This is a genomic window from Bradyrhizobium iriomotense (assembly GCF_018130765.1).
GTDB classification, from domain to species: Bacteria; Pseudomonadota; Alphaproteobacteria; order Rhizobiales; family Xanthobacteraceae; genus Bradyrhizobium; species Bradyrhizobium iriomotense_A.
In genome coordinates, this window is sequence record NZ_JAFCJZ010000026.1 from 54,367 (window position 1) to 108,315 (window position 53,949).

Sequence of the window (53,949 nt, forward strand, 5' to 3'; positions counted from 1 at the left end):
GCATCATTCCGCTGGCGGTGACCTATCTAGCGTTTGCCGATTACGAGCGTCCGGCCATGCGGATGGCGGCGCTCATGGGCCTGCCCGTCAAGTTCATCTTCAGCCATGACTCGATCGGAATCGGCAAGAACGGTCCGACCCATCAGCCGGTCGAGATTCTCGCCTCGCTTCGGGCCATGCCCAACATGCTGGTGCTGCGACCAGCCGATGCCACAGAGATGGCCGAATGCTGGGAAATCATGCTCGAGCACGGCACCGGGCCGGTCTCGCTGGTGTGCGCCCGGCAGATGCTGCGCCAGTTGAGGTCCGATGCAGGTCCTGAAAATCCCACGCGACGCGGTGCCTACGTCCTTGCCGAGGCCACGGGAGAGCGCCGCGTCACACTGCTCGCGACCGGCTCCGAGGTCGCCCTGGCCATGGACGCGCGCGCGATCCTGCAAGCGAAGGGCGTTCCGACGGCGGTTGTGTCGATGCCATGCTGGGAACTGTTCGAGCTGCAGGATGAGGGCTACCGCGCCTCGGTCCTGGGGACCGGTACCGCTCGGGTCGGCGTCGAGGCCGCCATGAAATTCGGTTGGGAGCGCTGGCTCGGCCACGACGGCGCCTTCGTCGGCATGACAGGATTCGGCGCGTCGGGTCCCGCCGACGTGCTCTACCGGCACTTCAACATCACAGCCGATGCGGTCGTTGCGGCCGCACTGGCCCTCCTCTAGCTCCACCGCATCGTCGCGGAATCCCCGGAAGACAAAATCATGACGCTCGCCGAGCCCGCACGCATCGTATTTCTCGACCGCGACACGATGCCGGCCGATATCCGCCTTCGTCCCTTCGCCTTCCCGCATGAACTGCGCGAATTCGGCGCGACCGAGCCCGGTCAGGTTGCCGAGAGAATTTCGAACGCGGACATCGTCATCACCAACAAGGTGCCGATACGCTCTGCCGAATTGAGCGCGGCGCCGAAATTGCGATTGATTGCGATTGCGGCCACCGGCTCCGATGTCGTCGATGTCAAGGCTTGTGCGGGTCGCGGCATCGCCGTCTCCAACATTCGCGGCTATGCGGTCAACACCGTGCCCGAGCACACCTTCGCGCTCATTCTGGCGCTGCGTCGCAGCCTGACCGCCTATCGTGATTCGGTTCGCGCCGGCCGCTGGGCCGAATCCGGCCAGTTCTGCTATTTCGACCACCCGATCAACGATCTCTCCGGCGCCACGCTCGGAATCATCGGCGACGGCGCGCTCGGCCGCGCGGTTGCCGACATTGGCAGAGCCTTCGGCATGCGCACGCTCTTCGCGTCCTACAAGGGCGTCGCCGGAATGGGCCCGCTCTACACGCCGTTCGACGAGGTTCTGCGACAGAGCGATATCATCACGCTGCATGCGCCCCTGATGCCGCAGACACGCAACATGATCGCGGGACCCGAATTTGCGCTGATGCAGCGCAGGCCGATTCTCATCAACACGGCGCGGGGCGGCCTCGTCGACGAGGTAGCGCTCGGCCAGGCGCTTCGCTCCGGCCAGATCGCGGGCGCGGGCTTCGACGTGGCGACCGTCGAGCCGCCGCAGGCCGATCATCCGCTGATGCAATTGGCCGGCTTGCCGAATTTCATTCTGACGCCGCACGTTGCCTGGGCCAGTCGGGAAGCCGTTCAAACGCTCGCCGATCAGCTCGTCGACAATGTCGAAGCATTCTGGAACGGGGCGCCACAGAACCTGGTGGCCTAGGCGCGACGCCACGCGCCGGCTGTGCGTCGCGGCGCCGGCCTGGTCGCGTGGAAGTTTGGCTCTCCTGTCCCGGATGTCATTGCCGGTTCAGGCGCCATACTGCTCCTTCATGTATTTCAGGTAGTTGCCGAGGTGGTGCTGCCAGAAATAGTCCAGCTTCTGGCATCCCGGCGTCCCATCGGTCGGGTTGCCGCCCGGGATGGCGAAGAGCGGCAGCAGCGCGCCTGAATCAGCATAGTTCAGCGAGGCCTGAATCTGGTCGAGGATCTGTTGGATCAGGTCCGAGATCGTTGATCCCGTGATCGGTGCACCCGTTGCCGCGCCGAGATCGGCGGCGTTCAAATGGATCGCCTCCGATGTCAGTCTCAGAGAAAGACTCTCGACCCGCTGCTTGAGCCGCCTCACCGCATCGTCGCGAACACGATTGACTGCGCTCTCACCGTCGGCGGCCACACTGCCGAGGGCGTTCACGGCCTCAGGATTGAGACTGCCATTGAACCCGCGCAACGGATTTGGCGTGTTGAGGTCCGATATCCACTCCAGGGCAAACGGCGCCTGCGGCACCCAGTCCTGCGTCGACGTCACCGCCCAAGCGTATCCGTCGACCGCGGCAAGCCGCGCGTAATCGTAGGAATAATGGTCGTTGCCGGCCTTGGCCGGCGCGAAGGTATAGGTCTTGTAGGACGCCCCCTTGAAAACATCCGTCGAGTGCCGGACCAGCGAGGTCAGCAGCGTGGCGATCGAGGCACCCTGGCTGTGCCCGGTGATGTAGACGTCGTTGCCCTGCTCCGCGAGCAGCCCCAAGGTCACGAACAATGGGCTGTCGGTGGTGAACAGCATGAGCAGCAAACTCAGAGCGAAGCCCGAATGCACACCGGCCTTCACCGCACTGTCACCCTCATCGCGGGCGAGGTAGAACGGCAACGAGATCGGACCGAGCTTCACGTCAAAGCGCGCGTTGATAAGGGGGAACAGCAAGTCGGCCAACACGCTGGCTGCACTTGCGACCGTGCCGCGCACTGCGATCGCGTATTGGGTGGTGTCACTCTGATTCTGCCAGACCTGCCAGTAGTTATCCAATAGCGTGGCACTCGTCGGGGTGAGGTCCTTGCGGATCGCCCAATTTGAGCTCGGATTGGGCACGGGGGGCACGCCGCAGGTTGCCACCACTTCGGTCAGCGATGGCGTGCCGGCGTAAGCATGCTGCGCCATCTCGAGCAGAAGTTGCGCCTCCGCGAATTGGAATCCCGACTTGAGCGTCATGCTGCCCTCCTTGCAAAGGTGCTCGACTCCAGCCGCCCGTGTTCGGACCCGGAAGCCAGCGACCGATATTTCGCGTCTCTCGGAGTTTATCAATTATAAGGTGTTATTGTATCTGAACGCAATATAAAGGTGCTGATCGACGAGCACCCTGACAGGCTCATTCCAGGAACAATTGCGTGAGCAGGCGATATCTCACAGGCGCAGCAGCTGTTCCAGGCTTCGCCCAATTAGCTTGAAGTCCCAGCTCTGAAACCGTATGTTAGACAATATTCAATTATGTCCAACACGAGCGCCATGACGAAGATCAGGACATCGGCAGGCAAATCCCTACCCCACCGGAGCAAGCAGGCGGCGGAAACGACCAGAGATCGCTTGAAGCAAATCAATGTCGCTCGCGAGCCGGAGACCGACCAGCTCGTCGTGAGCAAGGCGCGATTCGCAGCGGTTATGCAGGCGGCGGAAAGGTCCGGTCTTCTGAACAAAAAAGGCGGCCGTATTGGCGGCAGGGTGAGCGCAGAATTGGTCAGGCAGGCCAAACGGCAGACGGGTATCGAATCAGACACCGACCTGATCGAGTTTGCCCTGGCCACGGTCGCGCTGGAGGATAACTTCGCAGGCGCGTTCAAGGAGTCTCGCGGCAAAGTCGACCCGAAGCTGAAGCTCGGTTTTTGAGGTGGCGGAGTTCGATTTCGACGCTGCGCGGCGGTGGGCGCGCTTTGATCCACAGAGAACGTTGGCACGCCGCGGCGACAATGAGCTACCCTTCGTCGATCCGAGCTCGATTGGTGGACAAGGACTCCTGCTCGACACCTCCGTGTACATCGATCAGATGCAAGGTCGTTCGCCAAAAATCCTGGACGATCTGGTCTCGCAGCGGCAAGTCAATCATTCCACCGTCGCGATCCAGGAACTGATGCACACAGTCGGCGTATTGGATCCATCCGACGCGCGAACTGGCACTGTCATTGATGTGATTGGCGAGCAGATCAGAGCGATGCCGCCACATCGCATCTTTGCGCCGGACACCGAGGTTCTCGGACGGGCCGCGCTGCTGTCGGGGATACTTTGCCGGATTCAAAGCTATGAAAAGGATGGTAAGCTACGCGCGCTCCAGGACTGCGTGCTGTTCCTTCAGGCACAAAAGCTTGGCCTTGTTGTCCTGACAGCGAATGTCGGCGACTATGATATTCTGCTCCAGCTCATTCCAACCGGACGAGCGCTGTTTTATCGTTCGTAATGACCACCCTTGTTGTTTGACCGGGCACTTCTCGCGTCCACCAATGACGGAACGAGTCCTGTCCTTTGCGATCACGTCTGGGCATCCGGCCGCGGGCCGGAACTGCGGCGCGTCCATCATTCGAAATTCGGCGATACGTCAATCGTCGCGATCGACTGTCTCAACCCCGATTGGTCGTCCGAAAACGAAAAGCTGCTCGCGGCATGGTCAAACTTGAACGCTGAAATCCTATGTTCCCACCGGTTCGCGAGTAGGACCATTTCGGCAAAAAAACCGAAGCAAATTCAATGCAATTTTTGAGAGGTGGTGCGCTCGGAGGGACTCGAACCCCCACGGTGTTACCCACTGCCACCTCAAGGCAGCGCGTCTACCAGTTCCGCCACGAGCGCTAGGAGATACCGGCCTGAGGTCGTTAGGCTGGCCGGATCAGCGGCCGCCGATCTAACAAATCCATCAGGGGGATACAAGCCTGCAAAGGCCCTGAATTCCACAAGCTTGGCAGGAAAATCTGCCCGTCCCGGATCGGCCCTATCTTGTGTCCGGACCGCCACCGCGTGCCCCGGCCGCTACCGCGTGCCCGGCGTCCGGGGCAGCATCTGCTTGACCTCGACCGCGATCCTGTTGCGGTCGACCAGCACGACGCCGGAGGCGACCGGCAGATTATTGGCCAGCACCTTGACCTCGTCGGCCTCGGTTGCGTCCAGCTCGATGATGGCGCCGCGGGAAAGACGTAATACTTGATGGATCGGCATCGTGGTGGTCCCGAGGACGACCATGAGATCCACGGTGACTTTATCGAGAGTGGGCACTGTCAGGACCGCCGCAACTTGGGACTTAGGCCAAAGGACTTGGCATTTGCTCCTGATCATCACCACGTTATGGTTAGCCAATGGTTAATTCGCCTCAAAACACCCGCCAACACCTCGATTTGACGTCGTTTTCCGCCTCCTGCGGCGAGCCCGTCGAATGGCGAATCTCGGACGCGCCGGTGCCCTATCCGGAGGCCGTGGCCGTCATGGAGGCGCGCGTTGCCGCGATTGCCGCGGGCGAGGCGCCGGAGCTGGTCTGGCTGCTCGAGCACCCCCCGCTCTACACCTCCGGCACCTCGGGCAAGGATTCGGACCTGCTCGATGCCCGATTCCCGACCTTCGCCACTGGGCGCGGCGGCCAGCTCACCTATCACGGGCCCGGCCAGCGGGTGGCCTACATCATGCTCGACCTCAAGCGGCGCCGTCCCGACGTCCGGGCCTATGTCGCGAGCCTGGAGGAGCTGATTCTGCGCACCCTCGCCGCCTTCAACGTCCGCGGCGAACGGCGCGAGGACCGGGTCGGCGTCTGGGTGAAGCGGCCCGACAAGGGGCCTGAGCATGAGGACAAGATCGCGGCGATCGGCGTCCGGCTGAAGCGCTGGGTCTCGTTCCACGGCATTGCCATCAATGTCGAGCCGGAACTGTCGCATTTTGCCGGCATCGTGCCCTGCGGCGTCGCCGACCCCCGCTACGGCGTCACCTCGCTGGTCGATCTCGGCCAGCTCGTGACCATGGCCGATGTCGATGTCGCGCTGCGCCAGGCATTCGAGCAGCTGTTCGGACCGACCCGTGCGCTGCTGCCGGAAGCGGCCGTCTAGGCGCTTTCCTGTTCGCCGTGCGCCGCTCTCGTTCTCTGCGGCGGCGGAATCAGCTACGGTTGTTTCGGTGCCGCCCACGCCTCCCCCCTCCGCCGGGAAAGCAGACCTCATGCCGGGCGATCAATCATCGGACCGACTGTTCGAGCGCCAGGCATAAGGAGGGATTGCGTTTCCTGCTCGCAATGGGAGGTTTTGACGATGAGACTCTCTGCGCCAATCTATCATCTCAAGCGCAAGGCGAAGCGCCTGTCCCGCGAAGCCAGTATCCCGCTCCACGACGCACTTGACCGCGTCGCTGCGACGGAAGGGTTTTCCGCCTGGAGCATGCTCGCCGCAAAAGCCGCCGCACTGACGCGGGCGAGCAAACTGTTCCCGCAATTCCGGCCGGGCGACCTCATGCTGGTCGGGGCGCGTCCCGGCCACGGCAAGACGTTGATGAGCCTCGAACTTGCCGTCGAAGCCATGAAGTCGGGCCATCGCGCCGCGTTCTTCTCGCTCGAATATACCGAGAAAGACGTCCTGGATCGCCTTCGCGCGATCGGCGTGGAGCCGGCGCAGTTCGACAAGCTGCTCGAGGTCGATTGCTCCGACGCGATCAGTGCCGATTATGTCGTCAAGCAGATGGCCGCTTCTCCGCGCGGCACGTTCGTCGTGATCGACTATTTGCAACTGCTCGACCAGAGGCGGGAAAACCCTGATCTCACCGTTCAGGTGCGCGCGCTGAAATCATTCGCGCGCGACAAGGGGCTGATCGTTGTCTTCATCTCGCAAATCGATCGATCCTACGATCCCGCGGTCAAGCCCTGCCCCGACCTCGGCGATATCAGGTTGCCGAACCCGCTGGACCTGAAGCTGTTCGACAAGACGTGCTTCATCAACAACGCCGAAGTTCAGTTCCGCGCGGCTAGCTGATGGCTTCAGGCCGCGGGTGGGATCGTTCACCCGCGGCCTGCAATGGTCACGCCGCCTTCAGCGCAACCTCGAGCTTGCCGGCGATGTAGCGCCGCTCCTGGGTGAGGCCGCCAAAACCGTAGGCGTCGCCCTTGACCTCGTCGACATGCAGGTAGGTCTCGGGATGCAGCTGGCCAAGAATCTCGGCCATGCGCTTGAACATGGCGGCGAGATAGGCCGCCTTCTCGTCCTTGGTGTTGGTACCCTCGGTGACGTGGATGTCGATCCAGTAGCTGGCAAGCTTCTGCTCGGCGAGCGACTTGCCGCCGGCGAACCAGTCGCCGGCCTCGACGGACTTCACGATGATCGCGGTGACCTCCGGATCCTTGTGCAGGATTTTTGCGGTGAGTTCGGACACCGCGTTCGCGATGTCGGCCTTCAGCGACGGCGACTGGCGGGAAGAGCTGTAGGACACGGTGATCAGGGGCATGGTTGTTCTCCTCAATCGCCGCGGGTTTCCTGCGGCGCTGGTGAGAAGCTAGACCTCCGGCCGTCATTTTGGTATCTTATCTCTGTTGATACCAGTGATAATGATCCTTAATGACAACCACGCTCGACATCGCCACCGTCCAGGCGTTCCTTCTGGTCGCCGAACTCCAGAGCTTTACGCGTGCTGCCGAGGCGCTTGGCACGACACAGGCCGCCGTCAGCCTGAAGCTGCAGCGGCTCGAGACATTGCTGGGCAAACGCCTCGTCGAGCGCTCGCCGCGTGCGGTCCGGCCCACCGCCGACGGCGCGGCGTTCCTCGATCGCGCCCGTGCGCTGATCGCGGCGCATGACCACGCGCTGACGGGCGAGGCACCGGCCGCAGAATCGCTCTCACTCGGCATCTCCGATCACGCTGCGGGGCCCGAACTGGTGCCGCTGCTCGAACGCCTGCACGCGATGTCCTCAAGCCTCACCCTCGCCGTCACCATCGGCTTCTCACGCGAGATGCAGGATGCCTATGACGGGGGCGAGCTGGATGCGGTGATCGTCCGCCAGGAAGGCAGCCGCCGCGGCGGCGAGAAGCTGGCCGAGGACGAGTTCGGCTGGTTCGCATCGCGACGCTTCACCCTGCCAAAGGGTGAACCGCTGCCGCTCGCGACACTCGCCCCGCCCTGCGGTGTCCGCGCCGTCGCCGTGCGCGCGCTCGACAAGGCCGGCCTCGCCTGGCGCGAGCGCTTCGTCGGAGGTGGCGTCACAGCGGTGGTCGCCGCCGCGCTGGCCGGACTTGCGATCGCACCGCTGGCGCGGCGGATCGCGCCTCCCGGGCTGGTCGACATCGGGCCCGCGCACAAGCTGCCGAAACTCGGCAGCTCGAAGGTGATGCTGCATTCGAAAGTCAGCGATCCCGCCAAGCTCGCTGCGCTGCGTGCGGTGGCGGCGACGTTTCGGAGTGTGGCGGCAAACTAGTGAGGAGACCGCAGGCGCCTCTCGCCCGCATATCGCCCCGCGATATGCCAATAGGCCAGTCCGGCAAAGCACCCGGCCACGACAAAGAGCCAGATCAATCCGTCGACCTTTCCGAAGAGCACGGTCTGGCTCACGACTCCGGCCAACCCACCAGCAATTACGAAGAAGGGCAATGACCGGATGCAGAACCTTTCGCTGAGCCATATTGCAACCGCTGACGGAATGCCGCTAAGCACGCAAACGAACACCAGCACGGCCGGCACACCAATCAGGATCGCCACGCCGAAATCGGCCACGGATGGCACGGTGAAACTGTCAGCGCGCGGCAGTGCCAAGATGAACAGGAGAAACAGCTCGATAACAGCCGTAGCCGTCAGACATCCGCCCAACCATCCTCGTGTCGTTCGGACGCAGGTCTCGTAGGACAACATGACATCACCTCACAAGATCGCCTCGAACGCGCTGCGCAGCGTCTCGTGCCGGAACACAAAGCCGCAGCTCAGCGCCTTGTTCGGCAGCACGCGCTGGCCACCCAGCAGAAGCTCGTCGGCGAAGCCGCCGCCGATCCGGCGCAACAGGCCGCCGGGAATGCGGAATACAGCGGGCCGGTGCAGGCGGCGGCCGAGCTCCTCGGTGAACTTCGCGTTGGTGACGGGGATCGGCGCGGTGGCGTTGACGGGCCCCGAAAGATCCGGCGTGGTGATCACATAGGCGATCAGCCGGATCAGATCGTCGCGCTCGATCCAGGACATCCACTGCCGCCCGGTGCCGAGCGGGCCGCCGAGGCCGAACTCGAACGGCGTCAGCATCCGCGTGATGAAGCCGCCTTCGGCGCCGAGCACGAGGCCGATGCGCAAATAGATGACGCGCACGCCGAGCTCCTCCGCCGGCCGCGCCGCGCTCTCCCAGGCCGCGCACAGCTCATGGCTGAAGCAGGCATGGGATTTGGCCGATTCCGTCAGCACCTGGTCGGCCCACAGTCCGTACCATCCGATCGCGGAGCCGCTGACCAGCACCTCGGGCTTGCGCTCGAGCCGCGCGATCAGCTTCACGACCTCGCCGGTCATGTCGATGCGCGAGCCGATGATCTTTGCGCGCTTCGCCTCGGTCCACAGGCCGTTGCCGATCGGCTCGCCGGCGAGATTGACGATGGCGTCGATTGGCGTGTCAGAGGGAAGCTGATCGAGGCTGGTGATCAGCGTGACCGGCGGCGGCAGCATCTCGGCCTTGGCGGGGTTGCGGATCAGCGCGATGACGTGATGCCCTGCCCCGCTGAGGCTTGCCGCAAGGCGGCAGCCGATGAAGCCGGTGGCGCCTGATATCAGCACGGTCTTGCGGCCGGGACGCTTGTCGACAAGTCCTTCCGCCGGCACGCTTCGCATGCGGCCGAGCCGGCGCATCGCCGCAAAATCCCTGACACCGCAGAGCGCAGCCCCAACCGCGCAAGCGGTCGCGGCGATGCTGAGCAGGCCCTGATTCACGACCGTCACGCCAACCGGCTGCATCGCCCAATCGATCAGCACCGGCAGCAGCAGCACCAGGATGGCACCGTAGTTGATCGCCAGCAGCGTATGATTGATCCGCTCGCTCGGCGGCAGTTTCCGGCTCAGATCCTCCTCGACGAAATCCATCAGCGTGATGACGATCTCGGCGACGAGCACGGCGACGATCAAGAGCGCCAGCACGCCATAAACCTCGAGCCAGCCAAGCAGCAGGAACAGCAGCGCATAGAGCATGTTGCGGATGCCGTGCAGCTTCAGCTCGAACCGCTGCGACGGACGCCAGGCGAGCCGCTCGGTGAATTCGTGGTGATAGAAGGTGTCGAACACGCCCATCACGATCTGGATGGCGATGAGGGTCCACAACAGCGGCGTCATGATACGTCCTCCCTGAACAATGCGGACTGGTGGATCAGCGCGCCGTAACGCGGATGGGTGACATCGAGGGTGAAGCGGAAGGCGCCCTCGCCGAGATCGCTGTGCGTCACCGTGAGGTCGCCCGGCGTGAGCCATTGCGGCAGCGGAATCCAGAGCCGTCCGAGCTGCAGGCCGTAACCGGCGCTACGGAAGGTCAGCGCCTGGCCTTCAACCGCAATGCGCAGCGCCATCGACACGCCGAAGCCGACATATTCCTCGAGCCCGGTCGGGCCGGCGAAGCGTTTTGCCGAATGGATCACCTGCGGAAAGCCGCGCTTGCGCGCGCAGATGCGCGTCCAGGTCTGGCCGCCGGTCGCACCGTCCTCGGTGACCGTCACGATCATGGGCACGCCGGTGTCGCGGCCGGTCGGCAGCGGCCCGCCGATCAGGCGCGCGGCCTGCGCGAACCACCAGCCGATGTCGCTGAAGGCGACCTCGTCGACCACTCCGACATAGACAACACTGTCGCCGTCGGCGACGCGTTTGGAAAAGCGCCGCCAGGTCGCGAGCGGCAGGCGGCCCCAATCCTCGTCCGGCAACAGCGCACGGAAGCGGCGATCGTCGAGCAGTCTGGTGTGAGCGGAGGGAGATGCGCCTAAGCCTGATAATCGAGCCGACGTCATCGCACCCTCCTTAAGAACTATTTGACCTTGCCCAGCGGCAGCAGGTTGGCGATCTTCTCGCCAAGCCGCATCAGGGCGACCAGCCGCGGCCGCGGCACTTTCAGCATCTGCATGAACCAGTGGTCGGCGAGCTCGGTGAAGGCGAGCATCTCCTTCAGCCGTTTGCTCGCGACCGGATTGATGGCGGGATCCTCGGCGGCATCGGACACGCAGGCCCTGAGCGCCGCGATGGCCGGATCGAGCTCCCGCTCCTTGCGCCGCGCCGCGATCCGGGCCGCGACCTCCCAGATGTCGGTCTCGGCCTCGAAATGATCGCGACGATCGCCGAGGATCGGCACCCGCCGGATCAGGTTCCAGGCGAGCAGCTCCTTGAGCGAATTGGAGACGTTGGAGCGCGCCATGCCGAGCGTGTCGGCGATGTCCTCGGCCGTCATCGGCGCCTCGGAGAGATAGAGCAGCCCGTGGATCTGGCTGACCGAGCGATTGACGCCCCACCCGTCTCCCATGTCGCCCCAATGCAGGATGAAGCGCTCGACGGCGGCGGGGAGTTTCTTCTTTCCGGTTATTTCTGTCATAACAGAAATATCTGACAGGCGCGACTGCGTGTCAACGGCGTTTGCCGGGCGCCCCTCCTGCATACCGTCTGCGGCATTTGCCTAAAAAGTTCCCAGAGAGCCGGAACCAACGCGCCGGCCTGAGCGTTTGCTCCCGTCGAGGTGGGGTCTAGGAATGGTAAAAAGGTTCAGTCAGCAGAGGGACTTGTTCGAAAGCGAGCGCAGTTTCCGGCTGCTGGTTGAAGGAGTTGCGGACTACGCCCTCTACATGCTCGATCCCAGCGGCACCATCACCAGCTGGAACATCGGCGGCGAGCGCATCAAGGGCTACGCGCCCGAGGAAATCCTCGGCCAGCATTTCTCCCGCTTCTACACCGAGGCCGACCGCGCCAACGGCAAACCCGCGCGAGCGCTCGGCATCGCGCGAGAAAAGGGCCGCTACGAAGAGGAAGGCTGGCGCGTTCGCAAGGACGGGACGTTCTTCTGGGCGAGCGTGGTGATCGATCCGATCTACGAGGACGGCACGCTGGTCGGCTTCGCCAAGATCACGCGCGACATCACCGAACGCCGCAATGCCCAGCTCAAGCTCGAGGCGATGCAGACGCAGCTCGCCGAATCCCAGAAGTTCGATGCGCTCGGCCAGCTCACCGGCGGCGTCGCCCACGACTTCAACAACCTCCTGATGATCATCAGCGGCAGCCTCCATATCTTGAAGAAGGGGACCATCGACGACGCCAGGCTTCAGCGCGCGATCTCCGCGATCGAGACTGCGACCAGGCGCGGCGCCGCGCTGACCAACCAGCTCCTCACCTTCGCGCGGCGACAGAGCGTCAACCCGCAGGCGATCGATCTCGCCGAACGCATCGCGGCGATCCGCGAGGTGCTCGACGCCGGCGTCGGCAGCTCCGTGCGCCTCACCTTCGACATCGACCCCGAGGTCTGGCCGGTCAGGACCGACGTCTCGGAGTTCGAGACCGCGCTGCTCAATCTCGTCATCAACGCCCGCGATGCGATGCCCGACGGCGGCACGGTGACGATCAGCGCCCACAACGTGGTGCTGGACGAGATCGCCCTCGCCGGCGAGTTCGTGGCGATCGATGTCGCCGACACCGGGCTCGGCATTCCCGCCGACGTCGTCGACAAGATCTTCGAGCCGTTCTTCACCACCAAGCCGATCGGCAAGGGCACCGGTCTCGGCCTCTCCCAGGTGCACGGCTTCGCCCATCAGGCCGGCGGCACGGTGAAGCTCGCAAGCGAGCTCGGCAAGGGCACGATCTTCACCATTCTGCTGCCGCGCGGCACGGATGCCCCGGCACGGGACACCGCGGAGGCGATACCGTTCCGCGGCAGCGGAACGGTGCTGCTGGTCGAGGACAATCCCGAAGTCGCGCTCGTCAGCATCGGCCTTCTGGAGCAGCTCGGCTACCACGTGCACCGGGTCGCCGACGCCGAAGCGGCCTTGCGCGAGATCGAGACCAACGGCGTCGACTTCGTATTCTCGGACATCGTGATGCCCGGCAAGATGGACGGCCTTACCCTCGCCCATCGTCTGCGCCAGCTCCGCCCCGGCCTGCCGGTCCTGCTCGCCACCGGCTACAGTGAGGTCGCCGCCGGCGTGCGCGGCGACTTCCCGATCCTGCGCAAGCCGTATGAGATCCACGAGCTGAGCGAAGCGATCGCCAAGCTGCCGAGGTGACTCTTAACCTCTCAGCGCGAGCGAAGCTCGTCGCGGCCCCGTAAGAACGGGGCGAGGGAGCGCACCGCCTGCATGGAAAGACCGATCTAAACCGTCGGCAACACCGAGAACGCTTCCCCTGCCCTGCGCAGATTCAGCTCATCCACGCTTGCGGTCTCGCTGGTGACGCTGTCGACGCGCGAGGACGGCGGGCCGTGGCGGCACAATGCGACCATGTCGGCGACGTGGTTCGGCGCGCCTGCGAACAGCGCTTCCACGCTGCCGTCGCGGCGGTTGCGGACCCAGCCTTCGAGACCACTCGTGGTGGCCTGGTATTCGACCCAGGCGCGATAGCCGACGCCCTGGACGCGGCCGCGGATCATGACCTGGAGGATCGCCCGGCTCATTTTTTCAATCCGAGAAATTCGGCGCTGCGCGCCTTCGTCTCGGCCTCACGCATGACCCGATTGGTCAGCTCGGCAGAGGCCAGGCCCTGGAGTGCCTTCGGCGACGTGCCTTCGCGCAGCGCCTTCAGTGTGTCGTGGACGGCCTGCGTCGCCGCGGCGATCGGCGCATGGCCCTGCAGCGCGATGCGCACGCGCTGGGAGGCAAGATAGTCGAGCGCGCTCAAATCTTCCGGCGCGCCGCCGAGCACGATCGGCAGGCGCGTGGCAACGGCAATCGCCTCGAGCTCGGCACGCGACTTGATGCCGGTGAAGAACAGCGCATCGACGCCGGTGGCCTCATAGGCCTTGGCACGGCGGACCGCGTCCTCGATCGAGGTAATCGAGGCAGCACCGGTTCGGCCCATGATGACCAGCGACGGATCGCTGCGACCGCTGAGCGCGGCTTTCATCTTGCCGACGCCCTCCTCCAGCGAGATCAGCTGCGTCTTTGCTTCACCGAAGGCGGCCGGCAGCAGCGTGTCCTCGATGGTGAGGCCGGCGGCACCGGCTGTCTCCAGCTCCTGCACCGTGCGGCGCACGTTGAGGGCATTGCCGTAGCCGTGATCGGCATCGACCAGCACGGGCAGAGTGGAAGCACGCGACATCCGCCGCATCTGCTCGCAAAGCTCGGTGAGCGTGATCAGGGTGATGTCGGGATCGCCGAGCACGGCGAGCGAAGCCACCGAGCCGCCGAACATGCCGAGGGGAAAGCCGAGATCCTCGGCGATCCGGATCGAGATCGCGTCATAGACCGAGCCGGGATGGACGCAAGTCCCGCCCGACAGGATGGAACGCAGGTTCTCGCGGCGGGAACGAAAGGCCATGGTGCTGTCTCGGTCGGTGCGAACTCTATCGTCGTCCTGGCGAAAGCCAGGACCCATTACCCCAACTGTACATTGTCGCAGAAGGTGATGGCTACGATCTCCATCAACAACTGCTCCCGGGGATAATGGGTCCTGGATCGGCGTTCGCTCCGCTCACTTGTCCAGGAGACATCGAGGCGATAGCCGAGACCGGTCTTACGCAAACTCCAAAATCAGCGCGTCCACCGCGAGCGTCGCGCCGGCGCTGGCGTGGATCTTCTTCACGGTGCCGTCCTGCTCGGCGCGCAGCACGTTCTGCATCTTCATGGCTTCGACGACGGCGAGCGTCTCGCCGGCCTTGACCTCCTGCCCCTCGCTCACCGCGATCGAGACCACGAGGCCCGGCATTGGACAGAGCAGCTTCTTGCCGGTGTCGGAGGCCGCCGTCACCGGCATCAGCCGGGCAGACGTCGCTTCCGTCTCGGTCCAGACATAGACCGGCACCTCGACGCCCTGATGCGCAAGGCGGATGCCGTTGGCAATCGGCCGCGCCTGCACCGCGACGAAGTGCCCGTCGATGGTGCCCTGCCAGACCGGATCGCCCGGCTTCCATGGCGACTGCAGCAGATGCGCATTGCCGACCTTGCCTTCGGCATCGACGAAGCGGATCGCGATGGCGTCACCCTCACGTCCGACCTCGAGCTGGATTTCCTGGCGGTCGAGCCAGACGGCGCGGCGGCGTTCCCGCTGCACGACACGCCCGCCCAACTGGCCCGAGATCTGGCGCTTGCGCTCACCGAGCACGTGATCGATGGCGGCACCGACGGCGGCGATCCGCCGGGCGACCTCGCCTTCGGGCACGCGCACCGCAAAACCCTTGGGGAATTCCTCGGCGATGAAGCCGGTCGAGAGCCTTCCCTCGCGCCAGCGCGGATGATGCATCAGCGCCGACAGGAACGGGATGTTGTGCCTGATACCATCGACATAGAACGAATCCAGCGCAGTAGACTGGGCCTCGATCGCGGCCGCGCGCGACGGCGCATGGGTGACGAGCTTGGCGATCATCGGATCGTAATGGATCGAGATCTCGCCGCCCTCCTGCACGCCGGTGTCGTTGCGCACGGTGATGCCGTCCTTGCTGGCTTCCGCCGGCGGGCGATACTTCACGAGCCGCCCGATCGAGGGCAGGAAGTTGCGGAACGGATCTTCCGCATAGAGACGCGATTCCACGGCCCAGCCGGTCAGCGTGACGTCCTTCTGCGCGATCGTGAGCTTCTCGCCGGCGGCAACGCGGATCATCTGCTCGACGAGGTCGATGCCGGTGACGAGCTCGGTGACGGGATGCTCGACCTGGAGACGCGTGTTCATCTCCAGGAAGTAGAAGCTCTTGTCCTGGCCTGCGACGAATTCGACGGTGCCTGCGGAATCATAGTTCACGGCCTTGGCGAGCGCGACCGCCTGCTCGCCCATCTTGCGGCGGGTGGCTTCATCGAGCAGCGGCGACGGCGCCTCCTCGATGACCTTCTGGTTGCGGCGCTGGATCGAGCATTCGCGCTCGCCGAGATAGATCACGTTGCCGTGCTTGTCGCCCAGCACCTGGATCTCGATGTGGCGGGGATCGACGATGAACTTCTCGACGAAGACGCGGTCGTCGCCGAACGAGGCCTTGGCCTCGGCCTTGGCGAGGTTGAAGCCTTCGGCGACCTCGGCCTTCGAATGCGCGATGCGCATGCCCTTGCCGCCGCCGCCGGCGGAGGCCTTGATCATGACGGGATAGCCGATCTCGTCGGCGATCCGCACCGCGTGCTTGTCGTCCTCGATGACGCCGAGATAGCCGGGCACGGTCGAGACTTTTGCTTTCGCGGCGGCCTTCTTGGACTCGATCTTGTCGCCCATCGCGGCGATCGCGCCCGGGTTCGGGCCGATGAAGACGAGGCCGGCCGCCTCCAGCGCGCGCGGAAACGCCTCGCGCTCGGACAGGAAGCCGTAGCCGGGATGCACGGCCTCGGCGCCGGTCTTGCGGCAGGCCTCGACGATCTTCTCGATCACCAGATAGCTCTCGGCCGCGGCCGGCGGGCCGATCAGCACCGCCTCATCGGCCATCTCGACATGGAGGGCATCGCGGTCGGCCTCGGAATAGACCGCAACCGTTTGAATTCCCATCTTGCGGGCAGTCTTGATGACCCGGCAGGCGATTTCGCCGCGATTGGCGATCAGAATGCGTTTGAACATGCTTTTCTTGAGTCTCGACCTTGGGCGGGACCCTTCCCCGGCCGTTGGGGCCTATGGGACGGGCCGTGTGGCTCCCGTGGTACAGCAAAATGGGCCGGAGGCAACGGTCTAAATCCGGGCTTTCTGGCGTACCAGCGCAAGACCGAAACAGGCGAGCGGAGCCCTTGGGACGGCCTACGCCTTCCCCGCCTTGGCCACGTCCCGGACCAGGCCGTGAATGAAGCCCAGTTTGCCGACCACCGCCGGCGACAGGATGAAGGGATAGAGGTCGCGCAGACCCATGGCCCGGTTGACGCTGTTCATGGCGAAGGTGAAGGGCAGCCATGCGTCGATAAGCGCCTGGACGTTCCTGGCCTCGTAGGGGTTGAAACGGATGCGCGCGGTCAACTCCCCGTCGCGATCCACCTTGGGGCGTACCTCCATGCCGAACTCGGAGGCCATCTCCAGGGTGTCGACGATGTGGAGATAGTGCGCCCAGGTCTCGGCGAAGTCCTCCCAGGGATGCGTCGTGGCGTAGGCCGAGACGTAATTCTGCTGCCAGTCAGCCGGGGCGCCTTCGGCGTAATGGCGCTGCAAGGCCTGGCCGTAATCGGCCGTATCGTCGCCGAAGACCGCGCGGCATTCGTCGAGCTTGCCGCCGCCGCGCACCAGCACGCCCCAGAAATAATGACCGACCTCGTGGCGGAAATGTCCGAGCAGCGTCCGGTAAGGCTCGCCCATCTCCAGCCGGCGCCGCTCGCGCTCGATGTCGTCGGCTTCGGTGAGCGCGATCGTGATCAGGCCGTTGTCATGGCCGGTCATGATCCTCGTGCCGCTGTTTAGATCGTCAGCCAGGAAGTTGAAGATCAGGCCGTGCTCGGGATTCTTCTGACGATTCTGGAGCGGCAGCTTCCAGCGGATCAGGGAGTAGAACAGCCGGTGTTTTGCCACCTCCAGCTCCCGCCAGCCGGCGAGCTGCGCGGGGTCCGACAGATCCGGCACCATGCCGTTGTGGCGGCAAGCGCGGCAATAGCCGTTGGTATCACCCGTGTCCGTCAGCCAGTTGCAGGCGTCGTAGTCGGCATTGCGGCACAGCATGCGTCCCCTGCCCTTGTCGGCCAGCGTCGTCCAGGCCCCGCTTTGAGCCTCGCCGTCGGGCTCGATCGCCGACATCGTCTCCTTCTCCGGGAGGAAGGCGACGCGGTGACCGCAACGCTCGCAGGCGCGGTTCTCGAAATAGAGGACGTTGCCACAGGACTGGCAGACAAAGAGCTTCAAGATTTAGCCTCTTCGAAAAGGGAGTTTTATGAATGAGAGTTGTGGCGCCTCGCGAAGACGCGTCCGCAGCCGCATCGTTCCAATATCAGGAACAAATTGCCAGAGCGGACGTTGGTTGACCGCATTTTCCTGCGTTCTGGCTGGCCGCGGGTCCTTCCAGACAGTGAATTTCCTCTAGGCAATGGCCTTCGTGCTCCGTCTGTGTGAATATCAGTCCGGCACGTGCGCACAAGCATCACAACGGCCGACGCCTTGAACGATCCTTTGCCCGAGACAATCGCCGCCGAAAGGTTGCGCCAGCACCTCGAAGATGTCGCGCGCGAGCGCGACAATGCCTATCGCGCGCTCCAGGAGCGCGAGGCCGAGCTCGCGCGCATCCAGCGCATCGGCAAGGTCGGCGGCCTCGAGGTCGACTTCCGCGAGGGCTTCAAGAACCGCCGCTCGCCGGAATATCTGATGATCCATGGCCTGCCGCCGGAGGCCATCGACGAGTCGCATGAGGACTGGGTCAACCGTATCCATCCTGATGACCGCGACGCGGCGGTGAAACATTTCTTCGAGGCGCTTTCCGGGACCAGCGAGGACTACACCGCCGAATACCGCATCATCCGTCCGAGCGACGGCGAGACCCGCTGGATCCGGGTCGTCGCCAAGTTCGAGCGCGACAAGGACGGCCGCGCCATCCGCCTCGTCGGCGCCCACATCGACATCACCGACCAGATGCTCGCACGCGAGACGCTGCGCGAGAGCGAGGAGCGCTTCCGGCTGATCGCCGACAGCGCGCCGGTGCCGATCTGGGTCACCAAGCTCGACCGCAAGCGCTCCTTCGCCAACCAGGCCTATGTCGACTTCGTCGGCCTGCCCTATGACCAGGCCATCGATTTCGACTGGCGCAAGGTGCTGCATCCGGACGACCTTCCGCATGTGCTGCAGCAATCGGTGCAAGGCGAAGCCTCGCTGAAACCCTTCGTGCTGGAAGCGCGCTACAGGAACGCCAGCGGCGAATGGCGCTGGCTGCGCTCGGAATCGCAGCCGCGCTGGGACCCGACCGGCAAGCATATCGGCTTCATCGGCGTCGCCCACGACATCACCGTCGCCAAGCAGGCCGAGATCGAGCTCCGGCGGCTCAACGAGACGCTGGAGGAACGCATCGCCGAGCGCACTGCCGAGCTCGAATCCAACGAGGCCCGGCTGCGCGCGATCCTGGAGACCAGCAACCAGTATCAGGGCCTGGTCAATCTCAAGGGCGAGCTGCTCTACGCCAACAAGAACGCACTCGACGGCATCCGCGCCGAGGCGCGGGATGTCATCGGCAAGCCGTTCTGGGATACGCCGTGGTTCACCGCAACCCCTGGCATGAGCGATGTCGCGCGCGAAGCCTTCCAGACCGTTCTGAAGGGCGAAGCGGTGCGGCTGGAGATGCGGCTGCGCCTGCCGATCGGCGAGCGCGATTTCGAATTCGGCATGCGCCCCGTGCTCGACCGCCATGGCAACATCACCGGCGCGGTGCCCGAGGCCGTCGACATCACCGAGCGGCGCCTCGGCGAGGAGGCGTTGCGGCAGTCGCAGAAGATGGAAGCGATCGGCCAGCTCACCGGCGGCGTCGCGCACGACTTCAACAACCTCCTCACCATCATCCGCTCGGCGACCGACTTCCTGCGCCGACGCGAGCTGCCGGAAGAGCGCCGCCGCCGCTATGTCGACGCCATCTCCGACACCGTCGAGCGCGCCTCGAAGCTGACCGCCCAGCTCCTGGCGTTCGCGCGCCGGCAGCCGCTGAAGCCGCAGATCTTCAACGTCGGCAGCCAGGTCGAAGGCGTGGCGCAGCTGGTGCGGCCGCTGGTCGGCGGCCGCATCGAGATCGTCGTCGAGATTCAGGACGCGGATTGCTTCACAATCGCCGACGTCGCACAGTTCGAGACCGCGTTGATCAACCTCGCCATCAACGCCCGCGACGCCATGGAGGACGAAGGCCGCCTCACCATCGCGGTCTGCAAGGTCCAGAAGATTCCGAGCCTGCGCGCGCAGTCGGCACGTCGCGGCGACTATGTCGCGATCTCGGTCAGGGATACCGGCAGCGGCATCGCGCCGGAACATCTCGAGTCCATTTTCGAACCTTTCTTCACCACCAAGGAGGTCGGCAAGGGCACCGGCCTCGGCCTCAGCCAGGCGTTCGGCTTCGCAAAGCAGTCCGAGGGCGACATCGCGGTGACGAGCACGCAGGGCGAAGGCGCGACCTTCACCATCTACCTGCCGCAGGCTCAAAGCCCCGCCACCGAGAAGGACGCGGCGGCACTGACCAGCGAGGCTGCGACCACCGGACGCGGCTACCGCGTGCTGGTGGTCGAGGACAATGATGATGTCGGCCAGTTCTCGACCGAGCTTCTGGAAGACCTCGGTTATGTCGTCCGCCGTGTCGCCAACGCCAACGCGGCGCTCGCGATCCTCGGCGAGAACGAATTCGCCGTCGACCTCGTCTTCTCCGACGTGATCATGCCCGGCATGAACGGCGTCGAGCTCGCCGGAATCATCCGCGAGCGCTATCCGGGCCTGCCCGTCGTGCTCACCTCCGGCTACAGCAACGTGCTCGCCGAAAACGCCCATCGCGGATTCGAGCTGATACAGAAGCCGTATTCGGTGGAATCGCTCTCGCGCATCCTGCGCAAGGCGATCACGGACAAGCTGTCGGTGGCAAGGTGAGTGCGAACCAAGCAAACCGCTGTCGTCCCGGACAAGCGCGCCTCAAGCGCGCGCCGATCCGGGACCCATAACCACAGGGAGAGGCTGTTGCGCGGGCTGGTAACTACCAGTCTTCGCCAAACAGCATCCTGTGGTTATGGGTCCCGGATCTGCGCTTGCGCTTGTCCGGGACGACAGCGCGTTGAGCTGCGAGCAAGGCTACGATCAGATGAAGGCTACACATCCATGAAACCCGCCCTCCTCTCCGCCTGGCAGACCTGGGCGCTGCTCTCCGCCTGCTTTGCGGCCCTGACTGCCATCTTCGCCAAGGTCGGCGTCGAGAACATCAATCCTGATCTCGCTACCTTCATCCGCACCATCGTGGTGCTGCTCGCGTTCTCGCTACTGCTGTTCTTCACCGGACAATTCGTCGTGCCATCGGCGGTCTCCTCAAAGACCTGGCTGTTCCTGGTGTTGTCGGGACTTGCGACCGGCGCCTCATGGCTCTGCTATTTCCGTGCACTGAAGCTCGGGCCTGCCACGCTCGTAGCGCCGATCGACAAGCTGAGCGTCGTGCTGGTCGCGCTCTTCGCCTTCGCCTTTCTCGGCGAGCGGCCGACAGCGCAGGGCTGGCTCGGCATCGCCATGATCGGCGGGGGTGCGGTGTTGCTGGCAATCAAGTTTTGAGGCTGGCGGATCGGCCTCGGGCGCGGTAGTCACGGACGGATTTTGGAGATCGACTTGCCGCCCCCGCCGTCTGACGCCATCTGGGCCTGGAGCATCATAATGCTTGCGACCGCAGGCGTCATCATCCGCCCGTTCCGCCTGCCCGAGGCGATCTGGGCGGTCATCGGCGCCGGCGCCCTCGTGCTGCTCGGCCTGCTGCCCTGGCAGGATGCGCTTGTCGGCATCGAGAAGGGCCTCGACGTCTATCTCTTCCTGATCGGCATGATGCTGATCGCCGAGCTCGCCCGGCTCGAGGGCCTGTTCGACTACCTCGCCGCGCTCGCGGTCGAATATGCCGGCGGCTCGCCGCAGCGACTGTTCCTGCTGATCTACCTCGTCGGTACCGTCGTCACCGTGCTGCTGTCCAACGATGCCACCGCGATCGTGCTGACGCCGGCCGTCTATGCCGCAACGCGCGCAGCCGGCGCAAAACCGCTGCCTTATCTCTTCGTCTGCGCCTTCATCGCCAACGCCGCAAGCTTCGTGCTGCCGATCTCCAATCCCGCCAATCTCGTCGTGTTCGGCGCGCGTATGCCGCACCTCACTGAATGGCTGCGCCTGTTCGCCCTGCCGTCGGCGGCCTCGATCCTGCTGACCTACGTCGTGCTGCGCCTGACCCAGCACCGCGCACTCAAGGAAGAGACCATCGCCCGCAGCGTGCCGCATCCAAAGCTCGGCCGCGGCGGCAAGCTGACGGCGGTCGGCATCATCGCGATTGGCGTCGTGCTGGTCACGGCCTCTGCGCTGGACAAGCAGCTGGGCCTGCCGACCTTTATCTGCGGCGTGGCGACGGCCGCGCTCGTGCTGCCGCTCAGCCGCCAATCACCGCTGCCGATGCTGCGGGGCGTATCGTGGAGCGTGCTGCCGCTGGTCGGCGGACTCTTCGTCATGGTGGAAGCGCTGATCAAGACCGGTGTGATCGGGCAGCTCAGCGCGCTGCTGCACCAGGCGGTCGCGCAATCGGTGTCGCAGGCCGCCTGGAGCGTCGGCATCGCCACCGCGATCGGCACCAATATCGCCAACAATCTTCCGGTCGGCCTTATCGCGGGCTCGGTCGCGGCCAGCGATCATCTGCCGGCGCCGGTCGTCAGCGCGATCCTGATCGGCGTCGACCTCGGACCTAACATGTCCGTGACGGGATCGCTCGCCACCATCCTCTGGCTGGTTGCGCTCCGGCGGGAGAAGATCGAGGTCAGCGCCTGGCCGTTCCTCAAGCTCGGCATGCTGGTGACGCCGCCCGCTCTGATCGCGGCTTTGGCTGCGGCAATCAGGTAGCGGCAGCGAATTCACTGCAGTTGTTTGCGGTGCATCAATGCCGGCGGCGCAACCGCGGCTAGAGTTCACTTGCCGCGTGGTTCAGATAGGCCGCGGCAAGGAAGGTCATCATGCAGATTCAATCAAAGGCGCTGCCGCAGAGCTTCTCCCTGCGCCGCGAAATCCTGAGCTTCATCTCGCCCGCCGAACGCGGCGCGGAGAGGTCCCATCCCCTGCTCGTCTTCTCCGTCGTGGTGCTGCTGGCCCTGTTCGCCATCGTACAGATCGACCTGCACAGCGCCCAGCTCCAGGCCATCGGCCTGCTCGGCCATGGTGGCACCGGGATCGATCCCGTCTTCCTGAGCCCGTAACGGCAGACGCCCGATCGCGGCCACAAGGCCGCGACCGGGCAACGCGTCAGTCGTTCTCGTAGCCGTAGACTTCCGGCAGGATGAAGATTGCGGCGAGCAATCCGATCAGCGGGAAGATCGCGACCATCAGCGTGGCATTTGCCTGCCCGATCGCGGCGAACACCGTCGGGAACAGGAAGATCGCCAGGAACGACGGCAGCTTCACGAACATGTAAGCGAAGCCGCTGGCAGTGCCGCGATATTTCGGCTTGGCGACCATGGTCGGGATCGTCATGCAGTTCGACGCGTCCCAATAATGGCCCCACAGCATCGCGGCGGCCGCGAAAGGCAGCAGCATCTTGTTGTCGGTGTAGAGCGCGAAGGCCGCGACGAGCAGCGACGCCATCACGATCGAGAAGCCGGCAATCGCGATGCCGCGGTGGCCGATCTTCGGCGTCAGCAGCGGCCCGACCCACCCGGACAGAGCAGCGAAGGAGAACAGCGCCATCGTCACCAGATTGATGCCGAGCACGCTCGACACGCCGACCATCACGAACAGCACCGGCAGGTAGAATGCGAAGGTCGAGAACTCGCTCGCCTGGGTGAAACAAGCGATCCAGCCGTACACCGTGGCGCGCCAGCGGATCGGATCCTTCTTGAGATCGGCGAGGAACGCGCGGGTCGAAACCTTCGGCACCTCCACGTCATGGTCCGGCAGCATGTCGAGATTGTCGTTGAACATCTCGCGCGCGACCTGCTTGGCCTCGCGATAGCGCCCCTTCTGCACCAGCCACACCGCCGTCTCCGGCACGTCGTGGCGCATGATCAGGATGATCAGCGCCGGCACCGCGCCGAGACCGAGCGTCACGCGCCACAGCATCTCGTGCTGCATGTCGATCAGCAGGAAGACCACGATGACGCCGATGGTCATCACCTCGCCGACGGCGAACATGAACTGCCAGCGGTTGCCCATGACCTCGCGCTCACCCTTGGCCATGGATTCCATGATGTAGGTGTAGCCGGTCGAGATATCCGAGCCGAGCGGGATACCGAGCAGGAAGCGGATCACGACGAGCCAGCCGACGCTGGGCACGAAGGCCTGCGCCAGCGCCAGCACGATGAAGAGCACCATCGTCACCAGGAACATGACGCGGCGGCCGATCTTGTCGGACAGCCAGCCGCCGAGCAGCGCGCCGATCAGCGCGCCGCCTTGCGTGCCGGCCGCGGCCAGGCCCAGCATCAGCGGATCGGGATTGTACTGCTCCTTGATGAAGATCAGCACGAAGGCGATCGAGTAGAGATCCCAGGCCTCCACCAGGATCGAGGCCATCATCAGCCAGCCGACCTTGTTACCCTTTGGACTGTAGTTCGTAATGAGGTAGCGGACCGCCGCCTCGCTCGCGGTCGGTTGTGGCATGGCCATTGTCTGCATGTCTGGTCCTCTCTTCAAAATTCTTCAAAGCGCGATGAGATCAGGATGAATCGTCATCGCGCTTTAGCTTATTGTTTTGAGCATGATCTCTTCGGAAAACCGCTGCACACTTTTCCGGATCATGCTCTAGGCGCCGAGCAGCGGCTCGATACTGCAATCGAGCAGGCGCGGATCGATCCCCGCCTCCATGCCCGTGAACATCTCGCCCATGTAGTCGATCAGCGCATCGCTGGCTTTCACGGCCTCCTCGACGCGGCGGCTGGCGACGGCACTGAGAATGGCGAGATGATGATCGATCGTGCCGGACAGATCGGCCTGCCCCGGCATGAAGCGGTGATGGATGTAGCCGATGCGGCGATACAGCGTGTGCAGCGGCCGCAGCGTGTGCACCAGGAACGGCTCGCCCGCGGCCTCCAGCACCAGCGCGTCGATGCGGCGATCGAGGCTGTTGAACTCGTCGAGTGTCAAAGTGGCGCGACGTTCGCGCAGCAGCCGCTCGATGTGCAGCGCCTGATTGCGGTGGGACAGGCTGGCGCGATCCGCCGCGAGGCGAATGACAAAGCGCTCCATGTCGCGGCGCAGGCCAAGCAGCATGCGCTCACGCGCGAGGTCGATCGGCGCGATGTGCAGGCCGTGACGCGGGCGGATGATGATGAGCGTATCGGCGGAGAGACGATTGACGGCGTGATGCACCGGTGTGCGCCCGAAGCCGGTGATCTGCTGCAATTCCAGCATCGTCATGAATTGTCCGGGCTTGAGCTCGCAATGGACGAGCAGCTCCTCGATCCTCTGATAGGCCAGCTCGAAGAAGTTGAGACGGTTGCGCCGGGACGGCCTGCCTTCGCCGTCGTCCTCGTGTCTCACCACCGCAAGTGTGCGCTTGCGCCGTGCCATGTCGTTCTCTCCCGTCAGCCCGCGCTCTCGTTGCTGGGTGGCGCCTTGTTTGTGGCACCCTTAAAACATGTTGTGATATATTACAAGCAGGCGTAAGACTCCGCCGCGACCTGCAACATGCTGCAGTGCAAAATGAGACGTCGGGCGCGAGGCGCCTGTGATGGGAGGATTAGCTGCCGTGAAGATCACGTCGATCGAGACACTGCGTACCGAGGAATTTTCCAACGTCATCTGGGTGCGCGTCCACACCGACACGGGGATGATCGGTCTCGGCGAGACCTTCTACGGCGCGGGCGCGGTCGAGGCGCAAATCCACGACACCTTTGCCGGCCGCCTGCTCGGCCGCAATCCGCTGCATATCGAGGCGATCCATCGCGACATGCTGAACCTCCCGATGGCGCAGTCCTCGACCGGCGTCGAATACCGCGCTGCGTCCGCAATCGACATCGCGCTGTGGGATTTGTTCGGCAAGGTCTGCAATCAGCCGGTGCACCAGATGCTCGGCGGCCTCTGCCGCGACAAGCAGCGCATCTACAACACCTGCGCCGGCACGCAATATGTCCGCTCGACCAATATCAGCCCGGTCGCGAACTGGAATCTCGGCGCTTCAAAAGGCCCCTATGAGGACCTCGACGGCTTCATGAACCACGCTGATGCGCTGGCCGAAAGCCTGCTCGAGAGCGGCATCTCGGCGATGAAGATCTGGCCGTTCGATCCGGCGGCGCAGGAGAACAAGGGCCTCTACATCACCGCCGCGCAGATGAAGCAGGCGATCGAACCGTTCGAGAAGATCCGCAAAGCCGTCGGCGACAAGATGGAGATCATGGTCGAGCTCCACTCGCTGTGGAACCTGCCGACCGCAAAGCAGATCGCGCGCGCACTCGAGCCGTACAAGCCGACCTGGTACGAAGACCCGATCCGGATGAACTCGCCGCAGGCGCTGGCCGAATATGCCCGCTCCACCGACGTCTGGGTCTGCGCCAGCGAGACGCTGGGCTCGCGCTTCCCCTACAAGGACATGCTCGACCGCGACGCCATGCACGTGGTGATGGCGGATCTGTGCTGGACCGGCGGTCTCACCGAAGGTCGCAAGATCGCGGCAATGGCCGAGACCTATCACCGGCCTTTTGCTCCTCATGACTGTATCGGCCCGATCGGCTTCATCGCGGCCATCCACATGTCGTTCAGCCAGCCCAACACATTGATCCAGGAATCGGTGCGCGCCTTCTACAAGGGCTGGTACAATGAGCTGGTCACCACGATGCCCGTGATCAAGGACGGCTATGTCTTCCCGATGGAAGGCCCCGGCCTTGGCGTCGACCTTCTGCCTGCTGTCTTCGAGCGCACCGATCTCACCGTGCGCCGCTCCAACGTCTGAGGATTTTTTGAGATGAGCACCGCCCTGTTCGACCTTTCCGGCCGCACCGCACTCGTGACCGGCTCCTCCCGTGGCCTCGGCCGCGCCATCGCCGAGGGCATGGCCAAGGCCGGAGCCAAGATCATCATCAACGGCGTCGATCCCAAGCGCGTCGAGCAGGCCGTCGCCGAGTTTCGCGCCGCCGGCCATCAGGCCGAGGGCGCAGCGTTCAACGTCACCGACGAGCCGGCGATCGTTGCCGCCTTCGAGCGTTTCGACCGCGAAGGCCTCGCGGTCGACATCCTCGTCAACAATGCCGGCATCCAGCACCGCAAGCCGCTGGCGGAGTTCACCACCGACGAATGGCGCAAGGTGATCGAGACCGATCTCACCAGCGCCTTCGTGATCGGGCGCGAGGCCGGCAAGCGCATGATCCCGCGCAAGCGTGGCAAGATCATCAATATCGGCTCGCTCGGCAGCGAACTCGCGCGCCCCACTATCGCGCCCTACACCGCCGCCAAGGGCGGCATCAAGAATCTGACCCGCTCGATGGCGGTGGAATGGGCCCAGCACGGCATCCAGGCCAATGCGATCGGCCCCGGCTACATGCTGACCGACATGAACGAGGCGCTGGTCAACAACGCCGATTTCAACAATTGGCTGATGGGCCGCATCCCCTCCAAGCGCTGGGGCAAGCCGGACGAGCTGGTGGGCGCGGCGATCTTCCTGGCGTCGGATGCGTCCACCTATGTCAACGGCCAGATCATCTATGTCGATGGCGGCATGATCGCCGCGATGTGACTGCCAAGACAACGAAGGAGCAAGCCATGCGCGCCGTCGTCATTCACGCCCCGAAAGACCTGCGGATCGACAGCTACCCCGACCCGGCACCCGGCCCCGGCGAGGTCCGCGTCAAGATCGCCAACGGCGGCATCTGCGGCTCCGATTTGCACTACTATCATCATGGCGGCTTCGGCGTCGTGCGCATCCAGCAGCCGATGGCGCTGGGGCACGAGATCGCCGGCGTCGTCGCCGCAGTCGGTGACGGCGTCACCAGCGTGAAATCAGGCACGCGCGTTGCCGTCAATCCGAGCAAGCCGTGCGGGCAGTGCCTGCATTGCCAGGAGGGCATGCGCAACCAGTGCCTCGACATGCGCTTCCTCGGCAGCGCGATGCGCTTTCCCCATGTGCAGGGCGGCTTTCGCGAATTCATCACGGTCGATGCGACGCAGGCCGTGCCGATCGCGGACAAGCTCTCGCTGGCGGAAGCTGCGGTCGCCGAACCGCTGGCGGTATGCCTGCATGCCGGCAAGCAGGCCGGTCCCCTGCTCGGCAAGCGCGTGCTGATCACCGGCTGCGGCCCGATCGGCGCGCTGATGATTCTTGTCTCACGCTTCGGCGGCGCAGCCGAGATCGTGGTGACCGATGTGGCCGACGCGCCGCTCGCGGTCGCGAAAAAGCTCGGCGCCACGCATGCCATCAATGTCGCAACCAATGCCACCGCGCTCGATCCCTGGCGCGCCGGCAAGGGCGTGTTCGACACGCTGTTCGAGGCCTCCGGCAATCAGGCAGCGCTCCGCACGGCGCTCGACGTGCTCAGGCCCGGCGCGACGCTGGTGCAACTCGGCCTCGGCGGCGAGATGACGCTGCCGATCAACTCCATCGTCGCCAAGGAATTGCAGCTCCGCGGCACCTTCCGCTTCGATCCCGAGTTCGAGCTGGCGGTGCGGCTGATGGGCGAAGGCCTGATCGACGTCAAGCCGCTGATCACGGCGACCATGCCGTTCGAGAACGCAGTCGCCGCCTTCGAGCTCGCCAGCGACCGTTCGCAGTCGATGAAGGTGCAGCTGACCTTCTAGGGTTTCGCCTGGCTCTCGATCAGCCGGTCGCTGACCAGCCGGACGGCGCCCCGTTTCCACGAATAGTCTGCGCCCATGCGCAGGCCGCTGTCGCCGCGCGCCAGCACCGCACCGGTCGTGGCATCGCGAAGCTGGAATCCAAGCGTGTATTCGGTGCGGCTGACCCGCCGCACCACGCCGATCAGCGACTGGTCCGCACCGAGCTTCTGCGCGATCGCGGCCTCGCAGCCGCCACAGTCGCGCAAGGCCTGCGCCTTCGCCGCCTCACCGCCGACATCGACGATGCGGTAACGGCCGGACTGGACCAGCGCCTCGCGCACGCTGCCGGTGACCTCAGCCAGATATGATGCATCCGACGTGGCCGAGGCGCCGGCTGACGCGGCGGTCGTGTCCTCGAGCTCGAACTCGAACACCGCCAGCGCGACCGGCGCAGGCGTAGCGAGCGCGGCCATGACCTCGCGGGAGACAAACATCTCGGCACGCTCCCATGATTCATCATTGTCGCCGCGGAAGGTGTAGAGCTTGTCCATCACGAGCTTTTTGGCGCCGACGTCGATCACCGCGACCTTGGCCCATTGCACCAGCGTGCTGGTCTTCTGGATGCCGCCGATGACCTTGAACGCCGCCCCGTCCTGGGCCGATGGCGCCAGCCGGTAACGGCCGTCCGCGCCGATGTCCCGCCTGAGCGCGGCCATGAACGCCGACAGCCGCCGCTCGTGGGCGGCGGTCTGGTTGGCCGGCTCGGCCGACGTGTCGGTATAGCTGAAATCGTCCATGGCAACGCCGATGGCCTCGGCAGCGGCCGGCGAATAGGCCGTCGGGAGGACGATGAAGAGAAAGGCGGAGAGGATCAGCCTGATACGGCGCATGCGGGCCTCGTGCAATGGAACGGCGCGGCAATCTGGATAGACACCTCAGGCCATGCAACAGCCTCCGTCCCGACGAGCGTCGGGAAAATTTCACGACGTTGCACTGCGGTAATGCCTGGCCTTTCCGCCGTGGCCGTTCTGCCGTTTAATGCGGAGGCGACAATTCCGTTCGCACCAGGTGCCCCGATGTGGAACCGCCCGAGGTTCGATCTCAAGGTCCGTCTGACGTTGCGCGTGGCCGCCATATCGGCCGCCTGCTTCGCCGCGATCTCCGCCTATTTCCTTGTCACGGCTGACCGCGCGGCGCATGCGCGCAGCGACAGCATTGCCGCCATCGTGGCGAAGTCGCTGGAGCTGCAACAGGGCAAGGTCCAGTGGGTGGCGAACCCGCGCTCGGACTTTCCAAATCTTGATCCCGTCGCGGCCTATGTGATGACGCCCGGCCTGTGCCTGGCATTCCGCGGCCCCGGCGGCGACATGCTCCAGCGCTTCTGCAGCGGCGCGCCTGCCCCGGCGAACCCGCCGCCGCAGGCCTTCGCCACCTTCTATCGCAGCCTGTTCGACCCCGGCCGCGAGGCGGCGCGGCCCGTGATCGTGCGCGGCACCAAGCTTGGCGAGACCGTGGTCTCGGTCGATCCGGCGGTGCAGACGGCGGAGGCCTGGCACGAGGCCGGTCGCCTGATGCTCGCGCTCGCGATCGCATTGCCGCTGCTCTGCGTGCTGGTGTACGCGGCCCTGGCGCGCGCGCTGCGCCCGACCCGCATGATCCGAACCGGTCTCGAACGCATCGCCGCCGGCGACCTCACGACGCGGCTGCCGCCTTTCGACCTCGCCGAGCTCTCCGCCATCCGCGACGTCTTCAACCATCTGGCCGAAAGCCTCGACACCGCGCTTGCCGAGCGCAGCGAGCTGACGCGAAAGCTGATCGCGCTCCAGGACGAGGAGCGCCGCCATCTCGCCCGCGAGCTGCACGACGAGTTCGGCCAATCGCTCGCCGCCATCCGCGCGCTGGCCTCGTCGGCCCGCCAGACCGCCGCGCAGGACTGCCCGTCCCTGCTGTCCGAATGCGACGGCATTTCGCGGACCGCAACGGGCATGATGGAGACGCTGCGCGGCACGCTGTTCCGGCTACGCCCGCCCGACGTCGAGGAGCTCGGGCTCGTCGCCAGCCTCGAAGGCCTGGTCGCCGGCTGGAACGGACGCAGCCGCGGCGAGACGCGGTTCTCGATCCGCTTCGACGGCGCCTTCGAGACCCTGCCGGCCGCGGTCAGCGCCAACCTCTACCGCATCGTGCAGGAAGCGCTCACCAACGCCGCCAAGCATGCCGGCGCCACCAAGGTGAGCCTGGAGTTGACGATGCGACCCGACGAGATCGCGCTTGCGATCGACGATGACGGACGCTCGAACGAGCCCGCCGCGAAATCCGGCATGGGCCTGCTCGGCATGCGCGAGCGCGTCGCGGCGCTGCGCGGCCGGCTGAGCTTCGAGGCCGGCGCCAATGGCGGCTCCGCTCTGCGTGTCGTCATTCCGCTCGAAGCCGTCGATCGGCAAATATTGGATCACGCTGCATGAGCGCGGGCGATGCCACCATCCTGCTGGTCGACGACCATTCCGTGGTCCGCGAGGGCTATCGCTCGGTGCTGCAGAAGCAGCCCGGCCTGCGCGTCGTCGCCGAGGCGTCCGACGGCGCGGAGGCCTACCGGCTGTACAAATCCGAGGCGCCCGATCTCGTCATCATGGATCTGAGCATGCCCGGCATCGGCGGCATCGAGGCCGTGAGGCGCATCCGGCAACGAGACAAGGGCGCAAAGATCCTCATCTTCACCATGCACCAGAATGCCGGCTTTGCGGTGCAGGCGATCCGCGCCGGCGCCAGGGGCTATGTCACCAAGACCAGCCCGCCCGAGACGCTGGTGCGCGCGGTCATGGATGTGCTCGCCGGCAGGATCGCCATCAGTCCCGACATCGACCACGAGCTGGCGCTGAGCCGGCTCGCCGGCGAGAGCTCGGCGGCCGACGTGCTCACGCCGCGCGAGTTCGAGGTGCTGCGGCTGCTGCTGGCCGAGAGGACGACGGACGAGATTGCCGAGACGCTGCACGTCAGCCCCAAGACGGTGGCGAACCTGCATTCCCTGATCAAGGACAAGCTCGGCGTCGGCTCCGACATCGAGTTGGTCCGCCTGGCGCTGCGCCAGGGACTGCTGACGCAGGTCGATCTGGGCGACGCTTGATTATTCAGGCCAGATAGCGCGTCAGATAGCCTTCCATCGCATAGAGCGCACACAGCGCAAGGCTCGACCACACCGCGGCGCTGAAATACAGGAACATCCAGGTCAGCTCGCCCTTCCAGTGCGCGATGTCGTGGGTCACCACCCAGCGCGTCGAGACGTCATGCAGGCCTTCGAGCAGGCCGAGGAATTTGTTGCCCTCTTCGTGCCCTGCCCGCCAGCGGCTGAGATACATCGGCACATCAACGGTGACGAGGAAGGCGAGGAAGCAGGCAATGCCGACGATGCCGGCCATCAGCGCCCAGCGCACAGGCCCCTGGAATTCCGGCATCAGGCGGCACAGCGCGATGCCGGCGAGGAAGAAGGTCACCGCCCACAGCGAGTTCTCGATCGCGTTGAAGAGGAAATTGGTCGTCACCACCGCGTACCAGGAGAAGCACTCCGCGATGATGATGATCGGCACGATCACGAGCGCGATGTTCACCGCGGTTTCTGCACCGGTCATCTGACCCAGCTGATGCAGGATGATGGCCCATTGCGCGACGAAGCAGAGCTCGGCCACGGTCGCAACGGTGCGGCCGACGACGACGCTCGACAGCCATGTGTCGAACAGGCAGATGCGCTGCACGTCGGCGCGCGGCAGCACCGAACGAAAAGCGCAGCCGAACACATAACCGGCGCAGAGCAGGAACATCAGCCCGATGTCCGAGCCGCCACCGACGCTGCCCGCAACCGTCGGATAGAACTCGCGGTACAGCATGAACCAGACGAGGATGTTGGCACTGCTCACAAGCGTCAGTGACCCCCACCACCACGCGAGGGGATTTGACCGCGCCTGCCACTGCAACATGATGAATCGCTCCGCTTTAATCGATGTGACATCTAGCGGTAGCAATTCTGTCATAATTCAGTAGCGCGATGCGACAGAAATCGATGTCATGATACTGTCATAATAGCGCTGCGGGCTGTCATAATAGCGCAAGCGGCTAAGCTTCCCCTCCGTTTCAAGTTCATTCCAGGGGCGCCTATGCAGAACCCCTGGAATCATGCGGGGCTTATCTCTTCATTCCACCCACATACGCCGCGAGCTTGTCCAGCGTCTGGTAGCCGTACTCGACGGCGCCGAAGCCAATCATGCCGTCGCGCTGCTCCGTGCTCGAGGCCAGCTGACGCATCATCAGCACCGTCTTGCCATTGCTCTGCTCGGCGAAGGTGACGGTGAAGCGGAACATGCCGGGATCCTCGTCCTTGTCGGTGCCGTGATCCATCTCCATCAGCGACGGCCGCTCGATGCGGCGAAAGCGCATCCGGTTCGGATAGACCGTGCCATCGGGTCCGATCATGTTGAAGCGCCAGACGCCGCCGACGCGAACGTCGATCTCGAAGGTCTCGATCTTGAAGCCTTTTGGTCCGAACCATTGCGGCAGATGCTTCGGGTCGGACCATGCCTCGAACACCAGATCGCGCGGCGCGTCGATCACGCGCGACATCACGATCTCGCGGTCGAGCGACCATTGCGACAAAGCGGGATTGGCAGAATTCGTCATGACTCGGCACCTTTCTTCTTCGTTGTACGCGACGGCCGCTTGGCGGCCGCCCTCTCCTTCTTGAGCTTCATCACATAGGCCTCGAACCGGTCGAGCCGCGCCTCCCAGATCGCGCGCTGCTGCTGGAACCAGTCTTCCGCGCCGACCAGCGCGTCCGGACTGAGCCGGCAGGTGCGCACCCGGCCGGATTTCTCCGACTGAACCAGTCCGCTCACCTCCAGCACATGGATGTGCTTCATGAAGCTCGGCAGCGCCATGTCGAAGGGGTCCGCGAGCTCGCCGACGGAGGCTTCACCGGCGCACAGTCGCATCACGATCGCCCGCCGCGTGGGGTCGGCGAGCGCTGCGAAGATCTGATCGAGTCGGGTCAATTGGTTAGCCATGAAGCTAACTATAAACGACGACCGACCGAAGTCAAGAATTGTTAGCCGATCGGCTAAGTTAAATTCCTGGATCTCGTAGCCGGGATGGAGCGCAGGGCAATCCGGGCTACGAAGCCAACTGGCCGACGGAACCCACAACGCGCAATCGTGAATTGGGACCTCGCGCCCTCCCCGCTAAAAAGAGAGTCGGGGGCGCACAAGCATCATTCATCAGAGCACGTGCCGCCTGTTGTCATCTCATCCCCGATCACCCGGCGAACGCTCGCGCGGGCTGCGCTCGTTCCCCTTGCGATCGCGCTTCGCCCGCGCCGTGCATCGGCAGATTCCGACATGATCGCGCAGATGCGCGACATCGTCGCCGCCGAACTTGCGCCGACCGCGACGCCGGAGCATCCGGGCGGCGTTGCCGCCGCGCTCTATGCCGGCCGCCATGTCGAGTTCTTCAACTATGGCTTTGCCGACGACGCCGCACGACGGCCGGTGACATCGGATACGCTGTTCAACCTCGCCTCACTGCGCAAGCCGTTCGAAGCGACACTGGTCGCGCTCGGGACGCTTCGCGGCGAGCTGCGGCTCGACGATCCCTTGCAAAAACATCTTCCGGAGTTCGACGGCGACTATATCCGCCGCGTCACCGTCGGCGAGCTCGTCACGCACACGTCGGGGCTGCTGCTGCCGACCGACCATCCGCCCTGGCCGAACGAGCAGTTTTCGCGCCCGCAGTTCATCGAGATGCTCAACGCGTGGAAACCGCAGGCTGGCGAGCAGCCCGGCAAGCAACGCATCTACAGCCATGCCGGCTACGTGCTGCTCCAGCTCGTGCTCGAAAATTGCTACCGCACGCCGATCGCAACGCTGTTCGAGCAGCGCATCCTCAAACCGCTCGGCATGTCGGCGACCTCTCTGCCCGAGCGTGGCGCGGACAATCGCGCCGTCATGGATGCGGCCTGGATGCAGCGCGTGGTCCAGGGCTATTCGGACCAGCGCATGGCGATCGGGCCGATCGGCAACCAGCAGAGCTATTTTGACTTTCCCGGCACCGGCCAGATGTTCTCGTCAGCGCGGGATCTTTCGACCTTCATTGCGGCCTGCCTCGACGGCCGCTCGGTCGATCCGCATTTGCACGAGGCGCTGCGTATGACGCAGCACGAGAGCTTCCGCGTCGACGAGAAATTTGGACAGGGCATGGCCTGGGAGACCGTGCGCCTGCCCGGCGTCACCGTCATCGACAAGCCGGGCGGGCTCAACAACGCCTCCGGCTATCTCGGCCTCGTGCCGGCGCGGCGGATCGGCATCGTGCTGCTCGCCAATCGCGGCGAATATCCGCACGAGATCGCGCGCTACAAGATCCTGCCCGCGCTGGCGCATCTGGTCGCCTCGCACGGCGGCTGAGCTCAAAAGCAGAAAGCCCCGGCTGAGCCGGGGCTTTCCACACCAGGTCCGGAACGGGATGAGCTCAGTACCTGGCGACGACAGGTCCGCCGAACTTGTAGTTCACGCCGACGCGCACGATGTTCGACTTGATATCAAATGAATGCGTGAACACGCTGGCCGGAGCCGGGCCGAAAAACGTGCCGAGATTCGTACTGGTCACCGTGGCGCGGCCGAGATCGACATAGAGATATTCGGCCTTGAGCGACCAGCCATTGCCGACCGCATACTCGCCGCCGACGCCTGCGGTCCAGCCGACACGGGTATCGCGGATCGAACCAGATTCGCTCGCAGGGAGGAAGAAGTTGTCGGTGAAGGTGAAATTGCCCTTCACCTCGGAAATCGCGGCGCCACCGGTGGCGTAAAGCAGCCAGTGCGGCGTGGCAAGGAAGCCGATACGGCCGCGGATGGTGGCGAGCCAATCGGCCGAAACCGAGGAGTTGACTGTGAAGGCGAAGGGAGCGCAGCAGGGATACACGGCCGAGCCGGTCGCACCGCCCTTAAAGCCGAAATGGTTGATGTCGCCTTCGAGGCCGAACACGGCGTTGTTGACCTGCCAGTTGTAGCCGGCGGTGAAGCCACCGGTCACGCTGGAGCTGTTGATGTGCTGGGCGCCGACCGCGTTGACGGCGGGGACGCTGGTGGGGTCGAAGTAGCCGAAGGGATCGAACACTGTCGAGGTGTTCGGATTCGAGCTGCCCCACTGCCCGCCGACATTGCCGCCGACGTAAAAGCCCGTCCAATTGTAGCCTGGGGCCACCGCCAGCGCCTTGGTGTAATGTGCCGCGAGGTCGGCCGCCTGCACGGATGCAGTGCCGAGCACAATCGAAGCGACCGCCAGCAAGAACTTGTTCATTCCAGTCTCCATTCCCCCACGCGATCGATCTCGCGCTTTCGATGCGCGCAGGCGGGAGCCATCCGGCGCAGATGGGGAATAGGCGGAGCACCGCGCGCGCGTCTCGGCCTGTCGCGCAGTTCGTAGGGACTGTGACGCAATCAGTGACTTATCACGCAAGACCCGTGACGAGTGTGACCCGGGCGCCACGCATCGTCCTGCCGCAGTGACGCGCACCGCAAACCGGCGGCGCGTCACGACAAGGTGCGGGCGAATCTGCGCGACCTCTCAGACCGAGCGCGTCAGTCCGCCGTCGACGCGGATGTTCTGGCCGGTGATGTAGGCCGCGCCGTCGGACGCCAGGAACGAGATCGTCGCAGCGATCTCCTCGACCTTGCCGTAGCGCTGCATCGGCACGCTGTCGCGGCGCGCGTCCTGCTGCGGCAGGCTGTCGATCCAGCCCGGCAGCACGTTGTTCATGCGGATGTTGTCGGCGGCATGGGTGTCGGTGAAGATCTTCGTGAAGGCGGCGAGCCCGGCGCGGAACACCGCGGAGGTCGGAAACATCGCGCTCGGCTCGAACGCCCAGGCGGTCGAGATGTTGATGATGGCCCCGCCCTTCTGCGCCTGCATCACCGGCGTCACTAGCCGGGTCGGACGGATCACGTTGAGCAGATAGGTGTCGAGGCCGGTGTGCCACTGCTCGTCGGTGATCTCCGTGATCGGCGCGCGCGGCCCGTGACCGGCACTGTTGACGAGCACGTCGATGCGTCCCCATTTGGCGAGCGCGCCGTCGACGAGGCGCTTCAGGTCGTCATTCGACTTGTTCGAGCCGGTGACGCCGAGGCCGCCGAGCTCGGCCGCCAGCGCCTCGCCCTTGCCGGAGGACGACAGGATCGCGACGCGAAAACCGTCCGCCGCCAACCGCCGCGCAGCGCCCGCCCCCATGCCGCTGCCGCCGGCGGTGACGAGTGCGACCTTCTCTGCTGCCATGACTGTTCATCCCTTGAGTTGAGGCGAGCCGCAGGCTCGGCCTATCATGAGGCCTTCTACCGCCGGACCTGCCGGCAGGTCCATCGCCCGAAGGCATCCGTCATGAGCGAATTGCAGATCCGAAGCCTGCGCCCGGAGGAGATCTCCCTCGCCATCGACTGGGCCGCGGCCGAAGGCTGGAATCCGGGCCTGTCGGATGCCGCCTGCTTCGCGGTTCCCGACGCGCAAGGCTTCCTCGTCGGCGAGATCGACGGCGAGCCGGTCGCCACCGTCTCCTGCGTCAATTACGATGACCGCTTCGCCTTCCTCGGCTTCTACATCGTGCGCGCCGACCTTCGCGGCGCAGGTCACGGCCTGCGCATCTGGAACGCCGCGATCGCGCATGCGCGCCCTCGCGTGATCGGCCTCGACGGCGTTGTCGCACAGCAGGACAACTACAAAAAATCCGGCTTCCAGCTGGCCTACGCCAATATCCGCTATGGCGGCATCGTCGCCGCGCCGAAGCAGCCTGCCGGTGTCATCGCGCTCGATGCGATCCCCTTCGCACTGGTCGAAGCCGACGATGCAACGGTCTTTCCCGCTGCGCGCAGCGCCTTCCTGCACGCCTGGATCAACGCGCCCGGTCACGTCGGCCGCGCACTGCTGCGCGACGGCAGGCTCGCTGCATGGGGCGTGATCCGCCCGTGCCGGACGGGCTGCAAGATCGGCCCGCTCGTCGCCGACGATCGCGCGGCGGCGGACACGATCATGCAGGCCTTACTGGCCAGCGGGGGCGGCGGCGAGATCTTCCTCGATGTCCCCGCCGTCAATCGCGAGGCCATCGCACTCGCGGAAGGACTCGGCCTCAAGCCGGTGTTTGAGACGGCGCGAATGTACACGGGCCCGATCCCGCCACTGCGGATCGACCGCGTCTTCGGCGTGACCAGCTTTGAGCTGGGCTAGAGCATGATCCGGAAAAGTGTGAAGCGGTTTTCCGAACAGATCATGCTCAAGATGCTCAGTAGCAGCGCATGATGTTGACGGTATGCTCACCGCCGCCGCGGCCGGGCACGGTCACCTGCTCGGTCGGGCAGCTCGGCACATAGGGACGGTCGGACGGCACCACGTTGGGCGGGAAGCGATGCGCCCAGTCCCAGGGAACGTCATAGGTGTAGGTGTAGCGCACGTCGTTCGAGAGCGGCTGTCCGGCATCGCCGAAGGGCTGGCTGTAGGTCGCACCGTCGTAGAAGAACCCGCCGCCGCCCGGCCAGTAGACCCAGGGATTGTTGCGACGGTGAAGGCGCGCCCCCGGCGCGATCGGCGGACGCGCAACAGCCGGCGGCACGGCTGCGCCGGCTAGGGCCGGCGCGGCACCGCCCGGTCTGGCAAAACTGTCGCTGGGGCTAAGAAGCAGCGCGGCTGCGCTGAGCGAGGCAAATAGCGCCGCAAGGGATCTGCCATGTGATCTGGACATCATGATACGCACCAACTCGTTTGGCTTCGCGATAGCTCCCCACTGCACGCTAGGCCGGGCCATCGGCCCACCGCAAACGTATTATTAATTATTGGTTAAGGCGCGGAATTAACGGGGAACAGGGTGCGGCAGAACGTCCGGGATTCCCGTCAGGTTTCAAGCACTTCGTTCCCCGGGGCAGCGCTGGTAGCTCACCTGCAACGAGGCCCGTCGTCCCTGCGAGGCGGCGGGCCTTTAGTGCGTCAATGCTCCTGAAACTGCTTGCGCAGCCACTCGAGCATGTCCTGCGTATTTCCGGTGCCCTGCGTCACGACGGCGGTGTTGCCGCCGCTGCGGCGATAGACCGTCGTGCGCCCGGGCTCCTTCTCGATCTTGACCTCGGCCTGCGCCGGATCACCGCTTTGCGTGATGACCGAGGTCCCGTTCTCGTCCTGCACCACTGTGGTGTGACCGTCGGCAGCGCCGGCCGGCGCCGCTGCGATCACGCTCATGAGTCCTATTCCGGATGCGAGTAGCAGCATTCTCATGTCACACCTCCATCATCGGCCGAACTGGAAGATCGCCAGCCAGTTGAAACGTCCGAACTGCCTCACCGCTCCCGTGTTCATGTCGCCGATCTGAAGCAGGAGCGCATTGGTGGAATTGCCGATCTGGGTGATGTCGGCGATGTTGCTGAGGCCGGACTGACCGACCGCCGCATTGGTGGTGCCGCCCACCTGGATCACATTGGCATAGTTGCGCGTGCCGTTCTGGATGATGGTCGCATCCACCGTTCCCGTTCCCCCGATCTGGATCACCCGGGCGATATTGATCCGGCTGTTCTCCTCGATCGTAACAGGTTGAACGTTGTTGCCGAATTGCACGATCGTCTCGATGCTGACGTTCCGGTTCGTCACGCTGCGCTGGACGGATCCGGCCGACGCCTGCGTCGCCGTGCCGATGGCGGCCAGCAACGCCGCCGCGGCCAGAACCCGCTTCAACATTTCTCTGCCACACCGCATCGCGCTTCCCCGCTGGTTCCCGACGCCGATGAATTCGCGCGCGCTCTACGGACCGGTCTGGACGATGGTCGAGTTGTTGACCGCGCTGAATTGCATCACCGTGCCCGTGTTCATGGACCCGAGCTGCGACACCAGGCTGGTCGCCGACTGGCCGGCCTGGCCGACAAAGGCGAGATTGTTCGTCCCGGCCTGCCCGACCGATGCCGAATTCGTTCCGCCGAATTGCAGCACGCCGGTGGCATTGTTGGTGCCGTTCTGGGTCACTGTCGCGCTGGTGCTGCCGCCGATCATGAACACGCCCGCCATGTTGAGCTGGCTGTTCTGGTTCAGCACGACCGGCGGTCCGCCGATCGACACGATGGTCTTGATGTCGGCGGTCTGGGCGCGGGCCGACCCGGCGCCGGCCAGGCACAGAGCGAGCATCACGGCGCCCGCGCTTCGCAAAGGATGTTTCATGACGTGCCTCACCACTTCACATTTGCTCACGGCGTCTGCTGAAGAATCGTCGAGCCGTTCAGGATTCCGAGCTGCCCGACGCCGGCGGTGTTGTTGGCGCCGATCTGGCCGATCAGGCTCGAATTGGAGCCGCCGACCTGGCCGGCCAGCGCGGTGTTGGACGCCGTCGGGGTGGTTCCGCCCTGCCCGATCACCGAGGTGTTGACGGTCAGGAGCGAGCCCGTCTGCAAGGTGGTCGCCGTATTGGTCGCGCCGAACTGCAACGTCGCGGCGCTGTTGCTGGTGGACCCGCTCTGCGAGATGAACGAGTTGTTGGTCGTGCCGAACTGCAGCACGCTCGCCGAGTTGCCGGCCTCTGCATCGACGGCAGTCAGCGCACCGAGCGCCGCGACCATCGCAACGAGATAGGTGATCCGCATGTCATTTCCTCCAGAATGGCCCGGACGCACCGCAACTGGGTGCGCCCGGCCGAACGGTACGTGGGTCAGTGCGCCGTCTGCGAGACGGTGCTGCCGTTGACGCCGAACACGCTGAGCTGGCCGACGGCGGCGGAGTTGTTCTGGAGCGCGGCGGGCCCGAACGAGTTCTGGGTGATCGCGCTGCCGTTGTTGCCGAACGCCACCTGGCCGGTGGCCGCGGTGTTCTGCACGCCGATCTGGTTGACCGTGCTGGCGTTGTTGAGCGAGGCCGCGCTGGTCCCCTGCATCGTCGTCGCATTGTTCACGATGCCGAGCTGGCTGGTCGTCGAAGTGTCATTGGTGAGGCCTTGCTGCGAGACGCTCGAACCGTTCACGAGGCCGACCTGCACCGTGGTCGCGGTGTTGGCGGCGTGAGCTGCGGATGACAGGGCGAGCACGGCAACGGATGCAAAAAACAATTTACGCATGGAGTATTCCTTTCTGGCCAAGTTGTCTGACTGGGGTGGGATGCCGGTCCTGAATGCGACTGACATCGTGGGAATACTCTGAACCGATCATGTGCCGCGCGACAGACTGCAGTTCATGCTAGTCGGTACGGACTAGACGTTGCGCAGCATGAGCGCCCGCAAGCCGCGCGATGCGCTTCTAACCCGCGCCGGCGCGCGGCGCAGCTTCGTGCCCCATGCTGTCGATCAGCCGCACCACCTCGATCGGCGAGCGCAGCTCCAGCTTTCGCATCATCCGGGCGCGATGGACCTTCGCGGTCACCTCGCTCACGCCAAGCCTTGCTGCGATCTGCTTGGCGACGAGCCCTTCCGCCATCAGCATCATGATCTCGCGCTCGCGGCTCGTCAGCATCTCGACGCGCTGCCGGGCGTCGCGGACGGCATCCTCGCGCTCCATCCGCCTGCGGTCGCGCTCGATGCCGTGCCTGATCGCGTCGAGGATCTCCTGCTCGCGAAACGGCTTCGGCAGAAACTCGACCGCGCCGCGCTTCATCGCCTCGACCGAAACCCGAACGTCGGAGTAGCCGCTGATGAAGACGATCGGAATGAACACGCCCTTGTCGAGGAGCCGGCGCTGCAGCTCGAGACCGGTCGGCGATGTCCCGGGAAAGCGAACGTCGAGCACGAGGCACGACGGCCCTTCGGAGAGACTCTCCGCGAGGAACTCGTCAGTCGACGCGAACAACTTCACCTGGTGACCGGTCTCTTCGCAGAGACTTCCAATCGCATTTCGAATCTGGACTTCGTCATCAACGACATAAACGGTGGCTTGACCTGAAATCATTGCAACAAACTCCCCGGCTTGGGGCTCGATGGGCGAGCAGCGAGCCGTCCATTCTTCCTGCAAGCGACAACAAGGTGCTTGGATGAATTCGCGGGAATCGAACAATCGGCGTCCGTCCGCCGGTTCGACGTCTTAGGGCCAATGCGCGCCGGAAGCGAGTGAAGGCGTTCACACATCGGGCTTCGTGATTGCAGGGAATTTCGTCGCGCCACAGGCGGCATCATTGCGAGCCGCGTTATCGCGAATGTGACGATCCGGACTCGTGGCCGCAGCCTCGCCAACTGCGTCATGGCATTGCTACCCATGTGCCGACTTGAACGCCGGCCACCGGCAACGTCAGCCGGATCATACGGGACGTTCAGTCAGCTTATCGAGTTCGATACCGCGCGCATCGTATCGATACGACGCGTATGCATTTTCGGCAAATCACGAAACGTCGCACCCGCGGACTTTACTTCTGGATGATGCCGCGCACCCGACCGTCGCCCCGGCGAGGACGACATACTGACATTCGATACTACCTTAGACGATTTACAACCATAGCGAGCTTGCCACTTTTTCCCGATTCCCCGAAGTCATTTCAATCAGGCGAGTTTTGATATGCGGTTTGTGCCAGTCATTGCCTTGCTCGGAACTGCGTGCAGCCTCGCTGCGATCTACATCACAGGGCCGGCCATCATCGCCGGCGCCGCCGGGAGCGCGGCAGACAAGGCGACTCACGCCTATGACCAGACCAGGCGGCTGCTCGCGCCCGCCGCCCGCGAGCCGTCGACCTTCGGGTCGGATGCGCCCGTTTTCCGCTATGCCGCGATCCAGCGCGGCAGCATCGAGCAGACCGTCACCGTCACCGGCGCCCTGCAGCCGGTCAAGACGATCGAGGTCGGTTCCCAGCTGTCCGGGCAGCTCGCCCGGGTCTATGTCGACTTCAACGACACCGTCGCCAAGGACCAGCCGCTTGCGCTGATCGATCCGCGCAGCTTCGCCGCCAAGGTCGACGAAGCCAGAGCTTCGCTCGCGGTCGCCAATTCGCTGGTCGACATCGCCCGCGCCAAGCTCGATCGCGCCAGGATCGATCTGCAGAACGCCAAAGGCAGCCGCGACGTGCTCGCCGCCAAGCTCGAGAGCGCCCAGGCGGTCAAGACCTCGGCGCAGAAAACCCTGCAGCGCAAGCTGGCGCTGCAGTCGCAGAACGTGGTGGCAACGACGACGGTCGACGACGCCCAGACCGAGTTCACCGCGCGTCTCGCCCAGGAGCGCGAGGCGGAGGTCCTGATGTCTCTCAACTCCTACTCGGTGGATGGTGCGCAGGCCGATGTCCGCCGCATCGAAGCCGAGCTGCAGCAGGCCCGCATGGCGGTACCGGAGAAGGCAGCCGTTCTCGCCGCGGCCCAGGCCGATCTCGACCGCACCGTGATCCGCTCGCCGATCGACGGCGTCGTCGTCGGCAGATTCGTCAACGAGGGCCAGACGCTCGCGGTGGGTCTGGAGTCTCGCACCACCTTCGTCGTCGCCCACCGTCTCGAAGACATGGAGATTCATGCGCAAGTCGATGAAGCCGATATCGGGCGCATCGCCCCCGGCCAGCGCGCCCATTTCACCGTCGATGCCTACCCCGACCGCCGCTTCGAGGCCGTGGTGCGGCAGGTGCGCAAGGCGCCGCAGACCCAGCAGCACGTCGTCACCTACACCGTCGTGCTGTCGACCTCCAATCTCGACGGCGCATTGCTGCCCGGCATGACCGCCCTGGTGAAGGTCGTGATCGAACGGCAGGACGACGTGCTGAAAGTGCCGCTCGCAGCGCTCCGCTTCCAGCCGTCCGGCGCGCGGCCGGACTCAGGCAGCGCGCACAGCGCCGTGTGGGTGCGGACCGCCAGCGGCTCGCTCCAGCGCATCGCGGTGACGGTCGGCGCGGCCGGCACCGAACAGGTCGCGCTCAAGAGCGGCGATCTCGTCGAGGGCAGTCAGGTCGCCGTCGGCCAAGCGATCCGGCCGGCGGGCATGGAGTTCCTCGGAATCAGGTTCGGATCATGAGCGCCCTGCCCCTCATCAGCCTCCGCTCCGTGTCCAGGACCTATCGCACCGACGGAGTAGCAGTGACCGCAGTCCGCAACGTCAGCTTCGACATCGCGCAGGGCGAGATCGTCGCCGTGATGGGCCCGTCGGGCTCGGGCAAGTCGACACTGATGAACATGATCGGGCTGCTCGACCTGCCGAGCGAGGGCGCGGTTCATCTCGAGGGAGCCAATGTCGCCGAGCTCTCGGAAGACCGCCGCTCGTCGCTGCGCGCCCGCAGCATCGGCTTCGTGTTCCAGTCGTACAACCTGCTCGCGCGCCATAATGCGATCGAGAACGTCGCGCTGCCGCTGGTCTATTGTGGCGTCAGTCGCAAGGAACGTGTGGTTCGCGCCGAGCAGAGCCTTCAGGCCGTCGGCATGCTGCACCGGGCCCATCACTTCCCGCGGCAGCTCTCCGGCGGCGAGCAGCAGCGCGTGGCGATCGCACGCGCGCTGATCGCCTCCCCGCTGATCGTGCTCGCGGACGAGCCGACCGGCGCGCTCGACAGCCGGACCGGCGCCGAGATCCTGGCGTTGTTCGCGGCCCTCAACCGGACCGGCCAGACCATCGTGATGATCACGCACGATCCCGGCATCGCGACGCAGTGCCGGCGCACGATCCGCCTGCATGACGGCGAGCTCGTCAGCGACGAGACGGTCGCGGAGCTGCTGCCGAGACGGAGCGTGGCGTCATGACGATGCTCCAGGGGTTCCAGATCGCCTTGCACGCCCTGCGCCTCAATCCGCTGCGCAGCTTCCTCACCATGCTCGGCATCGTGATCGGTGTCGCCTCCATCGTGACCGTGTTCGCGATCGGCTCCGGCGCACAGCTCCGCCTGCAGGAACAGATCCGCTCGATCGGCGCCAATGTGCTGATGATCACACCGGGCGCGGTCTACCAGGGCGGCGTGCGCCTCAAGGACGGCAGCAAGCTGACGATGACCGAAGGCGACGTGCAGGCCATCCTCGAGCAGATCCCTGAAATCCAGGCCGCCGCCGGCTCGCTGGCCGGAACGGCGCAGGTCATCCACGAGGGCAAGAACTGGAACACCACGATCAACGGCACCACCACCGGCCACTTCATGGTGCGCGACTGGCAGCTCGCCTCCGGGCGCTATTTTTCCGGCGGGGAAGAGTCGGGCGCCGGCAAGGTCGTGATCCTCGGCAGCACCGTCGCGCGCGAGCTGTTCGCAGCCGGCGACGACCCTATCGGCGCGCAGATCAGGATCATGAAGGTGCCGCTCGAAGTGGTCGGCGTGCTCGATCGCAAGGGCCCGGCGCAGGACGACGTCGCCTTCGTGCCGCTCAGCACCGCCAAGCTCCGCTTCCTCGGCAGCGCGAGCAACATCAACCGGGATTCGGTCGCCTACATCATCGCCAAGGTGGCCGCGGACGGTCAGATGGCGGGCGCGCGATCGGAGATCGAAAGTCTGCTGCGGCAGCGCCACCGCGTTCCTGCCGGTCAGGAGGACGACTTCAAGGTCCAGGATCCGGCCGCCGCCATGGAAGCGCAGCAGGGCGCGATCCGCACCGTGGCGCTCCTGCTCGTCGCCATCGCCTCGGTCTCGCTGCTCGTCGGCGGCATCAGCATCATGAACGTGATGATCGTATCAGTCACCGAGCGCACGCGGGAGATCGGAATCCGCCGCGCGCTCGGCGGACGGATGCGGGACATCCGTCTGCAGTTTCTCTGCGAGGCCCTCGTGCTCTGCCTGCTCGGCGGCGCCATCGGCGTTGCCGGCGGCATCACGCTCTCGATGACGGTCGCCCGCATGGCCGGATGGGTCACCTCGATCGACGGCGAGGCGATCGGCCTAGCCCTCGCCTTCTCGATCGCGACCGGTCTCATCTTCGGGTTCTATCCGGCCCACAAGGCATCGAGGCTCAGCCCGATCGAGGCGCTCAAGACGGAGTGAGACGATGCCGGGGGCGGCCACATCAACGCGACGACCAGGGAGGAACCAGTCATGAGCCCGGATCCGAAGGATTTGATTACACCGACACCGCGCGAGCGTGAGTTGATGATGTTGATTGCGCGGGGGCTGCAGAACAAGAACATCGCCTACGAGCTCAAGATCTCGGAGAACACGGTGCGGGCGCATATCGGCAACATCATGCGCAAATACCGCCTCCAGAACCGGACCCAGATCGCGATCATCTTTGCGCTCAAGACGGCCCCGTTGTCGCTGCGGCGCGATCTCACCAGGAACGGGGCAGGCCCGCCAACGGTCAAGCCGGCACAGGCGCTGGCGCAGCCCCCGCGGCTGCCGACCGCGCCGGAATGACCACAACCACTTGCGGAGCCCGTCGGGCAAAACACCCAAGCCCGGGGGCAAGAGAGCAGCATTGAAATAATTCTCTTTATTAGAATTCGGATTTTTGTTAGATATTTCTCACTCCGGCCCAGGAAGAGGGGCGTATCGCGATCGTCACGACACGCGGGCCGGGCGGCGGTGGACGCTCATCGCATCGGCGCGATCGGCTTTGCAGGGCGGGCAACCGTGAGCGAAGTTGTCGCGCCAACGACAGGTGTGATCAGCGTACGGCAAAATCGTGTGGTCCTGACGCCCGGGGTCTGTGCGTCAAGTCTTGCGGTGATGTTGCGGCCCGACCGGGCCCGCGCATCAGCTATCGGCAAGGCGACGGGGGCAATAGTGCATCGCTCCCCGGGGAGATCACGACATAAGCCGTAAGACCACTGCGCAGGGAAGGCCGGGATGCTCCGGTTGCCCTGTTACCCGCTGTGCATCGTAGCGCAATCTACTCGTGGCATAGCGGTCAATGGGAGCCAGCCGGCTCCCGGTCTTCCCTGCGCCCTCTTTCATGTGAGGGTGAGGCGACGAAGCAAAGCTCGGGCGAAAGATGCCGCGAGGACGCGAAGGTGTGCCTGCGAGTGAGATGCGAGTTGAAACAGCGATGCCATCACCCCGTCATTGCGAGCGCAGCGAAGCAATCCAGAGTCTTTCCGCAGTGGGATTCTGGATTGCTTCGCTGCGCTCGCAATGACGATGTGGAAGCAATTGCGCCCAAAAACGTCGGTCTCGTGCCCCGGACGCAGCGCAGCGTCTCCCCGGCGATGCGAAGCATCGTCCGGTGCGACGATGCGCTGCAGAGCCGGGGCCAATGTTGCAGCGAGTTGCGCCGCCTACTGGGTCCCGGCTCTGCGGAGCGTCACTGCGTGCCGCACCGCGTCCGGGACACGAGAGCGACGAAGCCCCCCTCCCCAACCCTCTTGCATCGACGACGGGGCTTGTAACAAAACTGTCATACAGCAAAACTAAACGATTGCCGGGGGCCGCGGTTGGCGGCCATGCCGCCTCACCGCCAGGAGACTTCGATGCGCCGCTCACTGCTGCTGCTGTCCGCCGGACTGACAGTGCTGTCCACCGGACTTGCTTCCGCCCAGAACAATACCCCCCGCAACCTGATCCTGTTCATTCCGGATGGTCTGCGCGCGCTCAAGGTCACACCCGAGACGGCGCCGGCGATGGCCGAGGTCCGCGACAAGGGCGTCAACTTCAAGAACCCGCACTCCCTCTTCCCGACCTTCACCATGGCCAACGGCTCGGCGATGTCGACCGGCCATTATCTCGGCGATACCGGCGTGTTCTCGAACACGATCTGGACCAACTACACCTCGGTGCCAGCCGGCGACACCGTCGTCCCCTTCATCGAGAACGACGCCGTGCTCGGCGACATCGACGAGCATTTCAAGGGCGACTATCTCAACGAAGAGACGATTCTGAAGATGGCCCGCGACAAGGGCTACAGCACCGCTGCATTGGGCAAGCATGGTCCGACCTACCAGTTCGACCACACCGACAAGCCCGAGAAGGCCGGCCTGCATTCGGTCGTGTTCGACGACGCCACCGGCGGCAAGAACGGCGTGGCGCTGTCGGACGAGGTGAAGGCGGCGCTGACCAAGGCCGGCCTGCCCCTCGCAACCCCGCCGCGCGGCGACAACAGCAAGGCGGGCGATGCCAAGACGCCCGGCACCACGGTCGCCAATATCGCGCAGCAGGCCTATTTCGCCGACGTCGCCACCAAGGTCCTCCTGCCGATGTTCAAGGCGCGCAACAAGCCGTTCGTACTGGTGTTCTGGTCGCGCGATCCCGATGGCAGCCAGCACAATACCGGCGACAGCCTCAACCAGATCCTGCCCGGCATCAACGGGCCGACCTCGATGGCCGGCATCAAGAACGCCGACAACAACCTCGCCCAGCTCCGCAAGGCGCTCGACGAGCTCGGGCTTGCCGCCAACACCAACATCATGGTCCAGGCCGACCACGGCTTCTCGACCATCTCCAAGGAGAGCAAGACCAGCCCCTCGGCCAAGGTCAGCTATGACGACACGCCGAAGGACTTTTTGCCGATGGGCTTCCTGGCGCTCGATCTCGCCAAGGCGCTCGACCTGCCGCTGTTCGATCCCAACGACAAGAACGCGAAGATCGAGGGCAACAAGCATCCCAAGGCCGGCAACGGCGTGCTTGGCAAGGATCCGGAGAAGCCCGACCTCGTGGTCGCCACCAATGGCGGCTCGGACCTGATCTACCTGCCGAACAAGGACAAGAAGCTGGCGGCGCAAACCATCAAGGCGCTGCTCGAGCAGGACTACGTCTCCGGCCTGTTCGTCGAGGACTCGCTCGGCCGCTTCCCCGGCACCCTGCCCCTGTCGAGCATCAACCTGCGCGGCAAGTCGGCGACGCCGACGCCGTCGATCGTCGTCAACTTCCGCTCCTATGCCAGCGATTGCGGCGAGGCGCCGACCAACTGCTCGGTGCAGGTCGCCGACACGGTGCTGCGTCAGGGCCAGGGCATGCATGGCAGCTTCAGCCGCGGCGACACCATGAACTTCATGGCCGCCATCGGTCCGGACTTCAAAGCCGGTTATGTCAGCGAGATCCCGGTCAGCAATGCCGATGTCGGCATGACGGCCGCCCAGCTCCTCGGCCTGCGCGGTTCGCAGAACGGCGGTCTCGTCGGCCGCGTGATGTCGGAGGCGCTGCTCAACGGCATCGTGCCGAAGGCCTACAAGGCCGTGGAAAGGTCGAAGAAGAAGTCCGAGAACGGCCTCGAGACCGTGCTCAACGTCCAGCGCGTCGGCAGCCAGCGTTATTTCGATGCCGCCGGCTTCCCGGGCCGCACGCTTGGCCTCGAGCCGGACGCCGGCAAACAAAAAACGGCGGGGAAATAACCCCGCCGTTCCCTCGCGCCCTCAAGTGAGGCGCAAAATCTTACATCCCAATGTCGAACACCTTCGGCAATTGGCCCGCCAGAGGCAGTGCGGTGGCGCCCAGGAAGGTCGCCACCATCGCCATCAGGCGACGGTTGTTCTGGCGCTTGCCGCGCATCTGGCCGGCGATCCACTCCAGCATCTCGCTGTTGACCTTGGAGGCGTAGGACGGCGCCCAGCTCTCGATGTCGGTGTCGGCCGACAGCGCGACGCTGCGCGGCGGCACCTTCAGGCCCGAGGCGCTTGCGGCATAATGGGCGACGGCCTTGGCGAGCAGGTCGTCGAAGCGGCCGCCATCGGTGCGCTCGGTCGCGGCCTCGTTGATCTCGAACAGGACTTCGGCCTCGGTGCGGCTGACCGGCTGGTCGTTGACGGCGGTCGCGGTCAGGATACGGGCGCACCAGGCGGTGTCATCAGCATCGAGCGAGCGGGAAAAGTGGACCCGGCCCTTGGTGGTCGGGCCTTCGCCCGTGATCACGCCGTCGCGTACGATGGAGAGTGCGTGGGCCGCGGTATCGCGGCAGGACGGTTCGAGGGACGGCGACTCAACGGACTTAGACGCTGCGGCAGACATAGTTCACTTCCAGATTTCTTCTGATCGGCCAGCATTTTCATGCCGGCGTAAAGGGGTGGTTAATGATTCGATACGGGGATCGCGACTTTTCTCAATGGTTGCCGATTAGTCGCTACGAGGACCATTTCGGTTCCGGAGAGCGTCGGGCGAGCGTGATGCGGGTCATAAAAGGCTTTATCGCGGCAATCGAGACCGGTGGAGATGTTTCGCCGCAGGTGCCGCTGTAACAGAAAAGTGCTAGGAGATCGGGTCTTCAGAGAAGGAATTCACATTTTACTTCAAGCGGTTCAGTCAGCGTTCACTTAAGCCCGCCAAGCCCCTATACTGACGGCGACGGCCAGAGACAATTTCTCAAGTAAATTCAATGAGATGAGGTAGAACCATGACACTTCCGATCGGCACCACCGCCCCCGACTTCGAAGCCGAAACCACCGAAGGGAAGATCAAGTTCCACGACTGGATCGGCAACAGCTGGGCCCTCCTGTTTTCGCACCCCAAGGACTTCACGCCGGTTTGTACGACCGAGCTCGGCGCGCTCGCCAAGCTGAAGCCGGAATTCGACAAGCGCAGCGTCAAGTTGATCGGCCTCTCGGTCGATCCGATCGATCGCCACGCCAAATGGGCCGAGGACATCAAGGAGACGCAAGGCGCTGCGCCCAACTACCCCCTGATCGGCGACACCGACTTCAACGTCTCGAAACTGTACGAGATGCTGCCGGCCTCGACCTCGGGCGATCCCCTCACCCGCACCCCGGCTGACAACCAGACCGTCCGCAACGTCTTCATCATCGGGCCGGACAAGAAGATCAAGCTGGTGCTGGTCTATCCGATGACCACGGGCCGGAACTTCCAGGAGATCCTGCGCGTCATCGACTCGCTCCAGCTCACCGCCAAGCACCGCGTCGCGACCCCGGCCGACTGGCTGCAGGGCGAGGACGTCATCATCGCCGGCTCGGTCTCCAACGACGAGGCCAAGACGATCTACCCGCAGGGCTGGAAGGAGCCGAAGCCCTACATCCGGATCGTGCCGCAGCCGAAATGACTTTTGGCGGTTGCGGATAGCAACCGCAAAAGTCATCCCGGGGCGATGCGCAGCATCGAACCCGGGATCTCGAGATTCTCTGGTGCGCAATTGCGCACCAGAGTTCGGTGCTTCGCACCGCCCCGGAATGACTGTAGCGCTCAGGCCGCGTGAACGCGGTCGAGGAAGGTGTCGACCTCGGCCTTGAGCTGCAGGCTTTCACCCGACAGTGCCTGCGCGGAGGCGAACATCCGGCTCGACGTCTCGCCTGTCTCGCTCGCGCCTTTGGCGGCGTGACGGACATTGACCGCGACATCGGCGGTGCCTGACGCCGCCGCACGAACGCTGGCCGCGATGTTGTGGGTGGCGCTCCGCTGCTGCTCGACCGCAGCCGAGATCGAGCCCGCGATGCTGCTGATGCGCTCGATGGTCTGGCCGATCCCCTTGACGGCAGCAACCGACTCCTCGGTCGCAAGCTGCATGCTGGCGATCTGGTTCGAGATCTCCTCGGTCGCCTTCGCGGTCTGGCCGGCGAGCGTCTTGACCTCCTGAGCCACGACCGCAAAGCCGCGTCCGGCATCGCCGGCGCGCGCGGCCTCGATGGTGGCGTTCAGCGCCAGGAGGTTGGTCTGCTCGGCGATGGAGGTGATCAGCTTGACCACGTCGCCGATGCGCGAGCCCGCCTCGGAGAGCTGCGCGATACGCTGGTCGGTGGCCTCAGCCTGACGCACCGCCTCGGCGGAGATTTGGTTCGATTCCTGCACGCGCCGGGTGATCTCGGAGATCGACTGGGACAGCTCGTCAGAGGCTGAGGCCGCCGAGCGGACATGCTCGGAGGCGTCCTCGGACGCCCCGGCCGATCGCGCCGAGAGATCGGCGGTGGAGCGCGCGGTGTCGGTAAGTTGCCGCGCGGCCCGTTCGAACTCGCCGGATGAGCTCAGCACCTTGTCGAGGATGCCGCCGACGCTGCCGCGGAACTCTTCGACGAAGTTGCGCAGCTCCGCCTTGCGCTGCTCGGCCGCGGCAGCCGTAGCTGCCGTCTGCTCGCTGCGCAAGCGCGCCCGCTCCAGCGAATTGCTCCTGAAGACCGCGACCGTGCGGGCGATCTCGCCGATCTCGTCGGCGCGGTCCTCGCAATCGATCTCGACGTCGCTCTGGCCGTTGGCGAGCGCCGTCAGCGAGCGCGTGACCGAGGTGAGCGGCCGGGTAACGCGGCGGACGATCAGCAGCGTGAGGACCAGCACCAGCAGCGCGGCGAGCCCGGCGGCGGCGGCCATGCTCGAGATCGCCTGGGTCAGCATGCTCTCGAACTGGGCCATGGGGATGCCGACATAGAGAATGCCGGCGACCTTGCCGGCCGCGTCCACGACCGGGAAATAGGCGGTCATGAACGACTTGCCGAACAGGACGGCCGGACCCTTATAGGCCTCGCCACGGCGCAAGCCGGCCCGCGCCGGATGATCGGCGGCAAGCTGGGTGCCGACGGCGCGGTCGCCATTCTCCTTCTTCACGTTGGTCGAGCGTCGCACGAACTGCCCGCTCGCCTCGTCGAACACGAACAGGGTCGCATTGCCGCCGACATAGGACACCGCGCGATCGACGATCGCATGGTCCTTGAAGTCAGGCATTTTCGGGACCTCGGCGCGCACGACCGCGCCATCCCTCACCGTGATCTTCACGTCCGGAGCCGTCTCGGCAAAGGCCAGCGCCAGGGTGCGCAAATTGACCTCGATGTCGCGCAGCGCGCGATCATTGAAAGCGGACGTGAGCGACCAATAGCCGGCGCCGACCACCAGCGCCGTGTTGACGGCGATCAGCAGCACGGCAGACAGGACAGCCTTGGTGCCGAGCTTGAACTGCGGTAGGAACTTTGCCGTTGAAAGGTTGGACATGAATGGAATGACCCCCGTAATTTCTGCATAATCGTGCAATCGGCTTACGGCCGCATTAACGAGGGTTCACAGCCCGGCACCCTTTCCAAATCGTAAACGAGGCCTCCCCGACCACGCCAAGTGCGCCGCCCATCATCGTCTGGTTTCGCGATGACCTCCGCCTGTCCGACGATCCCGCCCTCGACGCCGCCGCTAGGATCGGCGCGCCGGTGGCTGGCGCGATCGCTCTGGGCGCTCGGCGCGCCGAGATCGCCGTCGCTGATCCTGCGCCGGGAGCTGCGGTCAGAGTGATCCCCGATCTGGCGCGAGAGAGCGGCGCCCGCACCCTTGACTGGAACGGGATCGCGGAGCGCGGCCGCACCGGCTCTCCGATCGTCGATCATGCGAGCGGACGCGAGCGCGCGTTCGCTGTCTGCCAAAGATCCGCAAAGGTTGAGCGTTGCTTTGACACAATTGTGAAACCAGCTATCGTCATCGCTCCATACAAACCGTGGGGGACGATATGGACGACGACAAACCCGTTACCGAACAGGCGGTGGAGACGATGACCGCCGCCGTGGAGGCGACCAAGGACGCCGCAGTCACCGCCGTCAAGAAGGTGAAGAAAGCCGCCAAGAAGGTTGCGAAGAAAGTAGCGCCGAAGAAGGCAAAGAAGGCCAAGAAATCTTCGAAGAAGGCTGCAAAGAAGTCTTCAAAGAAAGCTGCCAAGAAGACCGCGAAGAAGGCGGTGAAGAAATCCGCGAAGAAGGCCGCCAAGAAGAAAAAGAAGGCCAAGAAGTCCAAGCGCTGATCGCAGCGCTTCAAGCATGTCTCCGGGTGCGGGCGCGCCCGGAGACGGCTCCTCCCTACCCTCGCTTTTTGGCCGCACGCCGGCCCGGGTGATGCACCCCTTGCGGATCGCGGAATTCGCTGCGATGGCCGCGCCGGTCCTCGGCATTGAAGCGCCGCCGCTTCGCCGGCGAGCCGAATGCCTTGATCACCTTCCTGCCGTTGACCTTCTTGATGACGTAGCCGCCCTCGGTCATCGAGAACGGCTCCTTGAGCGTTCCCTTGTGGTCGAACTTGGTGCCGCGCGGATGCTGGAACGGCTCGAACCAGGACGGATAGACGAAGTTCGACATCTCGAAGCGGCCGACGCGGAAGGAGTCCTCCTCCACGGCGTCGCAGACCTCATAGGCGTATTGGGTGTTCGGGTTCTTGTCGGCCCAGAGATTGGCCATGGGATCGAGCACCATCTCGAACAGCTCGTGCGAGGCCGCCACGCTGAGGGGCTCGTCGCCCAGTGCCTTGACGAAGATTTTTGAGATCGGCTGGCCGCGATGGGTCAGCTCGTGGCGCCCGAGCATGTTCTTGTGCGAGGCGTCGTCGAAATAGACCAGCTGCCAGTCGGTCGGCTTCGGCTTCCGGGTGACGTAAAGGTCGACCGGATAGCCCCACACCGGCAGGAAGTGCTTGTCGTAGCATTTTTGCAGCGCCGCGGTGAGCTCGGCCATTTTGCGGCCGCTGATCGTCTCCTCCGCGTAGTTGATGCAGGCAATTCGGACCGGCTTCAGGGACCGGCCAAGCAGCGCGCGTCTCGCCTTCTTCATGGAAATCACCGTGTGAAAGGGGAAGCTGAAATACGGCCAGCCTAGCACGGTGCTCCGCGCACGTCAGGGATGTATTCCGCCACCACGCCTGCCCGACTAGAAGCGCCGGTTGACCACGAATACCGCGGCCGCACACATTGCCATGCCGGCGATCGCCAGCGCATCGAGCTTCTCGCCGAACAGCAGATAGGCCATCAGCGCGGTCACCGCGGGCACGAGGTAGAACAGGCTCGCCACCGATGTCGCCGCAGCGTGGCGGATCAGCCAGTACAGCAGCCCGATCGATCCGATCGAGAGCGCGACCGCGAGCCAGGCCAGCGCGAGCACGAACTCGCGCGTCCAGTGCACCACGCGGTCCTCGAACAGGAAGGCGCCGATCGCGAAGAAGATGGTGACGGCCACGTACTGCACGAGATTGCCGGCGCGC

General features: G+C 64.8%; 57 protein-coding genes and 1 tRNA gene (2 of these 58 cut by a window edge). 27 read left to right on the top strand and 31 right to left on the bottom strand.

Annotation, left to right across the window (positions count from 1 at the left end):
• Positions 1-713, top strand: partial view of a transketolase gene (gene tkt / locus JQ635_RS32910; RefSeq protein WP_211413935.1) — the 3' end only. The gene continues 1,303 nt to the left of window position 1, outside the view; only the last 713 of its 2,016 coding nucleotides appear in the window; the start codon falls outside the window, past its left edge; the stop codon is at positions 711-713.
• A gap of 39 nt (positions 714-752) precedes the next feature.
• Positions 753-1,724, top strand: a complete 972-nt coding sequence (locus JQ635_RS32915; protein ID WP_211413936.1) for a D-2-hydroxyacid dehydrogenase — start codon at positions 753-755, stop codon at positions 1,722-1,724.
• 87 nt (positions 1,725-1,811) lie between these two features.
• On the opposite strand, the gene JQ635_RS32920 is transcribed toward JQ635_RS32915, so the two are convergent.
• Entirely contained in the window at positions 1,812-2,987 is a 1,176-nt protein-coding gene (locus tag JQ635_RS32920; RefSeq protein ID WP_211413937.1) for a lipase family protein, read from the bottom strand.
• Between the two features lie 294 nt (positions 2,988-3,281).
• Between JQ635_RS32920 and JQ635_RS39095 the strand changes: the two genes are divergently transcribed.
• Both JQ635_RS39095 and JQ635_RS32930 read left to right on the top strand, forming a co-directional pair.
• Positions 3,282-3,659, top strand: a complete 378-nt coding sequence (locus tag JQ635_RS39095; RefSeq protein ID WP_246583915.1) for a hypothetical protein — start codon at positions 3,282-3,284, stop codon at positions 3,657-3,659.
• 1 nt (position 3,660) lies between these two features.
• Positions 3,661-4,224, top strand: a complete 564-nt coding sequence (locus JQ635_RS32930; protein WP_211413938.1) for a type II toxin-antitoxin system VapC family toxin — start codon at positions 3,661-3,663, stop codon at positions 4,222-4,224.
• Between the two features lie 304 nt (positions 4,225-4,528).
• Here JQ635_RS32930 and JQ635_RS32935 read toward each other — a convergent pair.
• A tRNA-Leu gene (locus tag JQ635_RS32935) sits at positions 4,529-4,613 on the bottom strand.
• A 177-nt stretch (positions 4,614-4,790) separates the two neighbouring features.
• Complete coding sequence (locus JQ635_RS32940; protein WP_011088012.1) at positions 4,791-5,033, bottom strand: FliM/FliN family flagellar motor switch protein; 243 nt, start codon at positions 5,031-5,033, stop codon at positions 4,791-4,793.
• 80 nt (positions 5,034-5,113) lie between these two features.
• Here JQ635_RS32940 and lipB point away from each other — a divergent pair, with 80 nt between their 5' ends.
• Positions 5,114-5,851: a lipoyl(octanoyl) transferase LipB gene (lipB, locus tag JQ635_RS32945; protein WP_211413939.1), complete on the top strand. Its 738-nt coding sequence runs from the start codon at positions 5,114-5,116 to the stop codon at positions 5,849-5,851.
• Positions 5,852-6,049: 198 nt separating this feature from the next.
• Complete coding sequence (locus JQ635_RS32950; protein WP_211413940.1) at positions 6,050-6,763, top strand: DNA helicase; 714 nt, start codon at positions 6,050-6,052, stop codon at positions 6,761-6,763.
• 46 nt (positions 6,764-6,809) lie between these two features.
• On the opposite strand, the gene JQ635_RS32955 is transcribed toward JQ635_RS32950, so the two are convergent.
• Entirely contained in the window at positions 6,810-7,232 is a 423-nt protein-coding gene (locus tag JQ635_RS32955) for a tautomerase family protein (RefSeq protein WP_211413941.1), read from the bottom strand.
• 110 nt (positions 7,233-7,342) lie between these two features.
• Between JQ635_RS32955 and JQ635_RS32960 the strand changes: the two genes are divergently transcribed.
• Positions 7,343-8,197 carry a LysR family transcriptional regulator gene (locus JQ635_RS32960; RefSeq protein ID WP_211413942.1) on the top strand — a complete coding sequence of 285 codons (855 nt, stop codon included), beginning with the start codon at positions 7,343-7,345 and terminating at the stop codon, positions 8,195-8,197.
• On the opposite strand, the gene JQ635_RS32965 is transcribed toward JQ635_RS32960, so the two are convergent.
• The 4 genes from JQ635_RS32965 to JQ635_RS32980 are packed head-to-tail and all read right to left on the bottom strand — an operon-like array spanning position 8,194 to position 11,311.
• Positions 8,194-8,628, bottom strand: a complete 435-nt coding sequence (locus JQ635_RS32965; protein ID WP_211413943.1) for a hypothetical protein — start codon at positions 8,626-8,628, stop codon at positions 8,194-8,196. The genes JQ635_RS32960 and JQ635_RS32965 overlap by 4 nt on opposite strands.
• Before the next feature lie 9 nt (positions 8,629-8,637).
• Positions 8,638-10,074, bottom strand: a complete 1,437-nt coding sequence (locus JQ635_RS32970; RefSeq protein WP_211413944.1) for a TIGR01777 family oxidoreductase — start codon at positions 10,072-10,074, stop codon at positions 8,638-8,640.
• Entirely contained in the window at positions 10,071-10,736 is a 666-nt protein-coding gene (locus tag JQ635_RS32975; protein ID WP_211413945.1) for a DUF4166 domain-containing protein, read from the bottom strand. Before JQ635_RS32975 ends, JQ635_RS32970 begins: the two co-directional genes overlap by 4 nt.
• A gap of 17 nt (positions 10,737-10,753) precedes the next feature.
• A complete protein-coding gene (locus JQ635_RS32980; protein WP_211413946.1) occupies positions 10,754-11,311 on the bottom strand; it encodes a GbsR/MarR family transcriptional regulator in 558 nt (185 codons plus the stop codon).
• Positions 11,312-11,465: 154 nt separating this feature from the next.
• Here JQ635_RS32980 and JQ635_RS32985 point away from each other — a divergent pair, with 154 nt between their 5' ends.
• Positions 11,466-12,986 (top strand): PAS domain-containing sensor histidine kinase, encoded by a 1,521-nt coding sequence (locus tag JQ635_RS32985; protein ID WP_211413947.1) that lies wholly within the window; start codon positions 11,466-11,468, stop codon positions 12,984-12,986.
• Between the two features lie 86 nt (positions 12,987-13,072).
• Here JQ635_RS32985 and JQ635_RS32990 read toward each other — a convergent pair whose 3' ends face one another.
• The 4 genes from JQ635_RS32990 to JQ635_RS33005 form a co-directional block, all read right to left on the bottom strand.
• The gene (locus JQ635_RS32990) at positions 13,073-13,372 is read right to left on the bottom strand and encodes an acylphosphatase (protein ID WP_211402379.1); all 300 of its coding nucleotides are present in this window, start codon (positions 13,370-13,372) and stop codon (positions 13,073-13,075) included.
• Positions 13,369-14,235, bottom strand: coding sequence for an isocitrate lyase/PEP mutase family protein (locus JQ635_RS32995; protein WP_211413948.1), 867 nt, complete (start codon positions 14,233-14,235; stop codon positions 13,369-13,371). Before JQ635_RS32995 ends, JQ635_RS32990 begins: the two co-directional genes overlap by 4 nt.
• Before the next feature lie 195 nt (positions 14,236-14,430).
• Entirely contained in the window at positions 14,431-16,446 is a 2,016-nt protein-coding gene (locus tag JQ635_RS33000; protein WP_211413949.1) for an acetyl-CoA carboxylase biotin carboxylase subunit, read from the bottom strand.
• A gap of 174 nt (positions 16,447-16,620) precedes the next feature.
• A complete protein-coding gene (locus JQ635_RS33005) occupies positions 16,621-17,703 on the bottom strand; it encodes a zinc-binding metallopeptidase family protein (protein WP_211413950.1) in 1,083 nt (360 codons plus the stop codon).
• A 222-nt stretch (positions 17,704-17,925) separates the two neighbouring features.
• On the opposite strand from JQ635_RS33005, the gene JQ635_RS33010 reads away from it, so the two are divergent.
• The 4 genes from JQ635_RS33010 to JQ635_RS33025 all read left to right on the top strand — a co-directional run bounded on the left by JQ635_RS33010 (position 17,926) and on the right by JQ635_RS33025 (position 22,733).
• Positions 17,926-20,403 carry a PAS domain-containing hybrid sensor histidine kinase/response regulator gene (locus JQ635_RS33010; RefSeq protein WP_211413951.1) on the top strand — a complete coding sequence of 826 codons (2,478 nt, stop codon included), beginning with the start codon at positions 17,926-17,928 and terminating at the stop codon, positions 20,401-20,403.
• Positions 20,404-20,628: 225 nt separating this feature from the next.
• A complete protein-coding gene (locus JQ635_RS33015; RefSeq protein WP_211413952.1) occupies positions 20,629-21,069 on the top strand; it encodes an EamA family transporter in 441 nt (146 codons plus the stop codon).
• Between the two features lie 99 nt (positions 21,070-21,168).
• Complete coding sequence (locus JQ635_RS33020) at positions 21,169-22,383, top strand: arsenic transporter (protein WP_211413953.1); 1,215 nt, start codon at positions 21,169-21,171, stop codon at positions 22,381-22,383.
• Positions 22,384-22,493: 110 nt separating this feature from the next.
• Positions 22,494-22,733: a hypothetical protein gene (locus JQ635_RS33025; RefSeq protein ID WP_211413954.1), complete on the top strand. Its 240-nt coding sequence runs from the start codon at positions 22,494-22,496 to the stop codon at positions 22,731-22,733.
• A gap of 46 nt (positions 22,734-22,779) precedes the next feature.
• Here the strand turns inward: JQ635_RS33025 and JQ635_RS33030 are convergent, their stop codons facing one another.
• Positions 22,780-24,144: an MFS transporter gene (locus JQ635_RS33030; protein WP_211413955.1), complete on the bottom strand. Its 1,365-nt coding sequence runs from the start codon at positions 24,142-24,144 to the stop codon at positions 22,780-22,782.
• A 126-nt stretch (positions 24,145-24,270) separates the two neighbouring features.
• Positions 24,271-25,038 (bottom strand): GntR family transcriptional regulator, encoded by a 768-nt coding sequence (locus JQ635_RS33035; RefSeq protein ID WP_211413956.1) that lies wholly within the window; start codon positions 25,036-25,038, stop codon positions 24,271-24,273.
• 178 nt (positions 25,039-25,216) lie between these two features.
• Here JQ635_RS33035 and JQ635_RS33040 point away from each other — a divergent pair, with 178 nt between their 5' ends.
• The 3 genes from JQ635_RS33040 to JQ635_RS33050 are packed head-to-tail and all read left to right on the top strand — an operon-like array spanning position 25,217 to position 28,254.
• Positions 25,217-26,416 carry a mandelate racemase/muconate lactonizing enzyme family protein gene (locus tag JQ635_RS33040; RefSeq protein WP_211413957.1) on the top strand — a complete coding sequence of 400 codons (1,200 nt, stop codon included), beginning with the start codon at positions 25,217-25,219 and terminating at the stop codon, positions 26,414-26,416.
• A gap of 12 nt (positions 26,417-26,428) precedes the next feature.
• On the top strand, positions 26,429-27,196 hold the full coding sequence (locus JQ635_RS33045) for an SDR family oxidoreductase (protein ID WP_211413958.1): 768 nt from the start codon (positions 26,429-26,431) through the stop codon (positions 27,194-27,196).
• Between the two features lie 26 nt (positions 27,197-27,222).
• A complete protein-coding gene (locus JQ635_RS33050; RefSeq protein ID WP_211413959.1) occupies positions 27,223-28,254 on the top strand; it encodes an L-idonate 5-dehydrogenase in 1,032 nt (343 codons plus the stop codon).
• Here JQ635_RS33050 and JQ635_RS33055 read toward each other — a convergent pair.
• The gene (locus tag JQ635_RS33055) at positions 28,251-29,123 is read right to left on the bottom strand and encodes a DUF3280 domain-containing protein (protein ID WP_211413960.1); all 873 of its coding nucleotides are present in this window, start codon (positions 29,121-29,123) and stop codon (positions 28,251-28,253) included. The genes JQ635_RS33050 and JQ635_RS33055 overlap by 4 nt on opposite strands.
• A gap of 186 nt (positions 29,124-29,309) precedes the next feature.
• On the opposite strand from JQ635_RS33055, the gene JQ635_RS33060 reads away from it, so the two are divergent.
• Complete coding sequence (locus tag JQ635_RS33060) at positions 29,310-30,695, top strand: HAMP domain-containing sensor histidine kinase (RefSeq protein ID WP_211413961.1); 1,386 nt, start codon at positions 29,310-29,312, stop codon at positions 30,693-30,695.
• The gene (locus tag JQ635_RS33065; RefSeq protein WP_211413962.1) at positions 30,692-31,354 is read left to right on the top strand and encodes a response regulator; all 663 of its coding nucleotides are present in this window, start codon (positions 30,692-30,694) and stop codon (positions 31,352-31,354) included. The genes JQ635_RS33060 and JQ635_RS33065 overlap by 4 nt, the downstream gene beginning before the upstream one ends.
• 4 nt (positions 31,355-31,358) lie before the next feature.
• Here JQ635_RS33065 and JQ635_RS33070 read toward each other — a convergent pair whose 3' ends face one another.
• The 3 genes from JQ635_RS33070 to JQ635_RS33080 all read right to left on the bottom strand — a co-directional run bounded on the left by JQ635_RS33070 (position 31,359) and on the right by JQ635_RS33080 (position 33,281).
• Complete coding sequence (locus JQ635_RS33070) at positions 31,359-32,201, bottom strand: hypothetical protein (protein ID WP_211413963.1); 843 nt, start codon at positions 32,199-32,201, stop codon at positions 31,359-31,361.
• Between the two features lie 205 nt (positions 32,202-32,406).
• Positions 32,407-32,898 (bottom strand): SRPBCC family protein, encoded by a 492-nt coding sequence (locus JQ635_RS33075; RefSeq protein WP_211413964.1) that lies wholly within the window; start codon positions 32,896-32,898, stop codon positions 32,407-32,409.
• The gene (locus JQ635_RS33080) at positions 32,895-33,281 is read right to left on the bottom strand and encodes an ArsR/SmtB family transcription factor (RefSeq protein WP_211413965.1); all 387 of its coding nucleotides are present in this window, start codon (positions 33,279-33,281) and stop codon (positions 32,895-32,897) included. Before JQ635_RS33080 ends, JQ635_RS33075 begins: the two co-directional genes overlap by 4 nt.
• Positions 33,282-33,611: 330 nt before the next feature.
• Here JQ635_RS33080 and JQ635_RS33085 point away from each other — a divergent pair, with 330 nt between their 5' ends.
• On the top strand, positions 33,612-34,673 hold the full coding sequence (locus JQ635_RS33085; protein ID WP_211413966.1) for a serine hydrolase: 1,062 nt from the start codon (positions 33,612-33,614) through the stop codon (positions 34,671-34,673).
• A gap of 64 nt (positions 34,674-34,737) precedes the next feature.
• Here JQ635_RS33085 and JQ635_RS33090 read toward each other — a convergent pair whose 3' ends face one another.
• A complete protein-coding gene (locus tag JQ635_RS33090) occupies positions 34,738-35,568 on the bottom strand; it encodes an outer membrane protein (protein ID WP_211413967.1) in 831 nt (276 codons plus the stop codon).
• A 267-nt stretch (positions 35,569-35,835) separates the two neighbouring features.
• Positions 35,836-36,540: an SDR family oxidoreductase gene (locus JQ635_RS33095; protein ID WP_211413968.1), complete on the bottom strand. Its 705-nt coding sequence runs from the start codon at positions 36,538-36,540 to the stop codon at positions 35,836-35,838.
• Between the two features lie 102 nt (positions 36,541-36,642).
• Between JQ635_RS33095 and JQ635_RS33100 the strand changes: the two genes are divergently transcribed.
• On the top strand, positions 36,643-37,482 hold the full coding sequence (locus JQ635_RS33100) for a GNAT family N-acetyltransferase (protein WP_211413969.1): 840 nt from the start codon (positions 36,643-36,645) through the stop codon (positions 37,480-37,482).
• Positions 37,483-37,537: 55 nt separating this feature from the next.
• On the opposite strand, the gene JQ635_RS33105 is transcribed toward JQ635_RS33100, so the two are convergent.
• From JQ635_RS33105 to JQ635_RS33135, 7 genes are all read right to left on the bottom strand, one after another.
• Complete coding sequence (locus JQ635_RS33105) at positions 37,538-37,996, bottom strand: hypothetical protein (protein ID WP_211413970.1); 459 nt, start codon at positions 37,994-37,996, stop codon at positions 37,538-37,540.
• Positions 37,997-38,235: 239 nt separating this feature from the next.
• Positions 38,236-38,520 carry a hypothetical protein gene (locus JQ635_RS33110; protein ID WP_211413971.1) on the bottom strand — a complete coding sequence of 95 codons (285 nt, stop codon included), beginning with the start codon at positions 38,518-38,520 and terminating at the stop codon, positions 38,236-38,238.
• Positions 38,521-38,532: 12 nt separating this feature from the next.
• The gene (locus JQ635_RS33115; protein ID WP_283826915.1) at positions 38,533-38,976 is read right to left on the bottom strand and encodes a curlin; all 444 of its coding nucleotides are present in this window, start codon (positions 38,974-38,976) and stop codon (positions 38,533-38,535) included.
• A gap of 63 nt (positions 38,977-39,039) precedes the next feature.
• On the bottom strand, positions 39,040-39,450 hold the full coding sequence (locus JQ635_RS33120) for a curlin (RefSeq protein WP_211413973.1): 411 nt from the start codon (positions 39,448-39,450) through the stop codon (positions 39,040-39,042).
• A 26-nt stretch (positions 39,451-39,476) separates the two neighbouring features.
• Positions 39,477-39,869 (bottom strand): curlin repeat-containing protein, encoded by a 393-nt coding sequence (locus JQ635_RS33125; RefSeq protein ID WP_211413974.1) that lies wholly within the window; start codon positions 39,867-39,869, stop codon positions 39,477-39,479.
• Between the two features lie 65 nt (positions 39,870-39,934).
• Positions 39,935-40,336, bottom strand: coding sequence for a curlin subunit CsgB (locus JQ635_RS33130; protein WP_211413975.1), 402 nt, complete (start codon positions 40,334-40,336; stop codon positions 39,935-39,937).
• Between the two features lie 178 nt (positions 40,337-40,514).
• Positions 40,515-41,159 carry a response regulator transcription factor gene (locus tag JQ635_RS33135; protein ID WP_211413976.1) on the bottom strand — a complete coding sequence of 215 codons (645 nt, stop codon included), beginning with the start codon at positions 41,157-41,159 and terminating at the stop codon, positions 40,515-40,517.
• 600 nt (positions 41,160-41,759) lie between these two features.
• Here JQ635_RS33135 and JQ635_RS33140 point away from each other — a divergent pair.
• The 5 genes from JQ635_RS33140 (at position 41,760) to JQ635_RS33160 (ending at position 48,407) form a co-directional block, all read left to right on the top strand.
• Positions 41,760-43,190, top strand: coding sequence for an efflux RND transporter periplasmic adaptor subunit (locus JQ635_RS33140; protein WP_211413977.1), 1,431 nt, complete (start codon positions 41,760-41,762; stop codon positions 43,188-43,190).
• Positions 43,187-43,909 (top strand): ABC transporter ATP-binding protein, encoded by a 723-nt coding sequence (locus JQ635_RS33145; protein ID WP_211413978.1) that lies wholly within the window; start codon positions 43,187-43,189, stop codon positions 43,907-43,909. The genes JQ635_RS33140 and JQ635_RS33145 overlap by 4 nt, the downstream gene beginning before the upstream one ends.
• Positions 43,906-45,129, top strand: a complete 1,224-nt coding sequence (locus JQ635_RS33150; protein ID WP_211413979.1) for an ABC transporter permease — start codon at positions 43,906-43,908, stop codon at positions 45,127-45,129. Before JQ635_RS33145 ends, JQ635_RS33150 begins: the two co-directional genes overlap by 4 nt.
• Before the next feature lie 51 nt (positions 45,130-45,180).
• Complete coding sequence (locus JQ635_RS33155; protein WP_211413980.1) at positions 45,181-45,498, top strand: response regulator transcription factor; 318 nt, start codon at positions 45,181-45,183, stop codon at positions 45,496-45,498.
• 1,052 nt (positions 45,499-46,550) lie between these two features.
• Entirely contained in the window at positions 46,551-48,407 is a 1,857-nt protein-coding gene (locus JQ635_RS33160; RefSeq protein WP_211413981.1) for an alkaline phosphatase family protein, read from the top strand.
• A 40-nt stretch (positions 48,408-48,447) separates the two neighbouring features.
• Here the strand turns inward: JQ635_RS33160 and JQ635_RS33165 are convergent, their stop codons facing one another.
• A complete protein-coding gene (locus JQ635_RS33165) occupies positions 48,448-49,020 on the bottom strand; it encodes a hypothetical protein (protein WP_211413982.1) in 573 nt (190 codons plus the stop codon).
• Between the two features lie 382 nt (positions 49,021-49,402).
• Here JQ635_RS33165 and JQ635_RS33170 point away from each other — a divergent pair, with 382 nt between their 5' ends.
• Positions 49,403-50,062 (top strand): peroxiredoxin, encoded by a 660-nt coding sequence (locus JQ635_RS33170; RefSeq protein ID WP_211413983.1) that lies wholly within the window; start codon positions 49,403-49,405, stop codon positions 50,060-50,062.
• Between the two features lie 140 nt (positions 50,063-50,202).
• Here JQ635_RS33170 and JQ635_RS33175 read toward each other — a convergent pair whose 3' ends face one another.
• Positions 50,203-51,933, bottom strand: a complete 1,731-nt coding sequence (locus JQ635_RS33175) for a methyl-accepting chemotaxis protein (protein ID WP_211413984.1) — start codon at positions 51,931-51,933, stop codon at positions 50,203-50,205.
• A 134-nt stretch (positions 51,934-52,067) separates the two neighbouring features.
• Here JQ635_RS33175 and JQ635_RS39435 point away from each other — a divergent pair, with 134 nt between their 5' ends.
• Together JQ635_RS39435 and JQ635_RS33185 are read left to right on the top strand one after the other, a co-directional pair.
• Positions 52,068-52,481 (top strand): deoxyribodipyrimidine photo-lyase, encoded by a 414-nt coding sequence (locus tag JQ635_RS39435; RefSeq protein WP_433996586.1) that lies wholly within the window; start codon positions 52,068-52,070, stop codon positions 52,479-52,481.
• Positions 52,436-52,723, top strand: a complete 288-nt coding sequence (locus JQ635_RS33185) for a histone (RefSeq protein ID WP_211413985.1) — start codon at positions 52,436-52,438, stop codon at positions 52,721-52,723. The genes JQ635_RS39435 and JQ635_RS33185 overlap by 46 nt, the downstream gene beginning before the upstream one ends.
• Before the next feature lie 55 nt (positions 52,724-52,778).
• Here JQ635_RS33185 and JQ635_RS33190 read toward each other — a convergent pair whose 3' ends face one another.
• Both JQ635_RS33190 and JQ635_RS33195 read right to left on the bottom strand, forming a co-directional pair.
• Complete coding sequence (locus JQ635_RS33190) at positions 52,779-53,522, bottom strand: hypothetical protein (RefSeq protein ID WP_211413986.1); 744 nt, start codon at positions 53,520-53,522, stop codon at positions 52,779-52,781.
• A gap of 96 nt (positions 53,523-53,618) precedes the next feature.
• On the bottom strand, positions 53,619-53,949 hold the 3' portion of the coding sequence (locus JQ635_RS33195; protein WP_211413987.1) for a DMT family transporter. 542 nt of this gene lie beyond the right edge of the window; 331 of the gene's 873 nt are visible here — the last part of the coding sequence; the start codon falls outside the window, past its right edge; its stop codon occupies positions 53,619-53,621.

Excerpts from the sequence above, each read along its gene's own strand:
- JQ635_RS32915 (WP_211413936.1), top strand. The coding sequence starts at position 753 with ATGACGCTCGCCGAGCCCGCACGCATCGTATTTCTCGACCGCGACACG.
- JQ635_RS32920 (WP_211413937.1), bottom strand. The coding sequence starts at position 2,987 with ATGACGCTCAAGTCGGGATTCCAATTCGCGGAGGCGCAACTTCTGCTC.
- JQ635_RS39095 (WP_246583915.1), top strand. The coding sequence starts at position 3,282 with ATGACGAAGATCAGGACATCGGCAGGCAAATCCCTACCCCACCGGAGC.
- lipB (WP_211413939.1), top strand. The coding sequence starts at position 5,114 with ATGGTTAATTCGCCTCAAAACACCCGCCAACACCTCGATTTGACGTCG.
- JQ635_RS32950 (WP_211413940.1), top strand. The coding sequence starts at position 6,050 with ATGAGACTCTCTGCGCCAATCTATCATCTCAAGCGCAAGGCGAAGCGC.
- JQ635_RS32955 (WP_211413941.1), bottom strand. The coding sequence starts at position 7,232 with ATGCCCCTGATCACCGTGTCCTACAGCTCTTCCCGCCAGTCGCCGTCG.
- JQ635_RS32960 (WP_211413942.1), top strand. The coding sequence starts at position 7,343 with ATGACAACCACGCTCGACATCGCCACCGTCCAGGCGTTCCTTCTGGTC.
- JQ635_RS32965 (WP_211413943.1), bottom strand. The coding sequence starts at position 8,628 with ATGTTGTCCTACGAGACCTGCGTCCGAACGACACGAGGATGGTTGGGC.
- JQ635_RS32970 (WP_211413944.1), bottom strand. The coding sequence starts at position 10,074 with ATGACGCCGCTGTTGTGGACCCTCATCGCCATCCAGATCGTGATGGGC.
- JQ635_RS32975 (WP_211413945.1), bottom strand. The coding sequence starts at position 10,736 with ATGACGTCGGCTCGATTATCAGGCTTAGGCGCATCTCCCTCCGCTCAC.
- JQ635_RS32980 (WP_211413946.1), bottom strand. The coding sequence starts at position 11,311 with ATGACAGAAATAACCGGAAAGAAGAAACTCCCCGCCGCCGTCGAGCGC.
- JQ635_RS32985 (WP_211413947.1), top strand. The coding sequence starts at position 11,466 with ATGGTAAAAAGGTTCAGTCAGCAGAGGGACTTGTTCGAAAGCGAGCGC.
- JQ635_RS32990 (WP_211402379.1), bottom strand. The coding sequence starts at position 13,372 with ATGAGCCGGGCGATCCTCCAGGTCATGATCCGCGGCCGCGTCCAGGGC.
- JQ635_RS32995 (WP_211413948.1), bottom strand. The coding sequence starts at position 14,235 with ATGGCCTTTCGTTCCCGCCGCGAGAACCTGCGTTCCATCCTGTCGGGC.
- JQ635_RS33000 (WP_211413949.1), bottom strand. The coding sequence starts at position 16,446 with ATGTTCAAACGCATTCTGATCGCCAATCGCGGCGAAATCGCCTGCCGG.
- JQ635_RS33015 (WP_211413952.1), top strand. The coding sequence starts at position 20,629 with ATGAAACCCGCCCTCCTCTCCGCCTGGCAGACCTGGGCGCTGCTCTCC.
- JQ635_RS33020 (WP_211413953.1), top strand. The coding sequence starts at position 21,169 with ATGCTTGCGACCGCAGGCGTCATCATCCGCCCGTTCCGCCTGCCCGAG.
- JQ635_RS33025 (WP_211413954.1), top strand. The coding sequence starts at position 22,494 with ATGCAGATTCAATCAAAGGCGCTGCCGCAGAGCTTCTCCCTGCGCCGC.
- JQ635_RS33030 (WP_211413955.1), bottom strand. The coding sequence starts at position 24,144 with ATGCAGACAATGGCCATGCCACAACCGACCGCGAGCGAGGCGGCGGTC.
- JQ635_RS33035 (WP_211413956.1), bottom strand. The coding sequence starts at position 25,038 with ATGGCACGGCGCAAGCGCACACTTGCGGTGGTGAGACACGAGGACGAC.
- JQ635_RS33045 (WP_211413958.1), top strand. The coding sequence starts at position 26,429 with ATGAGCACCGCCCTGTTCGACCTTTCCGGCCGCACCGCACTCGTGACC.
- JQ635_RS33050 (WP_211413959.1), top strand. The coding sequence starts at position 27,223 with ATGCGCGCCGTCGTCATTCACGCCCCGAAAGACCTGCGGATCGACAGC.
- JQ635_RS33055 (WP_211413960.1), bottom strand. The coding sequence starts at position 29,123 with ATGCGCCGTATCAGGCTGATCCTCTCCGCCTTTCTCTTCATCGTCCTC.
- JQ635_RS33060 (WP_211413961.1), top strand. The coding sequence starts at position 29,310 with ATGTGGAACCGCCCGAGGTTCGATCTCAAGGTCCGTCTGACGTTGCGC.
- JQ635_RS33065 (WP_211413962.1), top strand. The coding sequence starts at position 30,692 with ATGAGCGCGGGCGATGCCACCATCCTGCTGGTCGACGACCATTCCGTG.
- JQ635_RS33070 (WP_211413963.1), bottom strand. The coding sequence starts at position 32,201 with ATGTTGCAGTGGCAGGCGCGGTCAAATCCCCTCGCGTGGTGGTGGGGG.
- JQ635_RS33075 (WP_211413964.1), bottom strand. The coding sequence starts at position 32,898 with ATGACGAATTCTGCCAATCCCGCTTTGTCGCAATGGTCGCTCGACCGC.
- JQ635_RS33080 (WP_211413965.1), bottom strand. The coding sequence starts at position 33,281 with ATGGCTAACCAATTGACCCGACTCGATCAGATCTTCGCAGCGCTCGCC.
- JQ635_RS33085 (WP_211413966.1), top strand. The coding sequence starts at position 33,612 with ATGATCGCGCAGATGCGCGACATCGTCGCCGCCGAACTTGCGCCGACC.
- JQ635_RS33090 (WP_211413967.1), bottom strand. The coding sequence starts at position 35,568 with ATGAACAAGTTCTTGCTGGCGGTCGCTTCGATTGTGCTCGGCACTGCA.
- JQ635_RS33095 (WP_211413968.1), bottom strand. The coding sequence starts at position 36,540 with ATGGCAGCAGAGAAGGTCGCACTCGTCACCGCCGGCGGCAGCGGCATG.
- JQ635_RS33100 (WP_211413969.1), top strand. The coding sequence starts at position 36,643 with ATGAGCGAATTGCAGATCCGAAGCCTGCGCCCGGAGGAGATCTCCCTC.
- JQ635_RS33105 (WP_211413970.1), bottom strand. The coding sequence starts at position 37,996 with ATGATGTCCAGATCACATGGCAGATCCCTTGCGGCGCTATTTGCCTCG.
- JQ635_RS33110 (WP_211413971.1), bottom strand. The coding sequence starts at position 38,520 with ATGAGAATGCTGCTACTCGCATCCGGAATAGGACTCATGAGCGTGATC.
- JQ635_RS33115 (WP_283826915.1), bottom strand. The coding sequence starts at position 38,976 with ATGTTGAAGCGGGTTCTGGCCGCGGCGGCGTTGCTGGCCGCCATCGGC.
- JQ635_RS33120 (WP_211413973.1), bottom strand. The coding sequence starts at position 39,450 with ATGAAACATCCTTTGCGAAGCGCGGGCGCCGTGATGCTCGCTCTGTGC.
- JQ635_RS33125 (WP_211413974.1), bottom strand. The coding sequence starts at position 39,869 with ATGCGGATCACCTATCTCGTTGCGATGGTCGCGGCGCTCGGTGCGCTG.
- JQ635_RS33130 (WP_211413975.1), bottom strand. The coding sequence starts at position 40,336 with ATGCGTAAATTGTTTTTTGCATCCGTTGCCGTGCTCGCCCTGTCATCC.
- JQ635_RS33135 (WP_211413976.1), bottom strand. The coding sequence starts at position 41,159 with ATGATTTCAGGTCAAGCCACCGTTTATGTCGTTGATGACGAAGTCCAG.
- JQ635_RS33140 (WP_211413977.1), top strand. The coding sequence starts at position 41,760 with ATGCGGTTTGTGCCAGTCATTGCCTTGCTCGGAACTGCGTGCAGCCTC.
- JQ635_RS33145 (WP_211413978.1), top strand. The coding sequence starts at position 43,187 with ATGAGCGCCCTGCCCCTCATCAGCCTCCGCTCCGTGTCCAGGACCTAT.
- JQ635_RS33150 (WP_211413979.1), top strand. The coding sequence starts at position 43,906 with ATGACGATGCTCCAGGGGTTCCAGATCGCCTTGCACGCCCTGCGCCTC.
- JQ635_RS33155 (WP_211413980.1), top strand. The coding sequence starts at position 45,181 with ATGAGCCCGGATCCGAAGGATTTGATTACACCGACACCGCGCGAGCGT.
- JQ635_RS33160 (WP_211413981.1), top strand. The coding sequence starts at position 46,551 with ATGCGCCGCTCACTGCTGCTGCTGTCCGCCGGACTGACAGTGCTGTCC.
- JQ635_RS33165 (WP_211413982.1), bottom strand. The coding sequence starts at position 49,020 with ATGTCTGCCGCAGCGTCTAAGTCCGTTGAGTCGCCGTCCCTCGAACCG.
- JQ635_RS33170 (WP_211413983.1), top strand. The coding sequence starts at position 49,403 with ATGACACTTCCGATCGGCACCACCGCCCCCGACTTCGAAGCCGAAACC.
- JQ635_RS33175 (WP_211413984.1), bottom strand. The coding sequence starts at position 51,933 with ATGTCCAACCTTTCAACGGCAAAGTTCCTACCGCAGTTCAAGCTCGGC.
- JQ635_RS33185 (WP_211413985.1), top strand. The coding sequence starts at position 52,436 with ATGGACGACGACAAACCCGTTACCGAACAGGCGGTGGAGACGATGACC.
- JQ635_RS33190 (WP_211413986.1), bottom strand. The coding sequence starts at position 53,522 with ATGAAGAAGGCGAGACGCGCGCTGCTTGGCCGGTCCCTGAAGCCGGTC.